The organism is Undibacterium sp. Di26W, assembly GCF_049340265.1.
Taxonomy (GTDB): Bacteria; Pseudomonadota; Gammaproteobacteria; order Burkholderiales; family Burkholderiaceae_D; genus Undibacterium.
The window spans coordinates 1-55,686 of the sequence record NZ_JBMPOR010000026.1 but is presented as its reverse complement, the minus strand read 5'-3'; the positions used below and the strand labels follow the sequence as shown (position 1 = coordinate 55,686).

Annotated in this window: 58 protein-coding genes (1 of these 58 only partly in view); 30 read left to right on the top strand and 28 right to left on the bottom strand. The window is 53.2% G+C overall.

All coding sequences use genetic code 11. The features are described 5' to 3' along the window. From ACO0LM_RS24155 to ACO0LM_RS24135, 5 genes are all read right to left on the bottom strand, one after another. Window positions 1-600 carry the 5' portion of a ParB/RepB/Spo0J family partition protein gene (locus ACO0LM_RS24155; protein WP_423040723.1) on the bottom strand. It extends 294 nt beyond the left edge of the window, so the window shows 600 of its 894 coding nt (coding positions 1-600); the start codon lies at window positions 598-600; its stop codon lies beyond the left edge, outside the window. Between the two features lie 2 nt (window positions 601-602). Continuing rightward, window positions 603-1,385 (bottom strand): ParA family protein, encoded by a 783-nt coding sequence (locus ACO0LM_RS24150; RefSeq protein ID WP_422990093.1) that lies wholly within the window; start codon window positions 1,383-1,385, stop codon window positions 603-605. A gap of 16 nt (window positions 1,386-1,401) precedes the next feature. Continuing rightward, a complete protein-coding gene (rsmG, locus tag ACO0LM_RS24145; RefSeq protein WP_423040721.1) occupies window positions 1,402-2,055 on the bottom strand; it encodes a 16S rRNA (guanine(527)-N(7))-methyltransferase RsmG in 654 nt (217 codons plus the stop codon). After that, entirely contained in the window at window positions 2,052-3,995 is a 1,944-nt protein-coding gene (mnmG, locus tag ACO0LM_RS24140; RefSeq protein ID WP_423040719.1) for a tRNA uridine-5-carboxymethylaminomethyl(34) synthesis enzyme MnmG, read from the bottom strand. The genes rsmG and mnmG overlap by 4 nt, the downstream gene beginning before the upstream one ends. A 186-nt stretch (window positions 3,996-4,181) precedes the next feature. Then, window positions 4,182-4,940 (bottom strand): TSUP family transporter, encoded by a 759-nt coding sequence (locus ACO0LM_RS24135; RefSeq protein ID WP_423040717.1) that lies wholly within the window; start codon window positions 4,938-4,940, stop codon window positions 4,182-4,184. Between the two features lie 260 nt (window positions 4,941-5,200). Between ACO0LM_RS24135 and ACO0LM_RS24130 the strand changes: the two genes are divergently transcribed. The 3 genes from ACO0LM_RS24130 to ACO0LM_RS24120 all read left to right on the top strand — a co-directional run bounded on the left by ACO0LM_RS24130 (window position 5,201) and on the right by ACO0LM_RS24120 (window position 7,622). Beyond that, window positions 5,201-6,076, top strand: coding sequence for an alpha/beta hydrolase (locus ACO0LM_RS24130; RefSeq protein WP_423040715.1), 876 nt, complete (start codon window positions 5,201-5,203; stop codon window positions 6,074-6,076). A 98-nt stretch (window positions 6,077-6,174) separates the two neighbouring features. Beyond that, entirely contained in the window at window positions 6,175-7,332 is a 1,158-nt protein-coding gene (locus tag ACO0LM_RS24125; RefSeq protein ID WP_423040713.1) for an iron-containing alcohol dehydrogenase, read from the top strand. A 110-nt stretch (window positions 7,333-7,442) separates the two neighbouring features. Next, window positions 7,443-7,622 (top strand): hypothetical protein, encoded by a 180-nt coding sequence (locus ACO0LM_RS24120; protein WP_423040711.1) that lies wholly within the window; start codon window positions 7,443-7,445, stop codon window positions 7,620-7,622. Between the two features lie 2 nt (window positions 7,623-7,624). Here the strand turns inward: ACO0LM_RS24120 and ACO0LM_RS24115 are convergent, their stop codons facing one another. The 8 genes from ACO0LM_RS24115 to ACO0LM_RS24080 form a co-directional block, all read right to left on the bottom strand. After that, the gene (locus tag ACO0LM_RS24115; protein ID WP_423040709.1) at window positions 7,625-7,852 is read right to left on the bottom strand and encodes a hypothetical protein; all 228 of its coding nucleotides are present in this window, start codon (window positions 7,850-7,852) and stop codon (window positions 7,625-7,627) included. A 112-nt stretch (window positions 7,853-7,964) separates the two neighbouring features. Next, window positions 7,965-8,945 (bottom strand): branched-chain amino acid ABC transporter permease, encoded by a 981-nt coding sequence (locus ACO0LM_RS24110; protein WP_423040796.1) that lies wholly within the window; start codon window positions 8,943-8,945, stop codon window positions 7,965-7,967. 13 nt (window positions 8,946-8,958) lie between these two features. Then, window positions 8,959-9,843 carry a branched-chain amino acid ABC transporter permease gene (locus ACO0LM_RS24105; RefSeq protein WP_423040707.1) on the bottom strand — a complete coding sequence of 295 codons (885 nt, stop codon included), beginning with the start codon at window positions 9,841-9,843 and terminating at the stop codon, window positions 8,959-8,961. Window positions 9,844-10,183: 340 nt separating this feature from the next. Beyond that, a complete protein-coding gene (locus ACO0LM_RS24100) occupies window positions 10,184-11,413 on the bottom strand; it encodes an ABC transporter substrate-binding protein (RefSeq protein WP_423040705.1) in 1,230 nt (409 codons plus the stop codon). A gap of 78 nt (window positions 11,414-11,491) precedes the next feature. Next, entirely contained in the window at window positions 11,492-12,223 is a 732-nt protein-coding gene (locus tag ACO0LM_RS24095) for an ABC transporter ATP-binding protein (protein WP_423040703.1), read from the bottom strand. Continuing rightward, complete coding sequence (locus tag ACO0LM_RS24090; protein WP_422990069.1) at window positions 12,220-12,993, bottom strand: ABC transporter ATP-binding protein; 774 nt, start codon at window positions 12,991-12,993, stop codon at window positions 12,220-12,222. The genes ACO0LM_RS24095 and ACO0LM_RS24090 overlap by 4 nt, the downstream gene beginning before the upstream one ends. 196 nt (window positions 12,994-13,189) lie before the next feature. Beyond that, window positions 13,190-14,809 (bottom strand): GMC family oxidoreductase, encoded by a 1,620-nt coding sequence (locus tag ACO0LM_RS24085; RefSeq protein WP_423040794.1) that lies wholly within the window; start codon window positions 14,807-14,809, stop codon window positions 13,190-13,192. 17 nt (window positions 14,810-14,826) lie between these two features. Further along, window positions 14,827-15,867 carry an NAD(P)H-dependent flavin oxidoreductase gene (locus ACO0LM_RS24080; protein ID WP_423040701.1) on the bottom strand — a complete coding sequence of 347 codons (1,041 nt, stop codon included), beginning with the start codon at window positions 15,865-15,867 and terminating at the stop codon, window positions 14,827-14,829. 285 nt (window positions 15,868-16,152) lie between these two features. Here ACO0LM_RS24080 and ACO0LM_RS24075 point away from each other — a divergent pair, with 285 nt between their 5' ends. Then, a complete protein-coding gene (locus ACO0LM_RS24075) occupies window positions 16,153-16,428 on the top strand; it encodes a hypothetical protein (RefSeq protein WP_423040699.1) in 276 nt (91 codons plus the stop codon). 443 nt (window positions 16,429-16,871) lie between these two features. Here ACO0LM_RS24075 and ACO0LM_RS24070 read toward each other — a convergent pair whose 3' ends face one another. Then, window positions 16,872-18,368: a CoA-acylating methylmalonate-semialdehyde dehydrogenase gene (locus ACO0LM_RS24070; RefSeq protein WP_423040697.1), complete on the bottom strand. Its 1,497-nt coding sequence runs from the start codon at window positions 18,366-18,368 to the stop codon at window positions 16,872-16,874. Between the two features lie 113 nt (window positions 18,369-18,481). On the opposite strand from ACO0LM_RS24070, the gene ACO0LM_RS24065 reads away from it, so the two are divergent. The 4 genes from ACO0LM_RS24065 (at window position 18,482) to ACO0LM_RS24050 (ending at window position 21,233) form a co-directional block, all read left to right on the top strand. Continuing rightward, window positions 18,482-19,366 (top strand): LysR family transcriptional regulator, encoded by an 885-nt coding sequence (locus ACO0LM_RS24065; protein WP_423040695.1) that lies wholly within the window; start codon window positions 18,482-18,484, stop codon window positions 19,364-19,366. Window positions 19,367-19,692: 326 nt separating this feature from the next. Further along, window positions 19,693-20,421, top strand: coding sequence for a substrate-binding periplasmic protein (locus ACO0LM_RS24060; protein WP_422989119.1), 729 nt, complete (start codon window positions 19,693-19,695; stop codon window positions 20,419-20,421). Next, the gene (locus ACO0LM_RS24055) at window positions 20,421-20,702 is read left to right on the top strand and encodes a hypothetical protein (protein ID WP_423040693.1); all 282 of its coding nucleotides are present in this window, start codon (window positions 20,421-20,423) and stop codon (window positions 20,700-20,702) included. The genes ACO0LM_RS24060 and ACO0LM_RS24055 overlap by 1 nt, the downstream gene beginning before the upstream one ends. Before the next feature lie 42 nt (window positions 20,703-20,744). Continuing rightward, window positions 20,745-21,233 carry an FKBP-type peptidyl-prolyl cis-trans isomerase gene (locus ACO0LM_RS24050; RefSeq protein ID WP_423040691.1) on the top strand — a complete coding sequence of 163 codons (489 nt, stop codon included), beginning with the start codon at window positions 20,745-20,747 and terminating at the stop codon, window positions 21,231-21,233. 44 nt (window positions 21,234-21,277) lie between these two features. Here the strand turns inward: ACO0LM_RS24050 and ACO0LM_RS24045 are convergent, their stop codons facing one another. Then, window positions 21,278-21,544 carry a hypothetical protein gene (locus tag ACO0LM_RS24045; protein WP_423040689.1) on the bottom strand — a complete coding sequence of 89 codons (267 nt, stop codon included), beginning with the start codon at window positions 21,542-21,544 and terminating at the stop codon, window positions 21,278-21,280. Window positions 21,545-21,783: 239 nt separating this feature from the next. On the opposite strand from ACO0LM_RS24045, the gene glpK reads away from it, so the two are divergent. From glpK to ACO0LM_RS24020, 5 genes are all read left to right on the top strand, one after another. Next, on the top strand, window positions 21,784-23,253 hold the full coding sequence (gene glpK, locus ACO0LM_RS24040) for a glycerol kinase GlpK (RefSeq protein ID WP_423040686.1): 1,470 nt from the start codon (window positions 21,784-21,786) through the stop codon (window positions 23,251-23,253). Between the two features lie 135 nt (window positions 23,254-23,388). After that, window positions 23,389-23,922, top strand: coding sequence for an SRPBCC family protein (locus ACO0LM_RS24035; RefSeq protein WP_423040684.1), 534 nt, complete (start codon window positions 23,389-23,391; stop codon window positions 23,920-23,922). 38 nt (window positions 23,923-23,960) lie between these two features. Beyond that, window positions 23,961-24,371, top strand: coding sequence for a hypothetical protein (locus tag ACO0LM_RS24030; RefSeq protein ID WP_423040682.1), 411 nt, complete (start codon window positions 23,961-23,963; stop codon window positions 24,369-24,371). A gap of 146 nt (window positions 24,372-24,517) precedes the next feature. Next, a complete protein-coding gene (locus ACO0LM_RS24025; protein WP_423040680.1) occupies window positions 24,518-25,732 on the top strand; it encodes a DUF3419 family protein in 1,215 nt (404 codons plus the stop codon). 9 nt (window positions 25,733-25,741) lie between these two features. Further along, a complete protein-coding gene (locus ACO0LM_RS24020) occupies window positions 25,742-26,866 on the top strand; it encodes a hypothetical protein (RefSeq protein ID WP_423040678.1) in 1,125 nt (374 codons plus the stop codon). A gap of 301 nt (window positions 26,867-27,167) precedes the next feature. On the opposite strand, the gene ACO0LM_RS24015 is transcribed toward ACO0LM_RS24020, so the two are convergent. Next, window positions 27,168-27,440: a hypothetical protein gene (locus tag ACO0LM_RS24015; protein WP_423040676.1), complete on the bottom strand. Its 273-nt coding sequence runs from the start codon at window positions 27,438-27,440 to the stop codon at window positions 27,168-27,170. 449 nt (window positions 27,441-27,889) lie between these two features. Here ACO0LM_RS24015 and ACO0LM_RS24010 point away from each other — a divergent pair, with 449 nt between their 5' ends. The 3 genes from ACO0LM_RS24010 to ACO0LM_RS24000 all read left to right on the top strand — a co-directional run bounded on the left by ACO0LM_RS24010 (window position 27,890) and on the right by ACO0LM_RS24000 (window position 29,816). After that, entirely contained in the window at window positions 27,890-28,399 is a 510-nt protein-coding gene (locus ACO0LM_RS24010; RefSeq protein ID WP_423040674.1) for a DUF2059 domain-containing protein, read from the top strand. Between the two features lie 112 nt (window positions 28,400-28,511). Then, entirely contained in the window at window positions 28,512-28,943 is a 432-nt protein-coding gene (locus tag ACO0LM_RS24005) for a hypothetical protein (RefSeq protein WP_423040672.1), read from the top strand. 27 nt (window positions 28,944-28,970) lie between these two features. Next, window positions 28,971-29,816, top strand: a complete 846-nt coding sequence (locus ACO0LM_RS24000) for a hypothetical protein (protein WP_423040670.1) — start codon at window positions 28,971-28,973, stop codon at window positions 29,814-29,816. Between the two features lie 96 nt (window positions 29,817-29,912). Here ACO0LM_RS24000 and putA read toward each other — a convergent pair whose 3' ends face one another. Continuing rightward, the gene (gene putA, locus ACO0LM_RS23995) at window positions 29,913-33,557 is read right to left on the bottom strand and encodes a trifunctional transcriptional regulator/proline dehydrogenase/L-glutamate gamma-semialdehyde dehydrogenase (RefSeq protein WP_423040668.1); all 3,645 of its coding nucleotides are present in this window, start codon (window positions 33,555-33,557) and stop codon (window positions 29,913-29,915) included. 165 nt (window positions 33,558-33,722) lie between these two features. On the opposite strand from putA, the gene ACO0LM_RS23990 reads away from it, so the two are divergent. Continuing rightward, window positions 33,723-34,181: an Lrp/AsnC ligand binding domain-containing protein gene (locus ACO0LM_RS23990; RefSeq protein ID WP_110254407.1), complete on the top strand. Its 459-nt coding sequence runs from the start codon at window positions 33,723-33,725 to the stop codon at window positions 34,179-34,181. A 105-nt stretch (window positions 34,182-34,286) separates the two neighbouring features. Here ACO0LM_RS23990 and ACO0LM_RS23985 read toward each other — a convergent pair whose 3' ends face one another. Then, complete coding sequence (locus ACO0LM_RS23985) at window positions 34,287-34,928, bottom strand: LysE family translocator (RefSeq protein ID WP_423040666.1); 642 nt, start codon at window positions 34,926-34,928, stop codon at window positions 34,287-34,289. A gap of 117 nt (window positions 34,929-35,045) precedes the next feature. Between ACO0LM_RS23985 and ACO0LM_RS23980 the strand changes: the two genes are divergently transcribed. From ACO0LM_RS23980 to ACO0LM_RS23965, 4 genes are all read left to right on the top strand, one after another. Beyond that, a complete protein-coding gene (locus ACO0LM_RS23980; RefSeq protein WP_423040664.1) occupies window positions 35,046-35,420 on the top strand; it encodes a DUF7674 family protein in 375 nt (124 codons plus the stop codon). A 124-nt stretch (window positions 35,421-35,544) separates the two neighbouring features. Beyond that, entirely contained in the window at window positions 35,545-36,405 is an 861-nt protein-coding gene (locus tag ACO0LM_RS23975; protein ID WP_423040662.1) for a hypothetical protein, read from the top strand. 101 nt (window positions 36,406-36,506) lie between these two features. Continuing rightward, window positions 36,507-36,758 (top strand): hypothetical protein, encoded by a 252-nt coding sequence (locus tag ACO0LM_RS23970; protein WP_423040660.1) that lies wholly within the window; start codon window positions 36,507-36,509, stop codon window positions 36,756-36,758. A gap of 166 nt (window positions 36,759-36,924) precedes the next feature. Next, window positions 36,925-38,754 (top strand): AMP-dependent synthetase/ligase, encoded by a 1,830-nt coding sequence (locus tag ACO0LM_RS23965; RefSeq protein ID WP_423040658.1) that lies wholly within the window; start codon window positions 36,925-36,927, stop codon window positions 38,752-38,754. Window positions 38,755-38,856: 102 nt separating this feature from the next. On the opposite strand, the gene ACO0LM_RS23960 is transcribed toward ACO0LM_RS23965, so the two are convergent. Genes ACO0LM_RS23960 through ACO0LM_RS23940 form a run of 5 tightly spaced genes read right to left on the bottom strand, consistent with a single transcriptional unit; the run spans window position 38,857 to window position 43,130 of the window. Then, window positions 38,857-40,110 (bottom strand): DUF4214 domain-containing protein, encoded by a 1,254-nt coding sequence (locus ACO0LM_RS23960; protein ID WP_423040656.1) that lies wholly within the window; start codon window positions 40,108-40,110, stop codon window positions 38,857-38,859. Between the two features lie 47 nt (window positions 40,111-40,157). Next, window positions 40,158-41,078, bottom strand: coding sequence for an FAD:protein FMN transferase (locus ACO0LM_RS23955; protein ID WP_423040654.1), 921 nt, complete (start codon window positions 41,076-41,078; stop codon window positions 40,158-40,160). Between the two features lie 52 nt (window positions 41,079-41,130). Then, entirely contained in the window at window positions 41,131-42,270 is a 1,140-nt protein-coding gene (locus ACO0LM_RS23950; RefSeq protein ID WP_423040652.1) for a DUF3570 domain-containing protein, read from the bottom strand. 60 nt (window positions 42,271-42,330) lie between these two features. Next, window positions 42,331-42,582 (bottom strand): DUF4266 domain-containing protein, encoded by a 252-nt coding sequence (locus ACO0LM_RS23945; RefSeq protein ID WP_423040650.1) that lies wholly within the window; start codon window positions 42,580-42,582, stop codon window positions 42,331-42,333. Continuing rightward, window positions 42,582-43,130 carry a TlpA family protein disulfide reductase gene (locus ACO0LM_RS23940; protein WP_423040648.1) on the bottom strand — a complete coding sequence of 183 codons (549 nt, stop codon included), beginning with the start codon at window positions 43,128-43,130 and terminating at the stop codon, window positions 42,582-42,584. Before ACO0LM_RS23940 ends, ACO0LM_RS23945 begins: the two co-directional genes overlap by 1 nt. 394 nt (window positions 43,131-43,524) lie before the next feature. On the opposite strand from ACO0LM_RS23940, the gene ACO0LM_RS23935 reads away from it, so the two are divergent. After that, complete coding sequence (locus tag ACO0LM_RS23935) at window positions 43,525-43,911, top strand: carboxymuconolactone decarboxylase family protein (RefSeq protein WP_423040646.1); 387 nt, start codon at window positions 43,525-43,527, stop codon at window positions 43,909-43,911. A gap of 189 nt (window positions 43,912-44,100) precedes the next feature. Here ACO0LM_RS23935 and ACO0LM_RS23930 read toward each other — a convergent pair whose 3' ends face one another. The 4 genes from ACO0LM_RS23930 to ACO0LM_RS23915 all read right to left on the bottom strand — a co-directional run bounded on the left by ACO0LM_RS23930 (window position 44,101) and on the right by ACO0LM_RS23915 (window position 47,864). Further along, on the bottom strand, window positions 44,101-44,802 hold the full coding sequence (locus ACO0LM_RS23930) for a helix-turn-helix transcriptional regulator (protein ID WP_423040644.1): 702 nt from the start codon (window positions 44,800-44,802) through the stop codon (window positions 44,101-44,103). Window positions 44,803-44,804: 2 nt separating this feature from the next. Then, complete coding sequence (locus ACO0LM_RS23925; RefSeq protein WP_423040642.1) at window positions 44,805-45,740, bottom strand: NAD(P)-dependent alcohol dehydrogenase; 936 nt, start codon at window positions 45,738-45,740, stop codon at window positions 44,805-44,807. 198 nt (window positions 45,741-45,938) lie between these two features. Next, the gene (locus ACO0LM_RS23920; protein ID WP_423040640.1) at window positions 45,939-46,676 is read right to left on the bottom strand and encodes an SDR family oxidoreductase; all 738 of its coding nucleotides are present in this window, start codon (window positions 46,674-46,676) and stop codon (window positions 45,939-45,941) included. Between the two features lie 219 nt (window positions 46,677-46,895). Beyond that, window positions 46,896-47,864, bottom strand: coding sequence for a LysR family transcriptional regulator (locus ACO0LM_RS23915; RefSeq protein ID WP_423040638.1), 969 nt, complete (start codon window positions 47,862-47,864; stop codon window positions 46,896-46,898). A gap of 249 nt (window positions 47,865-48,113) precedes the next feature. Between ACO0LM_RS23915 and ACO0LM_RS23910 the strand changes: the two genes are divergently transcribed. The 6 genes from ACO0LM_RS23910 to ACO0LM_RS23885 all read left to right on the top strand — a co-directional run bounded on the left by ACO0LM_RS23910 (window position 48,114) and on the right by ACO0LM_RS23885 (window position 53,144). Further along, window positions 48,114-48,413, top strand: coding sequence for a superoxide dismutase (locus ACO0LM_RS23910; protein ID WP_423040636.1), 300 nt, complete (start codon window positions 48,114-48,116; stop codon window positions 48,411-48,413). Between the two features lie 84 nt (window positions 48,414-48,497). Further along, complete coding sequence (locus tag ACO0LM_RS23905; RefSeq protein ID WP_423040634.1) at window positions 48,498-49,409, top strand: alpha/beta hydrolase; 912 nt, start codon at window positions 48,498-48,500, stop codon at window positions 49,407-49,409. Window positions 49,410-49,454: 45 nt separating this feature from the next. Next, the gene (locus ACO0LM_RS23900) at window positions 49,455-50,150 is read left to right on the top strand and encodes a type 1 glutamine amidotransferase domain-containing protein (RefSeq protein WP_423040632.1); all 696 of its coding nucleotides are present in this window, start codon (window positions 49,455-49,457) and stop codon (window positions 50,148-50,150) included. A 42-nt stretch (window positions 50,151-50,192) separates the two neighbouring features. After that, the gene (locus tag ACO0LM_RS23895; protein WP_423040630.1) at window positions 50,193-51,224 is read left to right on the top strand and encodes an amidohydrolase family protein; all 1,032 of its coding nucleotides are present in this window, start codon (window positions 50,193-50,195) and stop codon (window positions 51,222-51,224) included. A 26-nt stretch (window positions 51,225-51,250) separates the two neighbouring features. Next, window positions 51,251-52,411 carry a low temperature requirement protein A gene (locus ACO0LM_RS23890; RefSeq protein ID WP_423040628.1) on the top strand — a complete coding sequence of 387 codons (1,161 nt, stop codon included), beginning with the start codon at window positions 51,251-51,253 and terminating at the stop codon, window positions 52,409-52,411. Window positions 52,412-52,643: 232 nt separating this feature from the next. Next, window positions 52,644-53,144 carry a cupin domain-containing protein gene (locus ACO0LM_RS23885; RefSeq protein ID WP_423040626.1) on the top strand — a complete coding sequence of 167 codons (501 nt, stop codon included), beginning with the start codon at window positions 52,644-52,646 and terminating at the stop codon, window positions 53,142-53,144. On the opposite strand, the gene ACO0LM_RS23880 is transcribed toward ACO0LM_RS23885, so the two are convergent. Beyond that, window positions 53,141-53,320, bottom strand: a complete 180-nt coding sequence (locus tag ACO0LM_RS23880) for a hypothetical protein (RefSeq protein WP_423040624.1) — start codon at window positions 53,318-53,320, stop codon at window positions 53,141-53,143. The genes ACO0LM_RS23885 and ACO0LM_RS23880 overlap by 4 nt on opposite strands. Between ACO0LM_RS23880 and ACO0LM_RS23875 the strand changes: the two genes are divergently transcribed. Next, entirely contained in the window at window positions 53,319-54,374 is a 1,056-nt protein-coding gene (locus tag ACO0LM_RS23875; RefSeq protein WP_423040622.1) for a sensor histidine kinase, read from the top strand. The genes ACO0LM_RS23880 and ACO0LM_RS23875 overlap by 2 nt on opposite strands. A 44-nt stretch (window positions 54,375-54,418) precedes the next feature. Further along, window positions 54,419-55,159 (top strand): LytR/AlgR family response regulator transcription factor, encoded by a 741-nt coding sequence (locus tag ACO0LM_RS23870; protein ID WP_423040620.1) that lies wholly within the window; start codon window positions 54,419-54,421, stop codon window positions 55,157-55,159. Window positions 55,160-55,686: the final 527 nt, after the last annotated feature.

The following is a 55,686-nucleotide window of genomic DNA, read 5'->3' as shown; positions in this document are numbered from 1 at the left end:
CACCAGCAGCGAACGTGCATGGCCCATGTCGATGTCACCTGCCATCAGCATGGTCTGCACTGGTTTCGCCAGGTTCAGCAAACGCAGCAGGTTTGACACCGCACTACGAGAACGGCCCACTGCATTGGCGGCCTGTTCATGGGTGAAAGAAAAATCTGTGATCAAGCGGTGTATACCCTGGGCTTCTTCCAGCGGATTCAAATCTTCGCGCTGGATGTTTTCAATCAGTGCCATGGCGGCGGCGGCCTGGTCATCGACATCCTTGACCAGTACCGGCACTTCTTCCAGACCTGCCATTTGTGATGCGCGGAAACGGCGTTCACCGGCAATGATTTCGTAACGGGTGACGCCATTGCTCTGCCCCACCGGCCTGACCAGGATAGGTTGCATCAAGCCCTGGGCCCGGATGGAGGCTGCCAGCTCAGCCAGCGCACCTTCGTCCATACGGGTACGGGGCTGGTATTTACCGGCCTGCATGTGGGCCACGTTCAGGCTGGTGGGTGCACCAGTCACGGTTGGCACGGCTTCTGCAAAGTCGGCTGCACCGCCGAGCAAGGCATCCAGGCCACGGCCCAGGCCTTTTTGTTTTTTGTTGGACATACTTATTTTCCCAGTTCCAGTTCTTTAATTTTTTCTACCATCTCTGCACCGAAGGCGATATACGCCTGTGCCCCCTTGGATGTCGCGTCAAACACCACGCCAGGGATACCGTAAGATGGTGCTTCCGCCAGGCGGACATTGCGTGGGATCAGGGTCTTGAAAACCTTGTCTCCGAAATGCTGTTCGAGCTGGTCAGACACTTGCTGCGACAAGGTCATGCGCGGGTCAAACATCACGCGCAGCAGGCCAACGATTTTCAGGTCAGGGTTGAGGTTGGCCGAGACTTTCTTGATGGTATTGGCCAGGTCGGACAAGCCTTCCAGCGCATAGTATTCACACTGCATGGGAATAATCACACCATGCGCAGCGCACAAGCCATTCAGTGTCAGCAAAGACAGGGCCGGCGGACAATCGATGAGAATGAAATCATAGTCCGCATCTACCTTGGACAGTGCTTCACGCAAGCGCTTGTCGCGGTTATCCAGGGACACCATTTCAACTTCGGCACCAGCCAGCTCACGGTTGGCTGGCAAGACATCGAAACCACCGGATTCGGAACGCAATTTAGCCGTTGTCACGTCAGACAGACCGAGCAAAACTTCATAAATCGAAGCGGTCAATTTTGACTTGTTAATGCCGGTCCCCATGGTGGCATTCCCCTGCGGATCCAGATCAACCAATAAGACACGTTTATCGAGTTGCGCCAGCCCTGCGGCGAGATTGACAGTGGTCGTGGTTTTGCCAACGCCACCTTTTTGATTTGCAATACAAAAGATTTTTGCCATAGGGGTTTCCGTGGATTCAAGCCGGGGCCAGGGTTTTCTTGATAAAGATGAGGTGGCGTTCGGCCTGCAAGCCGGGCACCGTCAAGGGTTGTATTTTTTCTACCTGCCAGCCTGTCGGCAGACGTTCAATTTCCTGATTCGGGGCCACGCCTTTCATGGCAATAAACTGGCCGCCATCTGCCAGCAGATGACCCGACCAGTTGATGAAATTACAGAGCTCAGAAAAAGCCCGCGAAGTGATGACATCAAAGGCTGTTTTCACCTGCAGCGCTTCTACCCTGCCGGTATGCACGCTCACGTTTTTCAAGCCCAGCTCAGTCTTGGCCTGGGTCAGGAAAGCCGTCTTTTTGCTGACGGTATCGATCATGGAAATCTTGATATCCGGATAAGTGATGGCCAGCATCATGCCTGGCAAACCACCACCGGCCCCGACATCCAGCACGTTCCTGGCATCCTTGAAGGCAGGGGCTGCCGACAGCGAATCCAGCAGATGTTGCCTGACCATTTCCCTGGGGTCACGAATCGATGTTAAATTATAAACAGAATTCCATTTTGATAATAATGTTAAATATGCAATCATCTTATCTATCTGGGCATCTGAGATATCCAGTGGTAATTCCTGGATACCGTTTTTAAGCATGTCTTTCAGTGCATGTTCCACGTGAATCATTCTGCCTGGCCCTCGACTACCGCATCGGTATTTACCATGAACTCTTTAAAGCCACGTTTTTTCAGATGTACCAAAAGCAGGGAAATCGCTGCGGGTGTCACACCCGAAATACGGCCACACTGACCCAGACTTTCGGGCTGGTGTTTATTCAGTTTTTGCCTGACTTCGATGGAAAGACCATTCACTTCCATATAGTCAAAAGCGACTGGCATTTTGAGGTTTTCAAAATGCACATGGCGCTCAACCTCTTTGGCCTGCCTGTCGATATAGCCTGCGTATTTGACCTGTATCTCTACCTGCTCGCGCACATGCGGATCGACCACACCTGGCCCCGCCAGTGCCTGTCCTTCTACACCCTGCAAACTCATCAGGCTTTCGTAGGTCACCTGCGGGCGACGCAATAAATCGGCCAGGGAATATTCACGCTCCAAAGCCTTGCCTATCACACGCTCTGCTTCGACATCGGCCAAAATGCGCGGGTTGACCCAGGTCGAGCGCAGCCTTTCCATTTCACGTGAAACACTTTCGCGCTTTGTTTCAAACTGCTGCCACTGCGCATCGCTGACACAACCCAGCTTGCGGCCTATCTCGGTCAGGCGCATGTCGGCATTGTCTTCACGCAGACTGAGGCGGAATTCAGCACGACTGGTGAACATGCGATAAGGTTCCTGTACCCCCTTGGTGATCAGGTCATCTACCAGTACACCCAGATAAGCTTCATCACGGCGTGGCACCCAGGCTTCTTTACCCTGGGTTTTCAGTGCCGCATTCAGGCCAGCCAACATGCCTTGTGCTGCCGCTTCTTCGTAGCCGGTCGTACCATTGATTTGGCCGGCAAAAAACAGGCCTTCGATCTGGCGGGTTTCCAGTGAAGACTTCAAACCACGCGGGTCAAAATAATCATATTCAATCGCATAGCCAGGACGCAGGATGTAGGCGTTTTCCATACCGTGCATGGAACGTACCAGGTCCAGCTGCACATCAAATGGCAAGCTGGTAGAGATACCGTTGGGGTAAAACTCGTTTGTGGTCAGGCCTTCTGGCTCCAGGAAAATCTGGTGCGATTCCTTGCTGGCGAAGCGATGTATCTTGTCTTCTATCGAAGGGCAATAACGTGGCCCCACCCCTTCAATGACACCGGTGTACATGGGGCTGCGATCCAGACCGGCACGAATAATATCGTGGGTTTTTTCATTGGTATGGGTAATCCAGCATGGCAACTGCCTTGGATGCATGCTGGTATTACCCATGTATGAGAATACCGGCACCGGGTCCAGATCACCGGGCTGCTCTTGCATCAATGAAAAATCAATACTGCGGCCATCAATACGTGGTGGCGTACCTGTCTTCAACCTGCCTTGTGGCAGCGCCAACTCCTTCAAACGGGCAGACAGGGATATCGCTGGCGGGTCACCGGCACGGCCCGCCGAATAATTATTCAGGCCCACATGGATCTTCCCGTCCAGGAAAGTACCCGCAGTCAGCACCACTGCGCGGGCGCGGAACTTGATACCAACCTGGGTCACAGCCCCGACCACGCGATTACCCTCGACCAGCAAATCGTCAACTGCCTGCTGGAACAACCACAGATTAGGCTGATTTTCCAGGCGACTGCGTATCGCTTGCTTATACAAGATACGGTCAGCCTGGGCCCGGGTAGCACGTACTGCAGGCCCCTTGGATGAATTCAGGATGCGGAATTGTATGCCAGCCTCATCCGTGGCAATCGCCATGGCACCGCCCATGGCATCAACCTCTTTAACCAGGTGACCCTTGCCTATCCCACCTATGGATGGGTTGCAGGACATCTGACCCAGGGTCTCAATATTGTGGGTCAACAATAGGGTGGTTTGCCCCATACGGGCGGCAGCCAAGGCAGCTTCGGTACCGGCATGACCGCCGCCGACGACGATAACATCGAATTCTTTAGGATAAAACATGGTGGATTTCTGAGAAACTTGGATCTGGGAGGCACGATTATAGTTTGTTTTGTGGGCAAAGCTTTAGCCAACTAAAGATTCTCTTTTTATTTAGATCTATGTTTCACGTGAAACATAGACATCAAGACATAAAAAATGAGACCGAAGTCCCATTCTTACCTGCCCGATTGTTTCACGTGAAACAGTTCATTTGAAAAAACCATCATAGGTAGTCTTGCAGATCAGGGCCACGACCACGCCAAGGAACATTTTGCGCACAAATGAAGTACCGTGCTTTATTGCTAAATGACTACCTAAAATCGAACCGCCTACGCCACATACCGCCATCGTCAAACCCAGCATCCAGAGTACGTGACCGCTATATCCGAACCAGATCAGGGCCGCAGTATTGCATGCCACATTCAATACCTTGGCAACGGCAGAAGCTCGCAGGAAGTCATACCCAAAGAAGCGCACAAACAAAAACATGAAGAAGCTACCCGTGCCCGGGCCAAAGAAACCATCGTAGAAACCTATCCCCGCGCCTACCAACATGGCCATATAAGTCTCTTTGCTGCCAGCAAACACAGGTGTATTGTCTGCACCGAATTCTTTTTTCTTGAAGGTATAGATGGCGACACCCAGCAAGATCAAAGGCAAAGCCTTGCGCATATAAGTAGGTGGGATATGAGTCACCAGGAAAGCCCCGGCAAAAGAAAACGAGAATGCCATCAAGGCAGCCGGAGCAACCATGCTCCAGCGCAGACTGACTGTCCTCATATAGCGTGCTGCCGCTACCGTCGTCCCCCAGATACCGGCCATTTTATTGGTGCCCAATAGTGTCGCAGGTACGGTTCCCGGCATGAAAGAGAACAAAGCTGGTACCTGTATCAAGCCACCACCACCAACTATAGAATCCACAAAACCGGCAAAAAAAGCTGCCAGTGCCAACAGAAAAATATCCATATTGAGTTTATTTGATTTGTTTTAGAGATTGCACCATTGCAGACAGGCAAGACAAAATGAGCAAATACAGCACAGATCAGTTATACAGAAGCCTGCTGTAGTCAACAAGGTACAGCCCATGCCATAACAGTTGCAAAGCCACGCCGCCTGTTTGACTAGCAGCTACAAATCAGACAACATGCAAATCCGGCCGCTGACTTCCATCCTCTTCAGCCTGCACTTGTCGATTTACGCTGCATTCCCACCCTTAGGAATTAACAATGAAAATTTGCCTGTCGTCCCTCTTTGCCAGCCTGATCTTTTTCAGCAACATCTGTTCCGCACAAGCTCAGATTGAAATCCCCTTATGGCAAAACGGCGCGCCCGGCCTGCAATATGCGCATGCAGAGACAGCCGAAGACCGGCATGAAACCGGTCGCCTGGACAGATACATCAGCTACGTCAGCAAACCCACATTGACCATCTACCCGGCTCCTGCCGACAAGGCAAGCGGCACTGCCGTACTGGTGGTACCAGGTGGTGGCTTCCGTTATGTCTGCATAGACAAGGAAGGCATAGAAGCAGCGCAATGGCTGAATGCCCAGGGCATTACAGCCGCCGTACTGAAATACCGCACACTGGCACCGGATGGAGATCGTAGCTGGAAATCCATCCTGCCCCTGACGGCGGACACCAGCCGCGCCATGCGCGTGCTGCGCCAACATGCGAGTGAATGGAAAATCGACAACAAGAAGATAGGCGTACTCGGCTTTTCCGCCGGTGGCATTATGGCTCTGCAATTGTTGATGGACCAGGATGAAGGTGACTCAGGCGCTACCGACGCCACAGAAAAATTGGGTAACCGGGCCGACTTTATCGCCCTGGTCTACACCGGCCTGCCCGGCAACAAAGTACCCAAGATCAGCAAGAACACGCCCCCCTTCTTTATCGTCCATGCGTCGGATGACCCAAAGGCACCACCTGCGGTTGCCGCCAAGATTTATCAGCAATTGCTGGAAGGCGGTGCCCAGGCTGAACTGCATACTTTCCGTCGCGGCGACCATGGCTTTGGCATGACGCCCGCAAGCGGTAGCGTGCGCAACTGGACCAGTCTGTACGCCGACTGGATGCGTGATCTCAAGCTGTTAGACAAATAGCATTTGCCTGAAAGTCGAAAAACCCGGCATGTGCTATGGTAGATATCCCTACAACGAGCTAAGAACGTGCCTACGATCTTAATGAAAATGAGATAAAGATGAACGACTTTGAATTCAGAACCGTCCCCAGCCTGATCAGCCAAACCGGTGCAGCAACGCGCCTGGGCAAAATCATACGCCAGGAATTTCCAGCGATTCAGCACGTCCTGTTGGTGACCGATGCCGGTTTCCTGCGGACTGGCCTGGTCCAGCCCGTGATCGACAGCCTGGAAACGGAACAACTCAAAGTCAGTATTTTCTCCGACGTGATTGCCGACCCACCAGAAGCGATTGTCTTGCAAGCGGTCGGCAACGCCCGTGACTTGCAGGTCGAACTGGTGGTCGGCCTGGGTGGTGGCAGCTCTATGGATGTGGCCAAACTCATCGCCATCCTGGCTGGCAGCGAGCAAAGCCTGTCCACCATGTATGGCATAGGCAATGTCAAAGGCCAGCGTTTGCCGCTGATACAAATCCCGACCACTGCAGGTACAGGTTCCGAAGTGACGCCTATCTCCATCGTCACCACTGGTGCCACCACCAAGATGGGCGTAGTTGCGCCACAACTGTATGCCGACATCGCCATCCTCGATGCGCAACTGACCACCGGCCTGCCGCCCAAGATCACCGCAGCGACCGGCATCGATGCCATGGTGCATGCGATAGAAGCCTATACCACCAGGCATAAAAAGAACCCGCTGTCTGACATGCTGGCGGTGCAGGCTCTGAAATTACTGTGGAACAACATCGACGAAGCCTGCACCAATGGCAATAACCTGGCAGCAAGACAAGCCATGTTGCTGGGTGCCATGCTGGCCGGACAATCCTTTGCCAATGCACCTTGTGCCGCCGTGCATGCACTGGCCTATCCGGTCGGTGGCATTTTCCATGTACCGCATGGTTTATCAAATTCCCTGGTCTTGCCGCACGTACTGCGCTTCAATGCCAGCCACGCAGCAGACCTGTATGCCGAACTGGCCGCCATCATTGCACCAGAAGCCACAGGCACAGCAGCGCAGCGTTGTCATTCCCTGATCAAAGCCATGGAAGACCTGGCAGTGCGGGTAGGTATAGAAACCCGCCTGAGTCAGGTAGGCATTACCGAAAAAGACCTGGATCAACTCGCCAGCGACGCCATGCTGCAAACCCGCCTGCTGGGGAATAATCCACGTGAAGTAACGAAAGAAGATGCGCGGGCGATTTACGCAGCGGCTTTGTAAATCAACATAATTGAAAATGCAATATGCTACGCATAGCGGGCCAGAATAATTTGCTTAAAACAGAATGACTTTTAAATCCCCTCCCTTTCAAGGGGAGGGATAGGGTGGGGATGGGTCTCGGTCAATTAACGATAAATGACTTTACGCGGGAAACCCATCCCCATCCCAACCTTCCCCTTGAAGGGGAAGGCGCTCCCGGTTACAACAAAATTGCCGTACAAATGACCGATGCATACATCGCTCCAGTCATTCTGCCCAAATTGAAAAAGAAAGTCTGTCCCAAAAATTAAGCTCAGTATTTATCTGTCGATGATTTCGCGACGGTTTCAATTTCGAGGATCTTGCGTGCGCCCTGCATCTTGACCAGCAGGTGCAAGAACTTGCCCTGATTAGGTGCCACATGATGTTGCGGCAAACCGACAGCATCACTGTCCAGCAGCGCCTGCGTCAGAGCAGTGTCGGTGGGGATCAGGGTGTCACAGAAATAATTATCAACAGCAGACCATGTAGATTGGTTCATAGTCGAAATAGGTGAATGCTGGGAAAGCGTATTCTGGCACAAATCAAACTGACCGCAAAAAACAAAAAGCCCCGCAACATAAGCTACGGGGCCTGTTTGCAAAGTGCAATATTTAACTTGCTTTGACCTTACCCGAACGTCCAACAAAGGCAATCAGTTCACCCACGATGCCGCGTCGGAAAGCCAGTACGCAGACGATGAAAATCAGGCCGGTGACGATAGTGACAGAATCACCGATACTGCGGAACCATTCTACCGTCGTCATATCAGCCAGCAGGTTGCCAAGCTCGCCCAGTTTGTTTTCCAGGGCGATGATGATGACGGCACCGACTATCGGGCCCACCAGTGTACCGAGACCGCCCACCAGGGTCATCAACACCACCAGGCCTGACATGGACCAGTGCGCGTCGGTCAGCGTCTCTGAGCTGAAGATCAGCGTTTTGGTCGCACCGGCCAAACCGGCCAGTGCGGCTGACAAGACAAAGGCCAGCAATTTGTATTTATCGACGTCATAACCGAGCGAGATGGCGCGTGGTTCATTTTCCTTGACCGCCTTCAATACCTGGCCAAACGGTGACTGCACCGTGCGCATGATGATGGCGAAACCGGCAATGGCAATGACCAGCACCAGGTAATACAGATTCAGGTCCACGCTCAGATCGATCATGCCCAGCAGCTTGCCACGCGGTATGCCTTGCAAGCCATCTTCGCCACCGGTGAACTTGGCCTGCAAAAACACAAAGTACAGCATCTGCGCCAGCGCCAGCGTGATCATGGTGAAGTAAATACCCTGACGCCGTATTGCCAGCATACCCATCACCCAACCAATCAGCGCTGCCGCCCCTACCCCAAGTAAGATACCCAGTTCGGTCGGCAAGCCAGCATCACGCAATGCCCAGCCGGTGATGTACCCGGCACCACCAAAAAACGCTGCATGGCCAAACGACAGCAGGCCGGTAAAACCAATCAGCAAATTAAAGGCGCAGGCAAACAAGGCAAAGCACAATAGCTTCATCAGGAACACGGGATACACCACAAACGGCGCTGCCAGCAGCAGGGCAAACGCGATACCGTATCCAATTTTTTTATTCATCATAGGTGCTCCCTTATTTTTCTTTACCGAATAATCCGGCAGGGCGGATCATGAGCACGATCGTCATGACGATAAACACCACGGTCGCCGACAGTTCAGGATAAAACACCCGCGTCAGCCCTTCGATAATGCCCAGGCCAAGACCGGTCAGGATAGAACCCAGAATCGACCCCATGCCACCGATCACCACCACGGCAAAAACAGTGATGATGAGGTTGGACCCCATCAGTGGCGACACCTGTATCACTGGTGCTGCCAACACGCCGGCAAAGGCTGCCAGCGCCACACCAAAGCCATAAGTCAGGGTCACCATCAGCGGCACATTGACACCAAAGGCTTCCACCAGTTTGGGGTTCTCAGTGCCAGCACGCAGGTAGGCACCGAGCTTGGTTTTTTCAATCACAAACCAGGTCGCAAAACAGACCACCAGCGACGCCAGCACTACCCAGGCACGGTAGTTCGGCAAAATCATGAAACCCAGGTCGGTTGCGCCGGACAGGGCTTCAGGCACGGAATACTGCTGGCCAGATACGCCATACACCGAGCGGAACACGCCTTCCAGCAACAGGGTGATACCAAAAGTCAGCAACAAACCATACAGGTGATCCAGCTTGTACAGCCAGCGCAGCATGGTCTTTTCTATGATGATGCCAAACAGGCCAACCAGCAAAGGCGCAGCGATCAGCATCACCCAGTAATTGATGCCGAAATAATTCATGCCCATCCATGCGAGGAAGGCCCCCATCATGTACAGCGCACCATGGGCAAAGTTAATCACATTCAGCAAGCCGAAAATCACAGCCAGCCCCAGAGACAGCATCGCGTAAAACGAGCCGTTGACCAAGCCCAGCAAAAGCTGGCTTAGCATCGCCTGTAGCGGAATACCAAATATTTCCATGGCACTCTAAATAAAATGACCCGATGATGCGCGGGTGGGTGGGTGAAAAGGACGAAGACCTCTCAACACAGAGACACGGAGGCACAGAGAAAAGCAAGAGAAGACCAAATTCTCTTTAACCATATTCTCATCAAATCCTCTGTGTCTCTCGATAAGACAATCTCTACTTTTTACAAAGTTGAAGCATCGTTTTTAAACGATGCTTCACGTACCTAAAACAACGGCAAACCTGAAATTCAATTATCGGGATGCAGAGCAAGGCAGAATTTGCAAAAGCGACACAGCAATACATAAGTATTGCGAGGCTTTGCAACGCCGCTATGCGCCCGAGAATTGGATTTCACTTCCAGAGGACGCATTTGGATTCTGATTTGGTAGTAAATGCCTGTTCACCCGGAATTGTCTGCGCCACTTTGTAGTAATCCCATGGCTCTTTGGATTCGGCAGTCGACTTCACCTGCATCAGGTACATGTCATGAATCATGCTGCCGTCGCCACGGATATAACCGTTTTTGGCATACATGTCATTGATCTTCATGCTCTTCAGTTGTGCCAGCACCTTGTTGGTATCGTCAGTACCGGCAGCCTTGACTGCATTCAGGTAAGTCAGGGTGGCGGAATAATCTGCCGCCTGCAAGCTGGAAGGCATTTTCTTCATTTTTTCGAAATAGCGACGCGACCATTTGCGTGCTTCTTCGTTCTGGTTCCAGTACCAGCTATCGGTCAGGTACATGCCTTGAGTAGCGTTCAAACCCAGGGAATGAATATCATTGATAAACATCAGCAAACCAGCCAGTTTCATGGTCTTGGTAATGCCAAATTCATTCGCCGCCTTGACTGCATTGATGGTGTCACCACCGGCATTGGCCAGACCCAGGATCTGTGCCTTGGATGCCTGCGCCTGCAACAGGAAGGAAGAAAAATCAGATGCCGACAAAGGATGTTTGACCGAACCTGCTACCGTACCACCATTGGCTTTCACCACATTGGCAGTATCACTTTCCAGCGACGCACCAAACGCATAATCGGCCGTCAGGAAATACCAGCTCTTGCCGCCCTGTTTGACAACCGCAGAACCTGTGCCCTTGGCCAGCGCCACTGTGTCATATGCATAGTGAATAGTATGGGTGGTGCATTCTTCATTGGTCAGCTTGGCAGAACCGGCACCAATGGAAATGAACACGCGTTTCTTTTCCACAGCAACTTTGGACATGGACAGCGATGTACCAGAATTGGTACCGCCTATCAGCATATCAACGCCATCGCGGTCAAACCATTCCTGTGCTTTGGCAGAAGCGATATCTGCCTTGTTTTGATGATCAGCAGTGACCAGTTCAATTTTCTTGCCCAGTACCGTACCACCAAAATCGGCAATCGCCATGCGTATGGCTTCGGCACCGCCTTTGCCATCGATATCAGAATACAGGCCAGAAATATCGGTGATGAAACCGATTTTGACCACATCACCAGAAACCTGCGCATTGGCATTCAGCGCAAAGCCGGCCAGTGCGGCGGATACAGCAAGACTTGTCACTTTCAATTTTGCTGAGCTTGCGAATTTTATCTTCATGCGTCTTCTCCAATCACTTATTATTTGATCTGCGGCACCGGGACGGCACTACAGGTTTTCAGCTTCTCTACGGCTTGACTACACACCCAACAACTCATTCAAGACCGGCATTTTTTCCTGCAATTGGGCAGCCGCAAAATTCTCTACGATCTGTCCGTGCTCCATGACGTAAAACCTGTCCGCCAGCGGAGCAGCAAAGCGGAAATTCTGTTCCACCATGACGATGGTATACCCCTTGGCTTTCAGGGTCGTGATCATGCGTGCCAGGGCCTGCACGATGACCGGTGCCAGGCCTTCGGAAATTTCATCCAGCAGCAACAGGCGAGCACCTGTGCGCAAGATGCGCGCTACGGCCAGCATCTGTTGTTCACCACCGGACAGACGTGTGCCCTGACTGTTTTTACGTTCGGCCAGATTGGGAAACATTTGGTAAATCTCGGCGACTGACATGCCCTTGTGGTCTTTCGATACCACAGGCGGCAGCATCAGGTTTTCTTCTGTGGACAAGGATGAAAATATCCCCCGCTCTTCCGGGCAATAGCCAACGCCCAGATGCGCCACCTTGTGGGTAGGCAGGTGGATGGCCTCTTGCCCGTTGATCTTGATCGAGCCCTTGCGTACACCTGTCAGGCCGACGATGGCACGCATGGTGGTGGTGCGGCCAGCGCCATTGCGACCGAGTATGGTCACGACTTCACCCTGGTTCACCTTCAGGTTCACGTCATGCAGGATATGGGATTCACCATACCAGGCTTGCAGGCCGGCAATTTCCAGTGCGGCAACATTTTTAGCAGCATTTGCAGCGCTCATGCGTGCGCTCCTTCCAGTTCGCCGCTGGTGCTGCCCATATAGGCTTCCATGACTTTGGGATTGGTGGATACTTCTTTATAAGTACCTTCAGCCAGCATGGCACCACGCTGCAAGACCGAGATCTTGTCGCAGATACCCGACACCACATTCATATTGTGTTCCACCATGAGGATAGTGCGGCCAGCCGACACCTTCTTGATGAGTTCGGTCACCCTGTGCACATCTTCATGACCCATGCCTTGCGTGGGTTCATCCAGCAACATCATTTCGGGTTGCATGGCCAGCGTGGTGGCGATTTCCAGCGCGCGCTTGCGGCCATACGGTAAATCCACGGTGACGGTATCGGCGAAAGCAGTCAGATCAACTTCGGCCAGCAATTCCATGGCGCGCGCATTCAACTGGTTCAGCGATTGCTCGCTTTTCCAGAAATGAAAGGACGTACCGAGTTTTCTTTGCAAGCCTATACGCACGTTTTCCATTACCGTCAGGTGCGGGAACACGGCAGAAATCTGGAATGAACGTATGATGCCCTGCCGGGCAATCTGGGCTGGTTTGGCCGAGGTGATATCGCGGCCATTGAACAGGATTTGTCCCGAAGTCGGGACAAGAAATTTGGTCAGCAAATTAAAACAGGTGGTCTTGCCGGCACCATTGGGGCCGATCAGGGCGTGGATATGCCCACGCTGCACCTGCAAATTCACGTCGCTTACAGCAGTGAAGCCCTTGAACTCTTTGGTCAAGCGCTTTGTCTCCAGGATGACGTCGGTCATCTCTTCTCCTTATTGTCTGGCTTATGGTGTGTAGTCCACTACGTCCAATGCGACAACGCTTCCTTTACTATCTGGAAGTTTTTTTATATTAGCTTTTCATAGTACCCAGCAAATCGTTTTCTAAACAATACGGTATAACTACTGTAAGTAATTCCACGCAGAAAATTACTTACCGGTTTGCAAGCATTTTTACCTCTTAAACGCCCAATATACTCCTGGCTGCCTTCTCTGCAATCATCAGAGTAGGTGAGTTGGTATTACCTGAGGTTATAGTCGGCATGATAGAAGCATCTGCCACGCGCAGGCCAGCTATGCCTATTACGCGTAAAGCACTGTCGACCACCGCCCCAGTATCGTTGATACGGCCCATTTTGCAAGTACCTACCGGGTGGAAAATCGTCGTGCCTATGTCACCAGCCGCCCTGGCCAGTTCTTCCTCCGTCTGGAACTGTGCACCCGGTTTCATTTCTTCAGGCCTATATTTCTGCAGGGATGGTGCAGCGATGATCTTGCGCGTCAGCGTCAGCGAATCTGCTGCTATCTTGCGGTCTTCCGGCGTGGTCAGGTAGTTAGGTACGATTTTCGGTGCCGCAGAGGCATCATTGCTGGCGATGCGCACGTGGCCGCGTGAAGTCGGGCGCAAATTGCACACACTGGCGGTGAAGGCCGGAAAATCATGCAGGGGGTCACCAAATTTTTCCAGTGACAAAGGTTGTACATGGTATTGCAGGTTAGGTGTCACCTGGCTGGCATCCGAACGGGTAAACGCCCCCAGTTGCGACGGTGCCATCGACATCGGGCCGCTCTGGAACAAGGCATATTCCAAACCTATACGCGCCTTGCCCAGCAAGCTATTGGCCATCTTGTTGAGGGTCTTGGCACCACTGATTTTAAACGCTGAACGGATCTGCAAATGGTCTTGCAGATTGCCGCCGACACCCGGCAGGTCATGCACAACGGCAACACCGGCCTGTTGTATATGTGCCGCATCACCTATGCCTGACAATTGCAGTATCTGGGGAGAACCGATCGCCCCTGCCGCCAGCACCGTTTCTTTCATGGATTCGGCAAACCAGCTACGGCCACCACCGATAAATTCCACCCCCATACAACGCTTGCCCTGTTCGGTATCCTTGATGCAAAGCTTTTGCACCTGGCAGCCGGTCATGATGGTCAGGTTGGGCCGCGCCGCTGCCGGTTTCAAAAAAGCCTTGGAGGCATTCCAGCGCACACCGCGTTTCTGGTTAACGTCGAAATAACCACAGCCTTCATTATTGCCACGGTTGAAGTCATCGCTCTTGGGTATGCCGACTTCAGCCGCCGCCTCACGGAAAGCATCCAGGATTTCCCATGACAGTCTTTGTTTTTCCACCCGCCATTCACCACCGCTGCCATGGAATTCTGTATTACCGCTGTAGTGGTCTTCACTTTGCTTAAACAAGGGCAAGACCTGATCCCAGCGCCAGCTATCATCACCTGTCAGTTCCGCCCATTGCCGGTAATCCCTGTCCTGGCCACGCATGTAGATCATGCCATTGATGGATGAACTGCCGCCCAGCACCTTGCCACGCGGATAAATCAGGCTGCGTCCATTCAGGCCGGCTTCTGCCTCGGTACGTAACATCCAGTCGGTACGCGGGTTGTTGATGCAGTACAGGTAACCAACCGGGATATGTATCCACACATAGTCATCCTTGCCACCCGCCTCGATCAGCAAGACCCTGTTGTCAGGGTTCTTGCTAAGACGGTTCGCCAGCACGCAGCCCGCCGTACCGGCACCGATAACGATGTAATCATATTGTCCTGCTGCTTCCATACCGTTTTCCTTATAGTTCATGAATCCTGCATTTCTGCGACGAGTACGGCCATCAACTCACTGACCGTCAAATCCCTTGCTGCTGCCACGCCCTGCCCGGTCCACATTGACATCAGGCCGGTATTACTTGCTTTTGCCGCTGCTGCCCGTATGGCACCAGTCAGTGCATTCTGTATCGGGTAAGCTGGCACCTTGTCGGCCACTGCCGCCATGGCCTGCATGAAATGATTATCCAGACCACGCGCAATACGCCCGGAAAAAGCACGGGTCTGGCGTGTGGTGTCGCTGCTGCTTTCCAGCAGGCGTTGTTTATAGGCAGGGTGGATCGCCGATTCTCTGCTCGTCAAAAACGCCGTCCCCATCTGCACCAACTGAGCGCCCGCCTGCAAAGCCTGTTTGATCTGCCTGCCATCCATGATGCCGCCAGCGGCAATCAATGGCACTTCGATATGCGGTTTGCAGACTGCCAGCAAGGCGAACAGACCCAGGGTCGATGCTTTTTGCGCGCCGATGAAAGTCCCGCGGTGCCCGCCTGCTTCCACCCCTTGCAGGCATACCGCATCCGCCCCCATGGCTTGCCAGACGATGGCTTCCTGCAGATTGGTGGCCGTACCGACGACCAGGATGCCGGCATCATGCAGGCGTTGTAGCTGGCTGCCATGCAATACATCAAAGGTAAAGCTGGCCACCGCTGGCCGCGCCGTGATCAGGGCATCCAGCTGTGCTTCAAAATCTTCACACCAGCGTGTCGGTGTCGGCAGGTTATCCCAGCCCAGTTCCTGACAGACCGGCTGCAGTAACAGCTTGGCCGCTTCCAGTGCCGCAAAATCGATTTGTGGCCGGGTTTGTACAAACAGGTTGATGGCAAAGGGTTTGTCCGTCAGTCTCCTGATGTGTTCAGCCTGTTCTATGATGGCCAGTGGGGTCAGCAAGGGAGCCGCCAGTGAACCCAGCCCGCCTGCATTCGACACTGCGGCCACCAGTTCGGGCGTGGTGGCACCACCGGCCATGGGGGCCTGGATGATGGGGTGGGGGCAGAGGGTTTGCATGGATAACATGGGGGGCTCCGGGTTGGTGTGTTAATTGAATGGTTCGAGTTAGAGAAATCAAGCTTTCTTGTTCAATTGCATTGCCTTGTTTAGTCCTGATACTAACTTGAAATCATTAAAAAATTACTCTTTAAACGCCAACTCATTTAATTACCATCCTCATAGTGTTGCGATTGCAGGTCGGGGGTAGCCCGACAGCTACTCACTTTTCTTTTCTTGCAAAGAAAAGTAAGCAAAAGAATGCGCCCGCGGCGTCGCTGCCCCTTCGGGGTCCCCGTTTGTGCGGTACAAAAAATGGGAAGGTCCGAAACTCGCCTGCGGCTCAGACACCGGCCCTTCTTTTTCCATTTTTTGTACCGCACAAACGGCATCGCCACAGCGGAACTGCGAAAGTCAAAAACAACTACGACATCAAAAACAACGGCAACCCCAAAACCCAGGTTGATTAACGGTATTAAGCACAATTTAAATTTCGGCTGCATTGACGTTGGTGTTGCTGTTGCTGTTGCTGTTGCTGTTGCTGTTGACTCTGTTTTTGCTTTTGACCTTCAACCGCTTGGGACGATGTAATTTGTGCGTCACAGAAAATGGAATCAGAAGAGCCGATGTCTGAGCGTAGCGAGTTTCGGATCTTCCCATTTTTTGTGACGCACAAATTATGCTGAAGCGTAGCGTAAGCACCCGAAGGGCGAGTCTGCGGTCGCCTTTCTTTGAATACGTTCTTTGGCGAAGCAAAGAAAGTATTTCGGCCGCCGGGCCGAGACCCGGCTTGTGTCCACGAAGGGCAATTGCTTTAATAACGACTCAAGCATGCAACGAACGTCGCTGAGCTTCAGCACAAAATAACGAATAGGTACTTGAAAAGCCCAGTGTTGGGCTGATGAAGCGCAGCCCAACCTACGATCCTAGACTACAGCAGTCGCAAGAATGACGAAAATAAGATCGCTGCATATCGACAGAACCCCATCCTCATCCCCGCCTTCTCCTTGAAGGAGAAGGAGCAAGGCATACCGCTACTTCGCCACCGGCATCGTAAACTCCGCCCCTTTTCCTATACTATCCGGCCACCTCTGCATGATCGATTTATAACGCGTATAAAACCGTATTCCCTCTTCGCCATATGCATGCACATCGCCAAACAAGGAACGCTTCCAGCCGCCGAAAGAATGCCAGGCCATGGGCACAGGAATGGGTACATTGATGCCCACCATGCCGACCTGGATGCGGCGCGAAAATTCGCGTGCGGTATTGCCGTCTGAAGTGAAGAGCGCGACGCCATTGCCAAATTCATGGCGGTTGATCAGTTCAACCGCAGATGCAAAATCAGGTACCCGGACTATGCACAATACCGGGCCAAAAATTTCTTCACGATGGATTTTCATGCCCTCTTTGACATGGTCAAACAAACAGCCACCAAGGAAGAAACCGCCTTCATGCTCAGCCACTTTCAAGCCCCGGCCATCAACCAGCAATTGCGCACCTTCGGCAATGCCTTCTGCAATATAGGATTCGATTTTTTCCTTGTGTTGCGCCGTCACCACCGGGCCCATTTCAGCATCCGCTTCCATGCCGTTTTTGATCTTCAGGGCCTGCACCCGTGGCACCAAAGCCTGCACCAGTTTGTCGGCGACATTGCCGACCGCGACCGCCACCGAAATCGCCATGCAGCGTTCACCGGCTGAACCATAGGCAGCACCCATCAGGGCATCGACGGCTTGTTCCAGATTGGCGTCGGGCATCACCACCAGGTGATTTTTTGCACCGCCCAAAGCCTGCACGCGCTTGCCCAGGCGAGTACCTTCGCTATAAATGTATTCGGCAATCGGTGTTGATCCAACGAAAGAAATAGCGGATACATCGGGGTGGTGCAACAAACCATCAACAGCCACTTTATCGCCCTGCAATACATTAAACACCCCATCTGGCAAACCGGCTTTTTTGAGCAAGTCGGCAATCAGCAAAGAACAGGAAGGATCACGTTCAGACGGTTTCAAGATAAAGCTATTCCCGGTCGCTATCGCCAGCGGGGCCATCCACATCGGCACCATGAAAGGGAAATTGAAAGGCGTGATGCCAGCCGTCACCCCCAGCGGCTGACGCAGGTTGTAATTGTCTATACCGCCGCCGATATTGTCAGAAAATTGTGATTTCAGCAGTTGTGGCATGCCACAGGCAAATTCGACGATTTCTATGCCGCGTGTGACTTCGCCCATGGCATCCGACAAGACCTTGCCATGTTCACGCGTGATCAGGGTGGCCATTTCCTGGTGATGCTGGTCCAGCAATTCCTTGAACTTGAACATCACACGGGCACGCCGTAGCGGTGCAGTCTCTGCCCAAGCAGGTGCGGCGGCCTTGGCCGCAGCGACGACGGCATGCACTTCATCCAGGCTGGCCAGGGCAACACGGGCGCTGACCTCGCCGGTGGCAGGATTGAACACATCCTGCTGGCGACCGCTGCTGGAAGCAATGGCTTGCCCATTCATATAATGCGAGAGTGTGGATGTCATAAGTAAACCTTAGAGATGAATTGATGATTGCCAGTGCGTGACGATGAGATTAATTCACTCCTCATGGTAAATCCAATGAGTTATTATCAACTGCAATATAAGGATTGCTAATAATGGACTTGACACAACTCCGTGCTTTTGTCGCCGTGGCCAGAGAAGGCAATCTGACCCGGGCGGCGGAACAATTGCATGTCACGCAACCAGCCGTCAGCCTGCAGATCAAGGCCTTGCAGGAATACCTGCAACTGCAGTTATTCACACGTAGCGCCAGCGGCATGCGCCTGAGCAATGATGGTGCAAAACTATTGCCGTATGCAGAAAAAGTACTGGCCGGCATGGGCGAGTTTCGCCAGGCCGCCTACGCCTTGCACAGCATCATTTCTGGCGAGCTGGCAATAGGCACCATACTCGATCCGGAATTCACCCGGCTGGGGGTATTTTTGAAGCGTCTGGTCGAGACTTATCCACAGTTATCCACAAAGTTACAACAAGGCATGTCGGGTACGGTACTGCAACAAATCCGTGCCGGCACGCTGGACGTCGGCTTTTATCTGGGGCAACCACCAGACGATGGCAAAACCCCCTGCCACAACCTGGCGCTGACTACATTCAACTACCGCGTGGTGGCACCGAACGGCTGGAAAAACCGGGTAGCGGGTCAGGGCTGGGCCAGTCTTGCCCGCCTGCCGTGGCTATGGACGCCGCCAGAATCGGCGCATCACCGCCTGCTCAGCAAGATTTTTAACGAGCACGGTGTCAGCGCCAACATCGTCGCCCTGGTCGACCAGGAGCCATCCATGCTGGACCTGGTCAAATCCGGGGTCGGCCTCAGCCTGATACGGGATTCCATCGCCATACGCGAAGCCCATGCCCATGGCCTGGTTATTGCTGATGCAGTCAGTGTACCCACCGAACTCAGTTTCATCTGTCAGGAAAAACGCCAGCACGAAGCCATGATTGCCGCCAGCTTTGCTTTATTGGAAAGTATCTGGAAATAATGACTTGTCCAGATAAACGGGGCTTAAGCCAAATTACCAAGACCTGTAGATGTAAGAACGTGTTTACGATCTGTAACGAGCGAAACGTACGTGCATCAGCGGGGTAAGGGTAACAAAAACGCAGCGCAAAAAGCGGAATGGTCTTAAGACCATGAGCATTTTGAGTAGCGCATGAGCCCCGCGTGGACTCCGATTGCGCTCGCGCAGTAAGATCGGAAACACGTTCTAAGGAGTTATAGAACATGTCAGCAAACGAAAATAGCTGCCAAACCGGGAAATTCAGCGGTATATTTCCAACACTAAAAAAATATACTGGGACACCCGTCGTGAAATTGTTCGTACCTTGCTTCGTATTTTGCCTGATGCTTACCCCGCTGGTGAGCCGGGCAGAAAGCATCAAACTGCTGATACAGGAATATGCCCCCTTCACCCACACCGATTCCAAAACCGGTGAAATCCTCGGCATATTGACTGAAAAAATACAGGAAATCCTGAAACGTGCCGGCGATACCTCCACTATCAGCAGTACCTCGCTGGCCCGTGGCCTGAATTCCACCCTGAATGATGACAACACCTGCCTGTTCGGCTTCCGCCGCACTCCCGAACGCGAAAACCTGTATAAATGGGTAGGTCCGCTGACCAATGACACCTGGGTCTTGTATGCGCGCAAAACCGACACCCGGGTATTAAAAACCCTGGAAGATGCCAAACCCTATTCCATCGGGTCCTACAAAAATGCCGCCACCGGCATGCAACTGAGTGAGCAGGGTTATAAGATAGAGTTTTCCAACCAGGATGAAGACAATCCGCGCCTGCTGATCAACAACCGGCTCAATTACTGGATCGTGTCAGAATCCCACGGCATGGTCCTGGCCCAGCAGCAAGGCTTTGGAAATGATATTGTGCGGGCCGTCAAATACAAAACCATGGAACTGAACATGCTCTGCAATAGCCGTATGGACAAACAACGTATAGAGTTGTACAACAAACTCAATAAAGACCTGGATAACGACGGCACCATGGAAAAGATCATGCACAAGTACGGGATGAAATAATGGCGCGCTCGACTAAAGCCAGCTATGCCGTCAACCGCCTGCGCGAACGCAGCAACAATGCGCCCTATTCCATGGTCAGCATGGCCGACGGCCGCTTTTACCTGACCCTGGCAAACATCGAGGATGAAGATGCCGCCCCGCAAATACTGGGCGAACCCATGGAAATGGATGAATTTGTGGCCTACGTAAATAATGTGCACAAGCAGGCTCCCAAAAAAGCCAGCAAGCTCGATATTGCTTTTGAAAAGAAGTTACAGGCATCCAAAGACAAAAATGGCTAAAGCCGTATTCCAACAACTTCCACCAACCATAAGGATAAAAGAATGAAGTCACTACTGTTCATCAGCCTGTTGGCAAGCAGCCTGTTGCAGGCATTACCCGTGCATGCAAACCTGGTAGCAGAAACGCCGGCCCAGAGTCCGGCCACCGAGCCAAGTACACCCATTGCGCCAGCACCTGAGCAAGGGCCCAGCGTACAAAAGATCGACCTGGTAGTCGGCAAGGGACTGGAAGCCACAGCGGGCCGCAGCGTGGCCGTACATTACACCGGCTGGCTGCATGACCCCTTCGCCAAGCAGGAACGCGGCAGGCTGTTCGACAGTTCAAAAGACCGTGGACCACTGACTTTCATCCTTGGCACTGGCCGTGTGATTAAAGGTTGGGATCAAGGGGTCGCCGGCATGAAAGTCGGAGGCAAACGCACACTGATCATTCCAGCAGAACTGGCCTATGGTGCCAAAGGGGCAGGCAACGGTCTGATACCGCCAAACGCACAACTGGTTTTTGATGTGGAATTGCTGGACGTGAAATAAATCAGACCAAGGCCAAAACCCAGGCAGCACTGGGTTGGGGTGCCTTATTTATCCTGGACTTTGTCCTGGAATTTATCTTGAATATCAAACCACACCGTTTCATTCGAATACACGGCATAGAAAAAGCTGCAGATGATCAGTACCGTGGCAAAGGTGCCCGCTATGAACAGGAAACTCAGCCCGGTGGGGAAAATGTACTGGTACCAGCCCAGCAAAGTGATCATCACCATGCAAAAAAACGCCAGCATGATCAGGCGACGGCTCTTGCGCATGGTGCCAAAAGCGATCAGGATCAAAATAAGTAAAGACAAAGAAAAATTGAGGAGTCCGGGCACAACCTGACCTTTCCTGAAATACACAAAAGCGACAAATACCGACTTTTAATTAATAATTCAACTATAACAAATACCAATATATTTGCCTGCAACACAAAGTAAAGAATTTGTAAGCAGATGTCAGCACTCCTACGCTGAAGCAGGGTATAAAAATCACATAAGGCATCACACACGGCATTGTTTACCGTAGCCACCAGGACAAATCAGGATTTTCCATGACTTATCTGCTCGCTTTAGACCAGGGTACTTCGAGTTCACGCAGTATCATTTTCAATGAACGCGGTCAGTTAATCGCCTCTGCCCAGCAGGAATTCCGCCAGATTTTCCCACAGCCGGGCTGGGTCGAACATGACGCCACAGAAATCTGGCAAACCCAGTTCGCCACCTGCCAGCAGGTCTTGCAAAATGCCGGTCTGCAAGCCAGGGACATTGCAGCCCTGGGCATTACCAACCAGCGCGAAACCACCATACTGTGGGACAGAAAAACCGGCCAGCCCCTGGCCAATGCCATCGTCTGGCAAGACCGGCGCACCGAATCCTATTGTGAACAACTGCGGCAACAGGGCAAGGCTGAACTGATACAAGCCAAGACCGGCCTGATACTCGACCCCTATTTTTCTGCCACCAAGCTGAAATGGCTGCTGGACCAGATTCCCGATGCCAGACGTCGTGCCGATGCCGGCGAACTGGCCTTTGGTACCGTCGATAGCTGGCTGGCCTGGCAACTCAGCGCCGGCAAACTGCATGTCACCGATGTCAGCAATGCTTCACGCACCATGCTGTACAACATCCATCGCGGTGAATGGGATCAGGATCTGCTAGCATGGTTTGATATCCCGCCATCTGTGCTACCACAAGTCCTGCCTTCCAGCCATCGCTTTGGTGAAACCAGTCTGCTGGGCGACAGCATTCCCATCGCTGGCATTGCAGGTGACCAGCAGGCAGCCTTGTTCGGCCAGGCCTGTTTTACCCCGGGCATGGCAAAAAATACCTATGGCACTGGTTGTTTCATGCTCATGCACACGGGCGACAAGTGCCCGGTATCGCAAAACGGCCTGATCAGTACCGCCGCCTGCCAGACCGGCCCGCAGCGCCAGTACGCCCTTGAAGGCAGCGTATTTATCGGCGGTGCCGTGGTCCAATGGCTGCGGGATGGTTTGAAAGCCATACAACATTCAACCGATGTAGAAGACCTGGCCGCCAGCGTGCCGGATTCTGGTGGCGTGGTGTTTGTACCCTCTTTCACTGGTCTGGGCGCACCTTACTGGGTACCATCGGCCAAGGGTGCGATACTTGGCCTCAGCCGTGGCAGTACGGTCGGCCATATCGCCCGCGCCGCGCTGGAATCGATAGCCTTCCAAAGCACCGCACTGTTACAAGCCATGACCAGGGATGCCGTTTTCCCCATCAGCGAATTAAGGGTGGATGGCGGTGCCGCAGCGAATAATCTCTTGTTACAATTTCAGGCGAATTTGCTGGGCATACCCGTGATACGCCCCAAAGTGACAGAAACCACGGCCCTTGGTGCCGCTTACCTGGCCGGGCTGGGGACGGGAATTTATCAAAATACCGATGAATGTGCCGCATTATGGCAAATGGACAGACAGTTTTTTCCCACCATGAGCAGGGACCAGGCAGCCAGCCTCATGCAAGAATGGGAAATCGCGGTAGGCCGGGTACGTTAATAAGTTTGTGGATAAGCTGTGGGTAAACTATTAATTCGCTATTAATTAGTTATTAATAAGCCGTTGATAAGCTACTGAATTTGCATTGATCACGGTCGTGGGCATTTTTACCTTCCCCCTTTACAGGAGCAGAAAATGAAAATCATCAAATGGATAGCCGGGATACTCGTCACCCTGATCGTCGTCCTGCTGGGTATTGCCTATTCGCTACCGAATGAATACCGCGTCAGCCGCAGTATCGTCATCCAGGCTGCACCGGCCAAGATCTTCCCCCTGATCGCTGCACCCAAGGCATGGAAAAACTGGTCCGTATGGAATCAGCGTGACCCTTCCATGGAAATGCAGTATTCCGGACCAGAATCAGGCCCCGGTGCCGCCTGGGACTGGAAAAGCAAAAGCCAGGGCAATGGCGGCATGAAGTTCAACCAGGTACAGGCGGACCAGAAGCTGGAATACGAATTGCACTTTGAAGGCATGGGCAAGCCCTCTGTCGGTGCGTTGGTGTTGGAAGTACAGGCTGGCGGTACCAAAGTCACCTGGGATATGCATGGCAGCAGCGAAGGAAACCTGATGATGAAGCTATTCGCCCCGTTTATGGATAAAATGGTGGGTCCGGACTTTGAAGCTGGTCTGCTTAACTTAAAAAAACTGGCTGAAAAGACTAGCTAGCTCAGGCTGTAAAGAATCCCCTTAACCCGATTGCATCAATGAAACTCAAGTTTGCCCTGATCCTGGCCTTGCCACTACTGACCGCATTGCCAGGACTATCCGTTTTTGCTGCTGAAGCTGGCAAAGTTGCCCCTCCTGCTCCTCTTGCCCCTTCCGTCCAGCCAGCGCAACCGGGCAAGGGCATGCAAGCCGTATTTGTGGTCGCCCCGGAAGATTTGCCCAAGCAAAATAGCGGTGTACAAATCGATGCACCCAAGCAGAAAGCCGTAGAAAAAAGTAATAAGCCCGATGTTCCCATCCTGGTCTGGTCCGGGCCAGTGCCGCTGGCCGGAGGCCTGTGGATACTGGTCGCCTCCATGCCGGTGCTGGCTTCCTTGTATTTTGCTTACCAGTTACTGATGTTCATCAAAGCCCGCCGTCGCCGCTTATCCACAGAACGCGGCTCCTAGGCAAGGAGCTGCAATGCAGCTGGGGCGGTTTTGCGTAAATCCGCATATGGATAATTGTTTTTCACAGAATATTCATCTCCCTGTCACCAGCCTGTCACCTGCACATCCTACAGTCTCCCTTATCTAAACCATAAGTGGAGACCAGCATGTCCACCAAAGCCCTGATCGACAGCGCCGTTTTCAATTCCACCACCTCTGGCCGCAAAGGGCTGGCAGACAAGCTATTCGCCCACTGGTTCAGCCGCCTGGTGTATGCCCAGATCTGGGAAGATCCACAATCTGACCTTGATGCGCTGCAACTCAAGCCAGGCGCGAATATCCTGACCATCTCTTCTGGCGGTTGCAATGCCCTCGCCTATCTGTCGGCCGAACCGGCTGCCGTGCATGCGGTGGACCTGAATGCCGCCCACCTGGCCATGCTCAACATGAAGCAAATGGCCATCAAGCATTTGCCCGACTACCAGGCGGTACTGGCTTATCTTGGCAATGCCAACCAGGCCGATAACCTGAAACGCTATAAACGACATATCCGCAATCACCTGTCTGACGATGCCAGCAATTTCTGGGAAAGCCGTTCCTTGTCCGGCAAGGCGCGTTACCATTATTTTGCCAGCGAAGCCTATCAACATGGCTTGCTGGGCAACTTCATCGGTTTTGCCCATTTCTTTGTACGCCTGATGGGTGGCGACATGAGCCAGCTCATGCAAGCCCGCAACCTGCAGGAACAGACTCAACTGTTTGAAAAATACGTGGCACCCGTATTTGAAACCCGTTTGTTCCGCCTGATTGCCAGCCAGCCGCTGGCCCTGTACAGCCTGGGTATTCCACCATCCCAGTTCGAAGCCCTTAAAAAAGATGCCAAACAAGGCCTGCATGTCTTGTTCAAGGAAAGAATGCGCCACCTGGCCTGTGATTTCCCGCTGGACCACAACTGTTTCGCCCAGCAAGCTTTCGCCCGTCGCTATAACACCAGGCAACAAACTGCCTTGCCGCTGTATTTGCAGCAACAGCATTTCAGCAGCCTGCGCCAGAATATAGACCGACTGCATGCGCATCACACGACCCTGACCGATTTCCTGCTCGGCCAGCCACGTGCATCCATGGACGCCTATCTGTTCCTTGATGCACAAGACTGGATGGATCAGCAACAACTGACCGAACTGTGGCAAGAAGTCACCCGCACGGCAGCGCCTGGTGCCAAAGTGGTGTTCCGTACCGGTGGCAGCGAATCCCCACTGGAAGTGCAATTGCCGGCAGATATCCTGGCTGCCTGGCACACCGACCCGCAACACAATCGCCAGTTGTACCTGACAGACCGTTCTGCCATCTATGGTGGCATGCATCTGTACACCAAACGCTGATTTTCAGACTTGAACACATCCCTACCACCGCATGTGGTGGCTGATGCCCTGTGGCTGCTGACGGCCCGTTCGCGCGGTGGCCAGCACTGGGTCAGCAACACTGATTGCGCCATTGATGCGATCGAGATTGCCGGTCACAGCCAGCCAGTCAGCCTGCTGGAGCACAGTCACTGGCAAGACAGTTATGTCGCCAGCCCACGTTCTACCTGGTTACGCTATGCCCGCCAGGAAATGCTGCGTCAGTTAAGCCCCGGCCTGGCCGCGCTTGGTCAACTGCTTTCCTGCGCCGTTTTCGGCCCCATGTCTGCATTGCTGAATGCCAGCAAACTGGATCAGGCTGCCATCTGCAGTAATCACCTGATATCCACCAACCTGTATCCAGAATGGTCGGCATCTGCCGTGCAACAGGCGACCGACGGCCTGCTGCAAAAATATCCGCAACGACCGCTGATGATGCGCAATATCTGTCCGGCCCTGCATCCGGCGCTGGCACAGCAACTTATCCACAACGGCTGGCAAATGCTGCCTTCGCGCATGGTCTATCTGTGTGATCCGCAAGAAAAAACCGTGTGGAAGCATAATCACGTCAAACAGGATGCCCGCCTGCTAGCCAATAAGCAGGTAGAAATCCTGCCGCATGAAGCTATACAGATCCAGGATCTACCCACTTTGCGCCAGTTATTCAGACAATTGTTTATCGACAAGCATTCTTGCCTGAACCCGGATTTCAGCCCGGCATTTTTTGAACTCTGCCTGGAAACGCGCTTTCTTGAACTGCTGGCCCTGCGCTGGCAAGGCAGGCTGGTCGGCGTCATAGGCTTATATTCGCATCCCGAAAGTGGCTGTATCACCACCCCTCTCATCGGCTATGACACCAGCCTGCCTCAAGAACTGGGTTTATACCGTCGCCTGATGGCCTTACTATTACATAAAGCCAAAGAAAAACAACTAAAACTGCACTACAGCTCCGGTGCCAGCCAGTTCAAACGTGCACGTGGCGGTCATCCCCATCTGGAATATACGGCGGTCTACAGCCAGCACCTGCACACGCTTAGCCACCAATCCACCCGCTTGTTTGCCAGCATTCTGCAAAACTGCGCGCCAGCTATCCTGAAACGCGCCGATCATTTGTAGCAACTTGGCAATATCAAAAAGAGCTGCTACATGTAAAAAAACAGCAAAACCCCGCCAAAACCAGCAATAAAACGATAAAAGGCCTGTGGACAAGTCTATGCATATCCCCAGGATGAACTGTGCAAAACCACCATTACTTATCCAACGCTGATTTTTATCCCAAAACTGTTCTTCTTTCATACAAGACTTATAAGAACATCTATACATGCACTAAGCTTTTGATTCTGTGGGCAAATACAGACTTATCCACAAAAAATCGCGCCGTTAACTACTACTACTATGTATATATAACTTAAGTTATCTAATTGAACTGCCTTGAACCCCGAAAAGGAATTTTGTTCTTTTTCAAAAAACCACATACCTTTTTCAATAAAAAAATAAGTCTTTTCTGAAACCCCAAAACCTTCGTCAACAATGTCTGTTCATCATTTGAACTGGCCCTGCTTAAAAAACAGGCATTAGCAGATTTTTTCCTACAGCTTTCCCCAAAAAAAACTTTTTGTCTTGCTACATACATAAAAAAATCATCTGCCAGCGCATCAGCATTTGCTAAAGCGACCAGTTTTAAAGACATGCAGACGATTTTTACTGTTCAAAAAACATCTCTGCCTGCAAATTGACTTGCCCAAAGTCAAAAACTTCTATCAGCCCACCCGTATTCCCAGTCTTTTTGCAAAAATTCAGCGGAAAAACCACAAAAAACAAAAAAACTTTGTGGATAACTCAGTCGATATTCACTGTATGCATTGTGAGTAAGTCATAAATTATTCACTGCAAGTTTTACTGTTCAGATGTTGTCCTGTGGATATACAGACTTTTCTCACCACCTTATCATTTGCTTAAACTTTTGATTCTGTGGATGTTTACCGACTTATCCACAGACAAGTACCTGCGTTAACAATCACTACCATGTATATATAAAGTTATTCTATTTAGGGGTATCCACAGGCAAAAAAAATCAAAAAAACAAATTGCCAGAACTGCCGTAGAATTCGTAACTCGTTCAATCACAAGGAGATTTTCATGAAACTCTGGTCGAAATTACTGCTTACAAGCTTGCTGGTCTTTGGATCTGCCCATGCCGAGACGCCGACTGAGGCCTCAGTGAAAGAATTGCTGATAGCGACGAATACCCAGCAAATGCTGAGTGCAGTTGAAGCGCAGGTCGATGGCTTGATGAAAGGCATGATGCAAAAAGTCACCAAAGACAAGCCGCTCAGTGAAGAACATCAAAAAGCCCTGGATAAATTCAGGGAAAAAGTCATTGCCATTCGCAAACAGGAAATGAGCTGGGACAAGCTGGAGCCTATCTTCATCGAAATTTATAGCAAATCCCTAAGCCAGGAAGATGTCGACGGCATCACTGCCTTCTACAAATCGCCAGCCGGCAAGTCCTATGTCAGCAAAATGCCCGCGATGATGCAGCAATCCATGGCATCCATGCAAAAATTGATGACACCCATGATGGAAAAAATGATGCAAGCAGGTAAAGAGATGCAAGAAGAACTTGCCAAGGCAAAAAAAACCAAGTGATGCGTGATAAGTAATACGCAATAAACAACTTATAGGTAAATATAAGCAGGCCTGAATTAATCAAAACAGCATCAGGCCTGTGGAAAAGCGGGAAGATATCAACAGGCAAGTCATGAAAATAAATATAACTCTGATTTGCCTGCTCGCTTTATCTGCAACTACCGCAGTTGCCGCCACCAAGCCAGCTTTTAGCGGCAACAATTTCAGCGGCGTGTACGACTGCAAGGGTAATGACAGCCACGAAGGCGATTACACCGGCACCGTCACCCTGGATCTGGTTCCTGCCCAAAGCTTCAACAAGTATGGTGCCTACAGCTTCAAACTTGAGGTGCCAGAATACGGCACCTATCTGGGCCATGCAGCAGCAGACAAGCAGCAAATGGCCATGCACTTCGCCCTGGTCGACCCGACCACCAAAGATTTTGGTACCGGCATCGCCACCTTCAAGAAAAACAAGACGGGCAAATGGACATTCAGCAAGTACTACTATGAGCCTGAATTCAAGGGCGGCAATTTTGGTACTGAGACATGCGTGCAGCGTTAATTCAGTTTAATGCAATTTAACTCAAGCATGAATACACTCAGGTTAAGCATATTCTTTCGTGCTATCACTTTCTTGTTTATCGCCGCATGTAATCCAGCATTGGCAAGTGATTTACCGTGTACACCAAATACGCAGATGTCCCTGTCAGCGATTAAGGCAGAGGTTATTGCCATAGGCGAGCTTCATGGATCAAACGAAATCCCGGCATTTGTCGAGGGGCTGGTTTGTCAAATTGCCCTAACAGGTAAGCCCGTTGTACTTGGTCTGGAACTGCCGATGGATTTGCAAGCAGACATCATCAAATACACGCTTTCAAGAGGAGAAGCTGAAGATAAAAAGGCCTTGCTTTCAGCCTCTTTCTGGCAGGATAAAATGCAAGATGGCCGCACCAGTGTGGCAATGTTTAAGCTCATAGATTTGGTCAGAAGATTGCGCAATGAAGGTAAAGAAGTACTTCTTTCTGCCTATGACTCAAGAAGCTCAGATGACCTTGTTCCCTTGACCAAAAATGAACTAAGGGCACAGGCGAGGCGCGATTCCATCATGGCCACCAATATTTACGATAGGCTTAAACAATACCCCGGGCATACGCATATCGTGCTGGCGGGAAATGGACATATTGGGAAGTTTAAACAACAGGATTGGAATCCAGCTGTAAGTTCAATGGCATATTTGCTACAGCAACGTGTACCTGTTTATGCAATCAGTTTCTCTTTTTTACGAGGTGGTGAAATTTGGGCCTGTCGTAAGCCGGACGCTCCCTGTGGACCTGGGCCAGTCACAGCGTCGACTGCAACTACTGCAGAAGGCTTTGATTTAATTGTTTCTATCGAAAAATTAACTGCATCCTTTCCAGCCAAGGATATGCAGTAAAAAAGTATCAGAGCATTCCTCAAATTGAAAAAGCCCTGTGAAATATTTTCACAGGGCTTTTTAGTACCAGGCTCAAATTTCAAAAACCAAATTAACTCAACCCTCCAAAGTCATCAAACTCGCATTCCCACCCGCTGCCGTAGTATTCACGCACAGCGCCCGTTCAGCGACCAGGCGCCATAGCGGGATTTCCACATGGTCCTGGGTTTCAACGACAGAGACGATGGCTTCGCCCTGAGCAGCAAACAACAGTTTGTAATGGGCCAGCAAGGCACCTTCCACCAGTGCCAGCTGGGCACCGCACTGGTCGGCTTCGGCAGCGACGATGAGTTTGCTGACGTCCAGTGGCAGGCCGCCGGGCAGCATGGCAAGGGTCTGTGCTGGCAAGACTGGGGTATTGCCGGTGGCCAGTGTGGCGGCCAGCTGGTTGATCAGGCAATTGATGCTGTTGGCGGCACAGAAAATACGGCCACGTGGGGCGAAGGACAGGGTATTGCGTTCACCCGTAGGGCCGGGCAAGACCTGGGTCAGTTTGTAAGGGCTGGTGTGCGCATAATGTTCGCCCAATTCAGCTATGCGCTGGTGACCATGGGTTTTGGCCCATACCAGCAAGGCTTCCAGTGCCGGTGGTGACTGCCGTTCATAGACAGTGTGACCGCCCAGGCCAACCACAGGTGTGCGTTGCAGGCGTTTCAGGTACAGCGGGCCGCCGGCTTTAGGGCCGGTGCCGGATTTACCTTCGCCACCAAAGGGCTGGACACCTACTACCGCTCCGACGATATTCCGGTTCACATAGATATTGCCGACATGGGCGCGATCAGTGATGAAATTGATGGTTTCGTCGATGCGTGAATGTATACCCAGGGTCAGGCCAAAACCAGTGCCATTGATCTGCTCTATCAATTGTGGCAAGTCATCACGCTGATAGCGCAAGATATGTAGTACCGGGCCAAACACTTCTTTTTTCAGGTCTGCCAGGTTGGCAATTTCGAATACCGTCGGTGCTACGAAGGTGCCATCGCGGCAGTTGCTGGCCAAGTCCAGCGTATAGAAAGATTTGGCTTTGCCGCGCAGGGTATTGATATGGCTGAGCAGATTGTTTTGTGCTTCGGCATCAATCACCGGGCCGATATCGATGGCCAGGCGGTCTGGCTGGCCTATGCGCAATTCTTGCATGGCACCGTGCAGCATTTCTATGGTTTTGTCGGCAATGTCTTCTTGCAGGCACAGTATGCGCAGGGCCGAACAACGCTGGCCGGCACTGTCAAAGGCGGATGACAAGACGTCATTGACGACTTGTTCCGGCAGGGCGCTGCTGTCGACGATCATGGCATTCTGGCCGCCGGTTTCGGCGATCAGGGGGATGTCTATGCCTTCCGTCACGGCACGTTTTGCCAGGGTGCGGTTGATGATCTGCGCCACTTCGGTAGAGCCGGTAAAAATTACACCCTTGACGCGGCGGTCCGCCACCAGCTGGGCACCAACGACTTCGCCGGTACCCGGCAAAAATTGCACGGCGCCACGCGGCACACCCGCTTCATGCAGTAGTTGTATGGCGCGATAGGCAATCAGCGGTGTCTGTTCTGCCGGTTTGGCCAGCACCACATTACCCGCTGCCAGTGCAGCACTGACTTCACCCATGAAGATGGCCAGCGGGAAATTCCAGGGGCTGATGCAGACTACCGGGCCCAGTGCCTGGGTATTTGGCAGGCTTTCTACCTGGGCTGCGTAATAGCGCAAGAAATCCACCGCTTCGCGCACTTCCGCCAAGGCATTTGGCAAGGATTTACCGGCTTCGCGTATGGCCAGGGCCATGAAATCCAGGGTTTGTGTTTCTAGTAAGTCTGCCGCATTTTTCAAAACAGCGGCACGTTCTACCGGTGGTGTGGTTTGCCAGTCCATCGCATATTCTTCGGCTGCATGCAGGGCAGTTTCCACATCCTGGGCATCGGCTTCGATGACATGGCCGACGATATCAAGCTGCTTGGCAGGGTTATTCACAGGCCGGGCCTGGCTGGCCGATACCTGGCCATGCAGGATGGGGCTGGCAATCAAGGCTTGCTGGCTGCTGTCAGCAAAGTGGGCGCTGATGCGTTGCAGTTCCAGTTCATTGGAAAAATCCAGTCCGGCAGAATTTTTTCTTTCCTTGCCAAATAAATCCCTGGGTAAGGCAATGCCAGGATGCGGCAACCCACCCAGTTCACGTGAGACGGCGATGGGGTCAGCCAGCATGGACTCTATGGAAACATTTTCATCAACGATCTGATTCACGAAGGATGAATTTGCACCATTTTCCAGCAAGCGACGCACCAAATAAGCCAGCAACGTCTGATGTGACCCCACTGGTGCATAAATACGGCAGGGTTTGTCCAGCTTGTCTTTGCCTACCACCTGGTCATATAAAGTTTCTCCCATGCCATGCAAGCACTGGAATTCATAGTCGGTGATACCGGCTTTTTGCGCCCAGGTATAAATGGTGGATAAGCTCAGCGCATTGTGGGTGGCAAACTGTGGATAAATCACATTGGTAGCTGCCAGCAGCTTTTGTGCACAGGCCAGGTAAGACAGGTCGGTGTACACCTTGCGGGTATACACCGGGAAGCCGCTCATGCCATCCACCTGGGAACGCTTGATTTCAGCATCCCAATACGCCCCCTTGACCAGCCTTACCATGAACTTGCTGCCACTGCGGCGGGCCAGGTCCACCAGGTAATCGATCACAAACGGGCAGCGTTTTTGATAGCCTTGCACCACGAAACCTATGCCTTCAAAGCCCTTGAGGTCGGCGTCGAAGGCCAGTGCTTCCATCAGGTCCAGCGATAATTCCAGCCGGTCGGTTTCTTCTGCATCGATATTCAGGCCGATATTGTATTGCTTGGCCAACAGCAGCAATTTTTTCAGCAGCGGCAGCAATTCCGTCATCGTGCGCTCACGCTGGGCGCGTGAATAGCGTGGGTGCAGGGCTGACAATTTGACTGAAATGCCCGGGCCATTTTTTATGCCACGCCCGTTGGATGCCTTGCCTATGGCATGGATGGCGGTTTCATACGCCTGGTAATAAAAGGCTGCATCTTTGGCCGTTAACGCAGCTTCACCCAGCATGTCGTAAGAATAGCGATAGCCGCGTTTTTCATTGTCCTGGCTGTTTTTCAGGGCTTCTTCTATGGTTTGGCCAGTGACAAACTGGTTGCCCAGCATCCGCATGGCCAAGTCAACGCCCTTGCGTATCAGCGGTTCGCCGCCCTTGGCGATCAGGCGTGTCAGGGCAGAACCCAGGCCGTGCTCACTATTCGTGCTGACCAGTTTGCCAGTCACCAGCAAGCCCCAGGTGGCGGCATTCACAAACAGCGATGGTGATTCGCCCAGATGCTTGCGCCAGTCACCCTTGCTGATCTTGTCGGCGATCAGGCGGTCAGCCGTCTGGTGATCGGGGATGCGCAACAAGGCTTCGGCCAGGCACATCAGCGCCACGCCTTCTTCAGATGACAAAGAAAATTCATGCATCAAGGCATCGACACCAGAGGCACGGGTACGTTGCTGGCGGACATTGGTGACCAGGCGGTGTGCCAGTTCCGCAACAGTCTTTTGCTGGTCCTCATGCGGTTCAACCTGTCCCAGCAACCATTGCACAGCCTCTGTCTCTGATCGGCGGTATGCTTGTGTAATGGCTGTTCTCAAGGGCGTAGCAGGGCTCAGGAGTTCAGCCTGCAAGGCAGAAAATGGGAGGTGGTTGGTTGGCACGATAGTTGCAATCCTAGAGAAATAATCAAAACAAATTAGATTTCATTGTATAGATGCTCTTCGAGGATTAATTCTGGAAATCAGAACATATATCGAAATTTTCTATTTTGTGAGAAAATTATGCCGAATATTATTAATCACCATTGAAACAATTTCTGACTTCTTATGCTCGACAAAATCAGTAAAAGAATTCTGGCCGAATTGCAAAACGACGGCCGTATCAGTAATGTAGAACTGGCAACAAGGGTCAACCTGTCCCCTGCTGCCTGCCTGGAGCGCGTGCGTAAGTTGCAAGAGTCCGGCTACATACTAGGATATACAGCCCAGCTCAATCCCCATCTACTGGATGTGGCCTTGCTGGTGTTTATTGAGGTAGTGCTTGACCGCACCACACCTGATGTCTTCGATGCCTTCCGGCGTGGCGTGCAAGCCATCCCCGAAGTGCTTGAATGCCATATGGTGGCCGGTGGTTTTGATTACCTCGTCAAGGCGCGGGTCAAGGACATGAATGCCTACCGTGATTTCCTTGGCAAATCCCTGCTGCAATTGAATGGCGTGCGTGAAACACACACCTATGCAGTAATGGAAGAAGTCAAAAATACCAGCTGCCTGCCGATCAAATAAAAGCGAATCATCGCTTTTTATGTGAAGACAGTAGCGCACGACCTCGCACTGGCTTAAAGCTCAGTGTGAGCCAGTGCGGTTTTGCGTAAGTCCCGTTAATTCCTGTCAATGCTTGTTGGCCAGCGCCAGCTTGATCCCAAACGAAATAAACATCACGCCGATAAAACGATTCAGCCACAGCGTAACCGCCTGGTTGATACTTACCCGCTGTCTGGCAAATGCAGTCGACACCGCCAGCAAATGGCACCACAGCATGCCGTTGAAATTGAAGATGCAACCGAGCACGATCAGGGCCAGTGGCTTGTTGCTGGCATCAGCGGCGATAAACTGTGGCACAAACGCCAAAAAGAAGATCGCTACCTTGGGGTTCAGTACATTCGTCAAAAAGCCCTGGGCAAAAATTTTTCCATGACTCAGCGCAGGCAAGGCTGGCGCTGAGTCATTGCTGGCGTTCGCTTTTGCCTTGCTCAGCAATAGCGACACGCCCACATACAAAAGATAAGCCGCACCCGCCAGCTTGACGACGGTAAACGCTGTGGCAGACGTTGCCAGCAAGGCTGATAAACCCAGCGCCGCTGCCATGATATGCACCAGCGTACCCGCACCTACACCCAGTGCAGCCGCCGACCCGGCACGCCAGCCCTGTGTTGCGCTGCGCGTCATGATCAATAATGAATCGGGACCAGGGGCAATATTCAGTAATATTCCGGCGATAATGAATTGGGCGAGATCTTGTGTGCCAAACATGGCGAAGCTCCTGAGTTGAAATAGTGCAGACAAGGGATTGATTATAATGGGGATTGAACCTGCCCGAAATTTCAGTTGATACAAAAAAATTCTTTATTCAGTCCATCCACATCATCCATGCAAATTGACCCCAGTGTAAGACGATTATTGCTGAACATTATGCGGACATTTCCCGATGTGGCCTTGCATATGATTCGCTGCGCAAGAGCGCAACGCAGTATCGCTTTTTGTGCGACTGAAATGGTGGGAGAATTCGCCAGGGTGACCACAGAAGCAATGCGTCATGGCGATAAGGAAGTCGCGCAATCTCATCTGCTTTTCATGTCTGAATTATTAAAAACAGCTGACGAAAAAACCAGAGAATATATCGATGTCTATTATGTCGAAGAATTGTTTTTTGGGCTGACACCACAGCAAAAGAAAAAAGCATGGCCTTGGCTGCCTGCAAATCTTAAACAATTATATGCCGCCATGTGGGGTGAAATTCACTGAGCTCACAACGTCGCGTAGGGTGTGCCCCGCGCACCGCTTTTGGAAAAACGAAATTTCCCTGCAATATGCCAATGCTATATTCTGTAATCACTCTCCACGCATCATCATAAAAAAACCGGCACCCATGCTCATCGATTCCCTGTCCACTGCAGCCAGTACGAACAAAAACGAAGACCTGGTGACCAGCTTCCGCCATCAGGACGGCACGTTGGATATGCTGGTGTTTGACGGCGCCAGTTCGGTGTCGGACCACCATTACCTGGATATCGACCTCGGTGACCCGGCCTGGTTTGTCCAGCAATTTGCCGCCGCATTGAAACAAGTCGCCACATCGGTACTCAGCCAAGCCGACAGCATGCAGCTTGCCTTGCAAGTCTTGCGTGAACAGCACAGCGCCCCGCTGCAAGTCGCCGCCATGCCCTGTTATGCCTGGCCGATTGCAGCGCTGACCTGGCTGCGGGTTGATGCCAATGGTGAAGACGCCAATATCTATGCCCTCGGTGACTGCAAAAGCTTTCTGCTGGATGCCCACGCAAAAGTGAGCGATCTAGATCCCTACGACAATCCACAAGAAGGCCTACTCAAATCCGCGATACACACATTGCAGCAAGAAGGTCTGGATGAACAGGCCCGCTGGGCCAGGCTCTTACCCATGTTAAGAGAACGCCGCGTATCGCAAAACATGCACCCACAGCCATCCGTACTCTGCCTTTATCCACAAGGGCGTTTCGCTGCCCGTGAACATCGCATCAAGCTTGCTCAATCGGACCGCGTGCTGATCATGACAGATGGTTTTTATCGCCTGGTAGACAGCTACTACCTGTACGACACAGCAGGCCTGATGCAAGCCTGTGCGACACGTGGGCTACTAGCACTGATGCAGGAATTGCGTGAACACGAAGCGGGCAAGTCTGGTGGCATGACAGTCAAGAAGGCGGATGATGCTACGGTGGCGATGCTGTGCCTGGCAGGAATGGTGAATTAAATTTTTTGCCTGGTATCGTTCAAATATAAAGCAGACGGTGCACATGGTGCACCCTACGGTTCAGTAGTAGTATTGAAGTTGTAGCTAATGAAAATACTGCAATGACGAGTAAAAAACTAACCATCACCTACGACTGGGTATGCCATGCCTGTGCCGCAGAAAACAGCAAACTGCTACGGCAATGTCATGCCTGTGGATGTTCGGCGTTTGCTGATGTACGTGAAATGGAAAACCATGCCCATGCGCTGCGCAAACCGGTGTTTAGCCTGGCGCGTGAGCAGGCGATACGGGTCTTGTTCTGGGCCGCATTGATAGGCATTGCCGCATTCCTGAAGTTCATAGCAGGTGCATGATGTAGTCAATTTGTCTTCACGCAATAAGCCGCGCTTTAATTTGTTGCATAATGATGCTTTCAGCCGGTATTTTCTGGTAAATCCAAAAATCCTGTGATTTTTCTTCCCGCAAGGCAAGAGCGTGAAGTGCGGAGACCGGCTATTGATCTCATTTTTCCAGCATTTCATGTCTACCTCTGCGCAAACAGCAATACCTCCTGACTTATCCACAGTGCAAACCCTGGCAGAATTATTTGCCTGGCGGGTAGCACAAACCCCCGATGCCGAAGCCTATCGTCAGTTTGATGATGTGGCCGGGCAGTGGATATCGTATTCCTGGCAACAGACGCAAGAACGGGTTGCTGGCTTTGTCAAAGCCCTGTCACCGCTGGCGCTGGAACATGGCTCGCGTATCGCCATCCTGCTGCCGAATGGCTTGCATGCGGTGTGCATGGACCAGGCTACCCAGGCTTGCGGTTTTGTACCGGTGCCCATGCATGCGCTGGATAATCCAGCCAGTATTGCCTACATCCTGTGTGACAGCGATGCCTCGTTTTTAATTGCGGCGACTGACCAGCAATGGAAAGAAATCGCCGGTGCCGGCCTCGAACTGTCGGCCTTGCGCCAGGTCGTGGTTTTGCAAAAAACACTGGATGCTGCGGCCTTGCCCGCCAATTGCCCGGTGATGCACATCGAAGAATGGCTATCCAGCGCGGCGCATTTGCAGGTGAATGTAAAAGGGCCGCAGGCAGATGATCTGGCGGCGCTGGTGTATACCTCGGGTACCACCGGTAAGCCCAAAGGTGTCATGCTCACGCATACCAATGTGATGTCGAACGTGAAGGCGGTGGTGTCACGGGTGTCGCCGGTGATTACGGATGTATTCCTGTCCTTCCTGCCGCTGTCGCATACCTTTGAGCGCACCGCTGGTTATTACCTGCCGATTGCCGCCGGTGCCTGCGTGGCGTTTTCGCGTTCGGTCAAGCAATTGCCGCAAGATTTGCTGGAAGTGCGCCCCACCATTTTGATTTCCGTGCCGCGCATTTATGAACGTGTGTATGGCGTGATCCAGACCAGGCTGTTTGCATCAACACTCCAGGCAAGCCTGTTCAATCTTGCCATCGCCACCGGCTGGCGTCGTTTCAGCCGCAGCCAGGGTTTGCTGAAGGGGGACGGTCTGACCGCATTCATCGACAGCCTGCGCTGGCTGGTATTGGAGCCGCTGATTGCCAGCAAATTGAAAAACCAGTTTGGTGGCCGCTTGCGGGTGGCTGTCAGTGGTGGCGCTGCCTTGTCGCAGGCGATTTCCCAATGTTTTCTTGGCCTGGGTATTCCTATCGTCCAGGGTTATGGCATGACAGAGACGGCACCCGTGGTTGCCTTCAATGCACCGGATGATAATGACCCTGCCACCGTAGGCCGTGCCGTGGACGGGGTTGAAGTCCGCATCGGCGAAAATTCAGAATTGCAGGTACGCGGCCCGAACGTCATGCGCGGTTACTGGAAGCGTGCAGAAGACACTGCCAAGACCTTTATCGATGGCTGGTTGCGCACTGGTGACCAGGCTTCGATTGTGGCGGGGCGTGTACGTATCCTGGGACGGGTGAAAGAGATCATCGTCACCTCGACCGGCGAAAAAATTGCCCCCGTTGACCTGGAACTGGCCATCACCAATGACGCCGTATTTGAACAGGCCTATGCCTTCGGCGAAAACGCACCCTTCATCGCCTGTGCCGTGGTGTTAAGCCGGGCTTACTGGTTGGAACTGGCGCGTTCACTAGGCCTGAATCCGGATGACAAGGCCAGCCTGAAATCAGCAGAGGCCGTGGCCGCCGTGGTGAAACGCCTACATGGGCTGACCAGCACTTTCCCTTACTATGCACAACCCCGCGCCGCGATATTGACCCTGGAACCATGGACCGTCGAAAATACCCTGATCACGCCTACCCTGAAACTCAAGCGGAATAACCTGCTGGCGTATTTTGAAGAGGATATGAAGGCGGTATATAAGCGTTGATCATAAGCGCTGATCTTAAGCGTTGACAATGCGTGTTGATCAATCCCGACTTATGCACATGCTGACATCATCAGCATGTGCTTTTCTTATAAGCCAAGTCACTTAACCAAACGGTATGAAGTCGATGCCATTCTGGATTTTGGCAATCACCTGCGCCTGGTTTTCCGTGCTTTCGCTAAAACCGGCCAGTGCGGTTGCCTGGGTATCTTTGCCACTTGCCAGTTGTCCCAGCCAGTAGTCCATGCCAGCCTGGTCGGGTGCACGGTGCAAGACGTTTTGATAATAGGCGGTAATCACCTGCGTATTGGTCGGGCTGGCACCATACAGCTTGTGAAACTCATCCGAGGCGACAAAGCTTTTGGCGACATCCCCCAAGGTCTGGCCCTTGTCCATCTGGCCTATCCAGTAACCCAGCCCAGCCAGGTCCGGTGTGCGGTTGAATGCCGCCTGGTAGATGCGATAAGCGATCCCTGCCGTGCTGTTGATATCCAATGCCACCGTCATATCGGCAAACTGCAGGCGTTCAACCTGGTTCACGGTATCCGTGCCTTCTGCCCCGGTTTTATCCTGCACGGTAAAATTTGAACCTGAAGCGCTAATGGTAAAGTCGGCGCGTTTGCCCGCATAGATCGCGGTGTCCAGGCCCGCGCCACCACTAATAACATCGTTGCCAGCCAGGCCAGTAAACACATCATTGCCGGCGGTGCCAGTCAGATTGTCATTGCCTGCGGTACCGACTATGCCACCGGTTTTGGCGACCGTGGTGAAGGAATAACTGCTGGTACCAACGAAATTATTGCCGGCGACGTCCTTGATGGCGCCCGATGGTATCGACAGTTTATACGTGGTGCTGTTACTCAGGTCATTGGTGGGGTTGATGGTGACCGTGCTACCAGATACGGTGACATTGCTGCTTTTGCTGATGTCATAGCTGGCAACGGTAGTACCGTCTGCACTCTGCAAATTGATAACACCGGTACCAGCGGCGACCGGTTCGCTGAATGTCAGTACGATGTCGCTGCCGGTGGCGACGCTGGTGGCCAGTGTTGCCGGACTGAAGCTAATGACCGTTGGTGGTGTCGTATCGCCAAAATAACTGAGCAGGTTCAGCACGTCCTGGCCATTGTTGAATACCAGTATTTCCATATTCAGCAGGGTGGCATGCAAGGCACCGCTGGCACTGGAGATGCTGTCCACATGTACGGAACCATCCGCTGCCTTGGTGATCAGATAGCTGGAACGCAGCGATGTGCCCAGGTTCAGGGTATCTGTGCCCCCTTTCCCATCCAGTGTGAATGTGTCGGGGTTGACGACGGTCCAGGTATCATTGCCGTCGGTGCCGGATATAGTTGCCATAATGTGTTCTCCAGTAAATCATTCAATTCATTGTTTTGCCATTGCCACTATCCGGCAGGTACTGCATCCATTCCACGCGGTGGCGCATGCATATGCATTTCACCCTGCTGGTCTATCGCCAGGTAAGCTACGCCTGCTGCCCTCAGGTAAGCCAGGCCCTGCGCTTCTTTCAGCATGGCGATGGTGGTGCAACTGCCCGCCAGTGAAGCCAGCGGTGCGCGTACACTGATGCTGCGCCAGTACTGTACCGGCATGCCGGTACGTGGATTGAGGATATGGCAATAACGCTGACCAGCCACTTCGATATATCTTTCATAATCGCCACTGGTGGCCAGTGCACCTTCCGGTACCGGAATACTGGCGACGATTTTTTCCTGCTGCCTGGGGTCTTGTATGCCCATGATCCAGGCTTGTCCATCCGGCTTGGGGCCAAGTACGCGAATATCTCCACCCAGGTTGACATAGCCATGGGTGGCACCGCGTTCCAGCAACAGTGCCGCGGCGCGGTCGGCAGCGTATTCCTTGCCAAAGCCGCCAAAATCTATCTCCATACCTGCTTGTGGCAGACGTATATGGTCTGCTCCGCGTTCCACTTTATCCCAACCTATTAATGCGCACAGCGCTTCCAGGTCTGCTGCTGCCGGTACTTGTGCTCGTTTGAAATCCCATGCGCGCCGCAAGATGCCGGCGGTAATATCAAACAGGCCATCGCTGGCGGCATGCAGGGCCTGGGCATAATCGAGCAGGGAACAAGTTTCTGCATCACACTGCACGGCCTCGCCACCGGCTTGTGCATTGATTCTGGATACGATGCTGTCAGCCCGGTAACGCGAATAGGTACTTTCTATCCTTTTGACTTCAGCAATCGCCTCCTGCGCGATGGCAAACATGGCCTGTTCTTCCTCCGCCGCGACGACCACTTCGCAGGCACAGGCCATGGCTTGAAAAGGAATACGGTAAATCTGCATGTTTGCTCACATCAACGCCAGTTCGCGGAGAGAAAAATGGGCATGGTCATCCCTAAAACTGACGCGAAAGTCCCAACTGTATACTGCGTGCACGGAAAGGCAGTAAACCCGGGCTGCCACTACCGAACAATCTCCACGATGCTCTTTGTTCATATTCTTCCAACTTGATATCGGCCTGCCAATCTTCCCCTATCTGCTTGGCCAGCTTGATGCCTATGGTATGCGCGCCATAGGCAGAGACCCGCTGATCCTCGGAATAATTCAAGGCACCCGCTGGCGGGTTGGGGGCAAACGGGTAGATGGAAGGATCTGCATCCACATAAAAGCCGGCTGCGCTTTGCGTGTACAGACGCAGTACCGGCGTAATGCTCCAGCCCTGCGCAAATGGCTGTGTATATTCGGCACTAAAGGTATGCGCGCGTATCTTCCACGAATCTGAAAAATAACGGTAACTCAGGCGGCTACTGCCACCTGTGGCATCGAAATGATGGTTCCAGCGTGCTAGCACGGTATAGCTGGTGCGTTCATCAGGGCGCTTGTCCAGCACCTTGTAAGGGTCAGACAGGTAACCATGGCCACGTGCCAGGCTGGCATTCAATTGCACGATATCATTCGTCGTCAGCACCTGGGTCACCCCCAGCAAGGCATCAAAGACCTGCTTGTTTTCACCTTTGACCTTGCCGGTAGAGGCACTCACGGTGTCATTGGCAAAGCCCATGCCTGCGGTCCAGGTGGTATTTTTGTCTTCGCTGAACTGGCTGCCCTGCACCGACACGCCACGCGAGATATAGTCGGCTTCGGTGGAATAGCTGGCACCCAGGGTCAGCGTGTGATGCGGCAAATAACGCGTCACCTCGGCATCCATGGCACGCCGGAAATCCCTGAGCTTGCTCAGCGCATAGCTATGAAAAGCGGGTGAAGCACCGGATATGCTGTCGGTGATAAAGCTGCCGCCGACCGACCATTCATCGCCTATCGGCGTCATGATCTTCAAGGCATTGGCCCTGACCTTGACGCGGTCTACGCCGGGCTGGCTATCCTGGTAATCCAGCACTTTCAGGCTGATCGACCCCTTGTCAGGCGCTGATTCAGCATGCGCCACGCCTGCGACCGGCAAAGCCAGGGCGGCGGCCAGCAAGGCTGAACCAAGATGCTCGTTATTGCGTGCCGGACGAGTGCTGGCTGGTTTCATTCTGCGATCCTTATTCATTGCAACTTATTTTCCAACTTGCATTTCAACTTCCATTCAACTTCAGTTGCAGCCACAGCCACCACCACCCACACCGGCACCGCCAAAAGCGGATTCTTTGCTGGAATAGGTATGTTCTGCATATTTGTTTTCCAGCGGATCGGCATCAAAAGTCATTTCCTTTTTTGCCAGCTTGCCTTTTTCCCAAGCCTGCACTGGCTGTATCACATTCATCACGCTACAGGCAGAACAGGCAGACGCCAGCAGCAGCAGGCTCAGCAGGCGGGCCAGTGTCCGCAGATTGATATGCTTCATTATTTTCCTCCCAAAGCCGCCACGATGGCTTGCTCTATTTTTGCCTTGCTGCCTTCATTGAAGCCCGCATGCAGCGACAGGATTTTGCCATCCCGGTCTATCAACACACTGCTGGGCATACCCTTGACATCATACAGCCGTGGCATGACGCCTTTGGGGTCATAGCCGATCTGGAAACTGGCCGGGACAGACTTCAAAAACACGGCGGCGTCCTCTGCCTTGCTGTCCAGATTGATGGCCAGCACTTGCAGGCCTTGCGCAGCATATTTCGACTGCAAGGTAATCATCCAGGGGAAAGACTGCTTGCAGGGCCCACACCAGGATGCCCAAAAATCCAGGTACACCAGCTTGCCCTTGTAATCAGCCAGCTGTATGTGGCCATTGCCACCCTGTACCGAAAATTCTGGCGCGGGTTTGCCTGCATCCAGCGCATGCGCCGACAGATGCCAGCCACTGAGGGCGATAGCTAACACAGCAGTGGCAGACATGGCCAGCCATGCTGGTGCGGTTGCCTTGTGGTGTAGCGATAGCGGACGTGCAGGAATCATGAAATCAGCCTTAAATATGCCTTAATAAAACGCTTTGATAAAACGCCTTGATAAAATCAGTAGCATGCTTGGCATCGCTCTGGAGCGGTGCCCGGTAGTGCAGAGTTTTCCACATTCATCATAAGCGCTTCCCTCTTCAAATCAAGCTTGCCTGTCGTAAATAAACCGGTTATTTCTGTAAATGAATGTAACCTGCAAAGTTGCCCAACGTAAGCTGTATCATAGTCTGTTATCAGACTTGTTGCTTGAAAGATATGGCAGACTGTTGGCTGGTTTTATACAAAAAAACAACAGCAACCACATATGGTAACCAGCCGGTTCATTTGTCCCGGGCCTGCATTGACCCTGGGCTGTTATCTGGCTAGCATGCTTTTTCACACAAGGGAGTCGGAATATGGACCAGCAATTTGAAGCAGGCTTGCAGATACGCAAGCAAGTCATGGGTGAAGCCTTTGTCGAAAAGGCCTTCAACAATACCGATGCCTTCACTGCACCCCTGCAGGAATTCGTGACCCGCAATGCCTGGGGTACCACCTGGTGCCGGCCCGGCCTGGATTTAAAAACCCGCAGCCTGATCACCCTGTCCATGCTGACCGCCATGGGCCGTGCGCATGAAATCCGTGGGCATGTACGCGGGGCGGTCAACAACGGTGCCAGCATGCAGGAAATCCAGGAAGTCTTGCTGCACGCCAGCGTGTATTGCGGCATGCCGCTGGCAATCGACGCATTCCGTTCAGCCCATGAAGTCTTGCAGGAAATGGGCAAGATAGATGCGGCCTGATTGGCAGTGCAGCACTACATATCAGTGGACTGTAACAGTTGAAAACAGAGTGCCTTCCGCTTGCGCGACGACCATGGCTGCGTTGCAAATGCTCGCGATAGTTCACTATCGCTCTGCATAAGTGTTAACCTTGCCTTGCCCTGATCGCCGGGCAAGCGTCTTTCACTTCTGTTTCAAAGTTACAGTCCACTAGCTACCATCTTGTTGATTGCAAGGAAGCCCGTCCCGGGCATTCCATTGCCTGACTAGCTGCTGGCGAGCACCCGGGTAGCAATCGTCCAGGAATTCGGCCTTCACAATGAAGTCGGCACGAAAACGGCGGAAGTCGTCACGCAATTCGCACCATGCAGCAAGGAACCGTCGGGATTCGAAGAAGCCGACCATGATCGGCCATATGACCCGCTCTGACACGGCACCGTTTTGGTCTTTGTACATGATGCGCATCTTGCGCTGCGCGCGTATTGCTCGTCGTACCCCTGCCAAATCAAGGCCAGACCTATCTTCTTTTGTACGACTGATATAGAGCGTATTATCGTTCAAAGCGCGCCGCATATCGGGAGCAAGCACGCCGTCGATTTTTGCGAGTGCGTTCTGAACAGCGCGCGCCAGGCCGTCATCAGTCTGGTGGCTGACCCACTGCGCTCCAGCTACAAGTGCCAGAATCTCTTCTTCTGTAAATGATAGCGGCGGCAGCAGAAATCCCGGTCGTAATATGTAGCCGACGCCGGCCTCACCATCGATATCGGCTCCCATGGCTTGCAGCGTCGCGATGTCACGGCGAATGGTGCGCAGTGACACGCCAGCTTCGCGTGCGAGCTCCTTGCCAGACACCGTTCCACGGTGTCGGCGAAGTACCTGCATGAGGTCGAATAAGCGGTGACTTCGTGACATGCTCAATCCATCGCTACGAGGCCTTTTCCACCGAGTTTCCGGCCTGCCTCCAGAGCTGTGAGCAGTTGAATTGCTTCGCTCAGGGGTACGATCTCGGCAACCGGAAGTCGAAACTTCCCTTCCTGGGCAGCAAGGGCCAGGCGGTCCAGAATGTCGGGCCGTGGTGTACAGACTATCGGCTTCAGACGTCGGTTGAAGATAGCACGGATGAACTTGCCCGGAGTCGGGTTAAGGTCCAGAAACACGCCTTCCTGGCGCAGCAGCCCCAGGCCCACAGCGGTCGTCATCGTGGCAGCGGTGTCGTAGACCACATCGTAACGCTCATTGACCTTCGATAGATCGCTTGCGCGATAGTCATAGATGGTTTGGACGCCGAGTGACCGTGCCCGCTCCATTGCTTCGGCACTGCAACTGCCTGAGACCGTTGCCCCCAGCATCTGTGCAATCTGCACCGTGGCTTCACCCACCGCGCCGCCGCAGCCATTGACAAAGACACTCATGCCAGCCTTCAGCTTTGCTTTATCCACCAGGCCGTTCCAGGCGGTGATGCCCGGTGTTCCAAGGCAGGCAGCATCCTCAAAAGAAACATTGTCAGGCTTTTTGGCCAATGAGGATTCGTTGGTGACCACAGCCTGTCCCAGCGCGCCGGTTTCCTTGACGGGAGCGAGACCGAACACGGCATCACCGACTTTGAAGCGCGTCACGCCTGCCCCAACTGAGATGACTGTGCCGGAAAAATCCATGCCCATCGCACGTGGGAATTTATTTCCCGTAACGATTTTCATCTGGCCATTGCGCAGTTTCCAGTCGATGGGGTTGATTGCTGCAAACGCGACCTTCACCGCCACCTGGCCTTTGCCGGGTGTGGCCAACTTGAAGTCCTTGAGCTGCATCAGTTCCGGGCCACCGTACTTGTCATATTGTATGCGTTTCCGCATGATAGTTTCCTTCTTTGGTAAAGAGAAGCACAGTCTATTTCATCATGGTGCCAGAATCTGGCACCATTGTTTTTGCTTCGGATTTGTCGCTTTGGCAACTGCAATAAAATATCTGGGATGATGCCATCCCAGATATTTCCCTTTGGGCAGAAATCGTACCGACAGACAGCAGGGAAAACGCTTCCATGAAGGCTGCAATCAGGTGCCGTTCATTCGCTCGAACAAGGCTTCCCCCATTTTTCGTGCACCTGCAGACAGGCCGACCAGCACTTCATCCTGATCGTTCTCCAACTGGATCAGCGCTTCGGTAGCAAAGTCTTCAGCGGACATCATGCTTTGCCCTGTCGTGCCACCGCTGCGGTCTCCCCCGCCCAGGCCGGTGTCAACGATAGGTGGGGCCATTTCTACCACCCTGACCGCCGTCGCCTTGAGCTGGTGGCGCAGGGTAAGCGTAAAGGAGTGAATGGCTGCCTTGGTCGCGCAGTAGACCGGAATATCCGCCATTGGCGCGAATGCCAGCCCTGAGCTGACATTGACGATCACGGCCTTTTGTTGGCGATTCAGCAAAGGCAACAACTCGCCGGTGAGCCGGACCGGTGCAGTGAAGTTAGTTGCCACCTCCTGTTCGAGATTCTCCAGCGCCTTGGCTTCCTTGAGCATTCGGCGGTATTGCACACCCGCGTTGTTGATTACCATGTTGAGTTCGGGATAGGCGGTGTTCAGCCAGCTCACCATGGCCTGGCGGCTGGTGTGATCAGTGATGTCGCAGACGCGGGTGACTAAGGCTGACACATGCGTTTGTGCTTTCAGCAGTGCCTCTTCGCTGCGGCCGCAAATGATGACGCGATTGCCGCGGCCGGAAAGTTGCCGCGCCAGTTCAAAGCCAATGCCAGCGGCCCCGCCTGTAATAAGTATGGTGTTTGATGTCAAGTTCATATCGACTGTCCTTCATGGTTGAGAATGAGAAGGTGTGCCGACGAAAATTTCGGGTTTCGGATTCACGCGGGCACACCTGACGACCGGCAAGCCGGTGCAGGTGTCGCGGATACCCTTATTGGGGAAAGCTGCCACCCTATTTGGGGTGGTGACCGGGCTACCATCTGGTCTGCGCTCTTTCGACGGAAACTTTATAACATAAATCGTTATAGGCGGCAATTAACCAGGGATTCCATCTACCACCTTTGGCAGTTGCTCTACCAGTGCATCTACTGCCAGCCGCAGGCGCAAGAGCATATGGGGTGCGCTGGGCCAGACGGCGTGACATTGCAAAGTCGCGCCGGGTTGGTCATCCAGTACGCTGACCAGGCTTCCCGTGCGCAGGCGCTCTCTCACCAGCCATTCAGGCAGCCATGCCAGGCCCAGGCCAGCAGTGGCAGCGTCTGCAATGGCTTCCAGGTCGTCAAGTTGCAAGCGTGAGTACAGCGACATGTCGACGATACGACCAGTGGCGTCTGGCAACTGCCAGACGTTGATGCGGTCGCCGCGCCGGTAAAGCAGAATGCTGTGCGCCGCCAGTTCGGCGCTGCTCTGTGGTCGTCCATGTGCTGCCAGGTAGTCGGGCGAGGCGCACACCCGCTTGCGTTGCACGACCAGCTTACGCGCGCGCAGACCTTCGCTCTCGGCCCCCAGTACACCACTGCGAATGGCAAGATCAAAGCCTTCAGCCAGCACATCCACCGGACGGTCGCTGAAACTCAAATTCAGGTTTAGCGATGGATGCTGTCGCGCCAGATCCAGCAAGATGGGCGCGACGCAGTGGCGACCAAACAGCACCGGCATGGAAACCCGCAGTCGCCCGGTCACTTCGTGCTGGCCGGATTCCATCTGTGCCTCGGCGGCCTGTAATTCGGCCAGCGCCCGCAGGCCGTGCTCGTAGTAGATATGACCATCGTCAGTCAGGCTTTGAACGCGCGTGGTGCGATGAAACAGCCGCTTGGCCAAACGTGCCTCCAGCCGCGCCATCGCCTTACCCACCGCCGAGCGCGTCAGGCCCAGGTGCTCAGCCGCGCTGGCGAAGCTCCCCAGGCGCACGACTTCCACAAACACGGTGATGCCATCCAGCCGTTCCTGGCGTTCAGGGGCAGGACTTATCTGGATCATTGGTGAATTTGAATGTCGTTCCATGGGAATATCTTTCTACATTAGATCGTATTTTTCTACTTTAACATACCAACTTGCCTTGTAGCGGGAATTGCAGGCGACAAAACACCGGAATGTTTGTTTTTAGTCTTGATTTGTCTGCCCTTGGCACGATTGCGCAAGCAGAGCTGGAAAACACAGGATTTTTGAAGCTAGGCAGAGACCGTGCGCCGACTTCAAGCCGTTTGATTCACTCCACCTATTTGACCTATTTTTTTACCAAGGAGCCTCATCATGAAATTTCTTTGCCTCGACATCCCCCAGCCTGGTGCCAGCCTGGACAAATACCAACCGCATATGCTGGACGAAGCCCGTCACGCCTGGCAAATGTATAAGGGCGGTGTCATACGTGACATCTATTTCCGCCAGGACCGCCCCGGTGTCGCCATCATCGCCGAGGCCGAGTCGGTAGACGCTGCAAGGGCAAGCCTGCGTGAATTCCCGCTGGCCAAGGCCGGGCTGATTGACTGGGACGTCATCCCGCTTGGCCCTTTCCTGAACTGGGAAACACTTTTCGCATCCGGCAACGCCTGAAATATCAGATATACCTCAGCGATGCCAGGCACAACTTCCTTGCCCTGACATCCGACACCTTCTTTGCAATAAAGGAAAACCACCATGGTCAAGACAGTGTCATTTGTTAACAAAGCCGTCGAGATTTCGGGGCATCTTCATCTTCCTGACAATTTCCGGGAAGATGAAAAGTACCCCGCCCTGGTGGGCATTCATCCGGCGGGAGGAGTGAAAGAGCAGACCATCGGCCTGTATGCCAGGCGACTCGCCGCGCACGGTTTCGTCGTTGTAGTGTATGACTCGTCCTACCAGGGCGCGAGCGGCGGCGAGCCGCGTCTCCTCGAAGATCCGGCCACCAGGGTGGAAGACGCGCGCTGTGCGGCGGACTTTCTCACTACTCTTCCATATGTGGACACTGAACGCATGGGTGTTTTCGGCGTCTGCGCCGGCGGCGGATATGCGCTTGCCGTGGCCCAGACCGAGCGCCGCTTCAAGGCAGTGGCCGGGGTAAGCGCAACGCCAATGGGCGAAGCAGCCAGGAGTATGTTTGGCCAAGCGATTTCTGCTGGTGAATTGATCCAGACTTTGGAGGCAACAGCCATGCCGCGTACGGCACAAGCAAGGGGAGGAGAAGTCGTTTACGCGCCCTTTGTTCCGGAACGGCAGGAAGACATCAACGAGAACACGCCGACCATGCTGCGGGAAGGCTACGACTATTACCGCACGCCGCGTGGACAACATCCTAACTCCAAAGGTCGCTTCCTGCTGACCAGTCTGGACAAGATGTTTGCCTTTTCGACCTTCAACCTGATTCCAACCCTGCTGACCCAACCGATGCTGCTGATTGTCGGTAGCAATGCCGACACGAAGATATTCAGCGAACAAGCTTATGCGCTGTCCAACGGGCCAAAAGAGTTGTTCGTGATTGACGGTGCTACGCACATCGCGCTGTATGACGTGCCTGAATACGTGGATCAGGTTGTGCCCAAGCTCGCATCCTTCTTCAGCAATCTCTAACTTTAATCTTGAATTTTAACTTTGACTCAACAGGAATTTACGATCATGAGCAAACTTGCTTCGGAACTCAAGCCCATTCTCTTCGTCGTCACCAGCAATGCTGTAAAGGGAGAGACAGGCATCGCTACCGGCTACAATCTGGCCGAAGTCACCCACCCGCTGGAAAAACTGCACGCTGCGGGTATCCGTGTGGAATTCGCTTCTCCCCTGGGCGGTGCTGCGCCACTGGACGGCTTGGAGGATATGACAGATCCGGTCATTGCTCACTACTGGGCCGATGCCGATTTTCGCCATGCCATCGCTCACACGCTGAACCTGGATGATGTGGACCCCGCCCGCTACTCGGCCATCTTCTTTGCAGGTGGTCACGGTACGATGTGGGACTTTCCCGACAGTACTGCCGCGCAAAAGGCCATCCGCGAGATTGATGCGGCAGGCGGCATCGTCTCGGCAGTGTGTCACGGCCCAGCCGCCCTGGTCAATGCGCGCCGTGCCGATGGTAGCCTGCTGGTAGCGGGCAAGCGGTTGGCAGCCTTTACCAACGGCGAGGAAGAAGAAGTGCAATCCACTCACGTGGTGCCTTTCCTGCTGGAGTCCACGCTCATTGAGCGAGGTGCGCACCACCAGAACGCCGCCAACTGGTCCAACAACGTGGTGGTTGATGGGCGGATTATCACTGGCCAGAACCCGCAGTCTGCCGCGAGCCTTGGTGAAGCGCTGCGCGACGCCCTGTTGGCATGACCAACTGCTAACTTAGCCTGGACGCCATACAAAGGGGGAAGCATGAAACTGATCTGTGTCGAAGAGCATGTGCTCGATCCCGCCATCGGTGCGGCCACCCAGAGCCTGGTCCGCGCTGAAGCGCCCTACTTGCCCGATTGGGGTAGTCGCGTGGTGGACGGCCAACAGGTGATTGACACTACGCGTCCGCACGTCATTGCGCCCAGCGAATCGGCCCGCAAGGGACTGGAGATGGGCGCAGCACGCCTGGCTGACATGGACGCGGCAGGTATAGCCATGCAGGTGCTTTCCTATGGTGGTTTTCCTCAATTATTGCCTGCCGCGCAGGCCATTGACCTGAACCGGGCTGCTAACGACAGGCTGGCCCTGGCGGCGCAAGCCCACCCAACGCGTTTTGCTGGCTTTGCTACGCTACCCTGGCAAGCACCCGAAGCAGCGGCGCGCGAGCTGGAGCGGGCGGTCAAAGAGCTGGGTCTCAAGGGGGCACTGATCAATGGCCGCCCTGGTGACAGCTTCCTGGACGACGCACGCTACGCACCTGTCCTCGCCGCCTTCGATCAACTGAACGTACCACTCTATGTGCATCCCGGCCTGCCCTTGCGCGCTGTGCAAGGGCCGTATTACGGCGGCTTCGAACCTGAACTCGGCGCGCGACTGGCAATGTTCGCCTGGGGCTGGCACAACGAAGCGGGCATACAGGTCATGCGCATGCTGCTTTCTGGTGTGTTCGACCGCTATCCCCGGCTGCAGGTCATCAGCGGTCACTGGGGCGAGATGCTGCCGTTCTTCCTGCAGCGGTTGGAAGACTCTATCCCGCAGCAAGCCTCGGGCCTCAGTCGTCCCATCGTGCAGACCTATCGCGAGCACGTGTACGTTTCGCCCAGCGGCATGCTCACCTTGCCGCACTTCCAGTTCATTCATTCGCTGATGGGGGCGGAACGCATCCTTTATTCCATTGACTACCCGTACCAGAGTTTGGACGGGGCACGTGCCTTCATCGAAAGCCTGCCGGTCAGCGACACAGACAAAGCCCTTATTGCTCACGGCAACGCCGAGCGGCTTCTTGGTTTGTGATGGATCTTAAAAGAAAAGGAAAAGACATGAACCCAGCATCATCGCTGTTGCGAGACCGTTTCGCCAGTGAAGGTGCGCGCGTGGAAATGGTCGAGCTGTTTTTCGACCTGGTATTCGTCTTCGCTGTCACGCAGTTGTCGCACACACTGATAGTCAGCCTGACTATGCAAACCGTGCTGGAAGCCAGTTTGTTGATGGGTGCGGTCTGGTGGGCGTGGATGTACACGTCCTGGGTAACCAATTGGCTGGATCCCGAGCGCATCCCCGTGCGTGCCTGTCTTTTCGTACTGATGCTGGCGGCTCTGGTCATGTCAGCCGCGATCCCGCAGGCTTTCCAGGCTAAGGGACTGTGGTTCGCCACGACCTATGTGGTGATTCAGATTGGTCGCACCTTGTTCTTCCTGTGGGCCGTGCGTCATGAGCGGGAGGGGATGCGCAAGAACTTCCTGCGCATCCTCATCTGGTTTACTTTTTCTGGTGTGTTCTGGGTGACGGGTGGCCTGGTCGGGGCTGACTGGCGGATGGCGTGCTGGGGCATCGCCTTGCTGATTGATATGCTGGCACCCGCGCTGTTCTTCCATGTGCCGGTGCTGGGCCGGTCCAGTTCCCATGACTGGGACATCGCTGGTGGACACATGGCCGAGCGCTGCGCGCTCTTTGTCATCATCGCTCTGGGCGAGTCGCTGTTGGCGGTGGGTGGCACCTTCGCCAGCGGCATGGTGAGTCCATCCGCGGTTGGCGGCTTTGGCATCGCATTTGTGAGCAACGTCGCGATGTGGTGGCTGTACTTTCACCGCAGCGCGGCACAGGGGCAGGACCGTATTGCCCGTTCGCGCCAGCCGGGACGCCACGGTCTGGTTGCCTACACTTATCTGCACTTGCCCATCGTCGCAGGGATCATTGTCAGCGCTGTTGCCGACCATATGCTGCTTTCTGGTCATCAGGGCAGAGCCACGGTGATGGCCACCGTCGGCGGCGCGCTGCTGTATCTGTTCGGTATTGCCGCCTTTAAATGGTCGACAAACATCAAGTCTTTACCTCCGGTCTCCCACCTGGCCGGTGTGCTGGCCTTAGTGATGCTCGGCGTGCTGGCCACCTATGCATCGTTCCCTCTGCTGGCCGTGAATGCCAGCACGACCGTCATCCTGATGGTTGTCGCCGTTGCCGAAATGCGCTATAGGGCCTGAGCGGTCAGTGCGCTTTTTGCGCTGAATGCTGCCCTTACCCCGCTGACGCATGCTGGCTACAGATCGTAAACACGTTCTGAGGGATTCTCTTGCCGCTCTGCGGGAAAACTCGCAGAGCCGCCCTCAGCGAAGATCACTCAATTCTGTAAACACGGGATAAAAAACACAGATAGCAAAGATGTGTAAAAATCATGCTTGTCACCATGACATTTACCCACCAGTGAAAGCCCCCATGACTGAAGCCCGCAAAGCCGTTGCACTGACAGAAGAAGGTATTACCAAACCCTTTTTGATCAAGGACGTACCCTGGGATGACTATTCCCATGGCCAGAGTTTCGCCTCCCGTTACCAGCAACTGGGTGAATATGGTGGTAGTAAACATATAGGTGTCTGCATGGAAGAACTGGCACCTGGCAAACAAGCCTGCCCCAACCATTATCATCATCTGGAAGAAGAACAAATGATGCTGCTGGAAGGCAGCCTGACCCTGCGCCTGGGCGAGCAGACCTACGTCATGACGGCTGGTAGCTATGTAGTGTTTCCGGCCGGGCAAAAAGCCGGGCACAGCCTGTACAACCATACCGATGCGCCCTGCCGTTACCTGATCATCGGCGAACGCAATCCGCATGATGTGATTGTCTACCCGGACGGCAACCGCGTCAGCGTGCGCCTGACCGGCGAAGGCTATAACAAGTCAGCCACCATGGAGTACTGGGAAGCGGAAAAGGATTAGGTCCACACGCCCTCGGTCAACACGCCCTGGCCAGTTACCGGCAGAAGCGCCGTTATTTTTACAATCCGGGTTCGTATTTCCTCATTTGGTGACATATCCACCCCCGGCATGCCTGATTTACCGGATACTTCAGGCATTGCATCAGTCACAGGGAAAGGATAGTTGATGCGTCGCATGTGGCTTTTTTATACGCTGGCCTGGCTTAGCTATTCCATACTTATCGGTTTCGTCGTACAGATAGATGGTTTATCAAAAGCCCAGTTCGATTTCAAACTGGCACTGATGTCAGAAATCAGTACCGTGCCGGCCGCCCTGATGCTGGCGTTTATCTGGCCGCTGACCGGCTTGATAGAACGCAAGGGATACCGGCCTTTTACCATCGCCTCTATCCATATCTGGCTGTCACTGGTGTTCGGGATTCTCTGGCATGTGCTGGTGAGCCTTTTCATGCGCGCCATCGTGCAGGTTGACTACATGTCATCTGACCGGCCTTTAAGTATGGCTATCTGGCCTTTTCTGTATAGCCTGATGATGTATGGCGTGGTGGCGAGCATTTTTCATACCGTACGTTCCAGCGAGGCCAGACGTTTGCAGTCGCTGGCGGCCAGCCAGGCGCAGAGCCTGCTGGTGCAGGCCGAACTGGCCAGCCTGCGCAACAAGCTCAACCCGCATTTCCTGTTCAATACCCTGCATTCCATCATCGCCCTGATGCGCAAGGATGGCAAGGCAGCCGAGGCGGCACTATTCCGTTTTTCCGACATGCTGCGTTATGTGTTGGATACAGAAAAAACCGGCAGTACCCATGTGACACTGGAAGATGAATTGAATTTTGTGCGCGATTACCTGAACCTGGAAGCCCTGCGCCTGGGACCAAGATTACATGTGGACTGGTCGCTGGATGCCGCCGCTGCCGGCTATGGCGTACCGGCCCTGAGCATACAGCCGCTGGTGGAAAACAGTATCAAGCATGCCTTTAATCCGCGTAGCCAGCCTGGCCATTTGCTGATACGTACCAAACTCAGGGCCCTGCAAAGCGAGGTGGATATCACCATCAGGGACGATGGTCCGGGGGCTGACCTGGCGCAGGTGCAGGCATCCAGTGGCATCGGTGTTAAAACTGTGGAAAGACGCCTGCAGCTGGAATATGGCAAACGCGCCAGCTTCAAGATCCAGACAGCGCCAGGGCAAGGCTTTGAAATTTGCCTGACCATACCGCTGACGCCGATTTAAGTTTCACCATTTGTTTTACCATTTATTCCATTTGCTGAACCGCCATGAAACAAAAAACCGCCTTTATTGCAGAAGATGAACCGCTGGCGAGAGAAGTCTTGCGTGACGCTATCTGCAACCGTCAGGAACTCAGCCTGATCGGTGAAGCCGCCGATGGTGTCAGCGCCCTGACGCAAATCAATCTGCTGAAGCCTGATGTGGTGTTCATGGATATACAAATGCCTGAAATGACAGGGCTGGAAGTCTTGCGCCGTCTCAGCCACTTGCCCGACATTATCTTTACCACAGCCTATGACCAGTATGCGGTGACTGCCTTTGAACTGCATGCCGTCGATTACCTGCTCAAGCCGTTTTCACAAGAACGTTTTGACGCTGCAGTTGATCGCCTGCTGGAAGCACCGCCTTCCCTGCAAGCTATGGAACACGCACTGAATCTGGCAGCCGGTCGCGAGGTGGGTCGTCTGGAAAGAATACTGGTGCGTGACCGTGGCCATATCTTCCCGGTGAATGTGAACGATATCGCCTACCTGAAGGCGGATGCCAAATACACTGCCATCATCGTCGGCGACAAGACCTACCTGGTCAGGCTGGGTATATCAGAACTGGAAACCCGGCTTGATCCGGCACGCTTCATACGCATACACCGCTCGCTGCTGGTAAACCTGGATTTTGTTGAATCCATGAAAGCCGATGAACAATCACAATTGCGCCTGCACATGCGCGACGGCAGTGTCTTGCTGGCCAACCGGGAAGCGTCGAGGATGCTGCGGGATATGTCGATTTAATTTGCATACAGACTGCATGCAATGCAATCTGCTGCCATGCAAGCACGAGCAAAATGCAGGCTGCCCCAGAGGCAAAGTGACGCCGGCCATTTTACCAGCCACTCCGTGTCAACACTCCCCACACAGGCCATAATTTCCTCAAGACAACACTCCCTGCACAAGCCATAATCATCCTCAACGCAAAAATGGCCGTGAACTGTTAAATAAAGTTAATTCGAATTAAGTTAAGTCAATCACTTCTCGGAGTTAATTTAATTTTGTGATTTCCATCACAAGTAAATCAATATGGCCGTGATAGCCTCGCATCGCTTAATTTAGAAATACGACGTAACCAGAGCAAGTTCATTCTTATAAATAGACAAATTCAAATCAGGAAACTTAAATGGCCAATACCACTGCAGATATCCAAAAGCTTTACATCGCTTATTTCAACCGTCCAGCGGACCCACTGGGTCTGGCGTATTGGACAGCGTCGAGCCTGTCCCTCAAAGACATCGCACAAAGCTTCTCCGTACAAAAGGAATACG

Excerpts from the sequence above, each read along its gene's own strand:
- ACO0LM_RS24150 (WP_422990093.1), bottom strand. The coding sequence starts at position 1,385 with ATGGCAAAAATCTTTTGTATTGCAAATCAAAAAGGTGGCGTTGGCAAA.
- rsmG (WP_423040721.1), bottom strand. The coding sequence starts at position 2,055 with ATGATTCACGTGGAACATGCACTGAAAGACATGCTTAAAAACGGTATC.
- mnmG (WP_423040719.1), bottom strand. The coding sequence starts at position 3,995 with ATGTTTTATCCTAAAGAATTCGATGTTATCGTCGTCGGCGGCGGTCAT.
- ACO0LM_RS24135 (WP_423040717.1), bottom strand. The coding sequence starts at position 4,940 with ATGGATATTTTTCTGTTGGCACTGGCAGCTTTTTTTGCCGGTTTTGTG.
- ACO0LM_RS24130 (WP_423040715.1), top strand. The coding sequence starts at position 5,201 with ATGAAAATTTGCCTGTCGTCCCTCTTTGCCAGCCTGATCTTTTTCAGC.
- ACO0LM_RS24125 (WP_423040713.1), top strand. The coding sequence starts at position 6,175 with ATGAACGACTTTGAATTCAGAACCGTCCCCAGCCTGATCAGCCAAACC.
- ACO0LM_RS24120 (WP_423040711.1), top strand. The coding sequence starts at position 7,443 with ATGGGTCTCGGTCAATTAACGATAAATGACTTTACGCGGGAAACCCAT.
- ACO0LM_RS24115 (WP_423040709.1), bottom strand. The coding sequence starts at position 7,852 with ATGAACCAATCTACATGGTCTGCTGTTGATAATTATTTCTGTGACACC.
- ACO0LM_RS24110 (WP_423040796.1), bottom strand. The coding sequence starts at position 8,945 with ATGAATAAAAAAATTGGATACGGTATCGCGTTTGCCCTGCTGCTGGCA.
- ACO0LM_RS24105 (WP_423040707.1), bottom strand. The coding sequence starts at position 9,843 with ATGGAAATATTTGGTATTCCGCTACAGGCGATGCTAAGCCAGCTTTTG.
- ACO0LM_RS24100 (WP_423040705.1), bottom strand. The coding sequence starts at position 11,413 with ATGAAGATAAAATTCGCAAGCTCAGCAAAATTGAAAGTGACAAGTCTT.
- ACO0LM_RS24095 (WP_423040703.1), bottom strand. The coding sequence starts at position 12,223 with ATGAGCGCTGCAAATGCTGCTAAAAATGTTGCCGCACTGGAAATTGCC.
- ACO0LM_RS24090 (WP_422990069.1), bottom strand. The coding sequence starts at position 12,993 with ATGACCGACGTCATCCTGGAGACAAAGCGCTTGACCAAAGAGTTCAAG.
- ACO0LM_RS24085 (WP_423040794.1), bottom strand. The coding sequence starts at position 14,809 with ATGGAAGCAGCAGGACAATATGATTACATCGTTATCGGTGCCGGTACG.
- ACO0LM_RS24080 (WP_423040701.1), bottom strand. The coding sequence starts at position 15,867 with ATGTTATCCATGCAAACCCTCTGCCCCCACCCCATCATCCAGGCCCCC.
- ACO0LM_RS24075 (WP_423040699.1), top strand. The coding sequence starts at position 16,153 with ATGGGAAGGTCCGAAACTCGCCTGCGGCTCAGACACCGGCCCTTCTTT.
- ACO0LM_RS24070 (WP_423040697.1), bottom strand. The coding sequence starts at position 18,368 with ATGACATCCACACTCTCGCATTATATGAATGGGCAAGCCATTGCTTCC.
- ACO0LM_RS24065 (WP_423040695.1), top strand. The coding sequence starts at position 18,482 with ATGGACTTGACACAACTCCGTGCTTTTGTCGCCGTGGCCAGAGAAGGC.
- ACO0LM_RS24055 (WP_423040693.1), top strand. The coding sequence starts at position 20,421 with ATGGCGCGCTCGACTAAAGCCAGCTATGCCGTCAACCGCCTGCGCGAA.
- ACO0LM_RS24050 (WP_423040691.1), top strand. The coding sequence starts at position 20,745 with ATGAAGTCACTACTGTTCATCAGCCTGTTGGCAAGCAGCCTGTTGCAG.
- glpK (WP_423040686.1), top strand. The coding sequence starts at position 21,784 with ATGACTTATCTGCTCGCTTTAGACCAGGGTACTTCGAGTTCACGCAGT.
- ACO0LM_RS24035 (WP_423040684.1), top strand. The coding sequence starts at position 23,389 with ATGAAAATCATCAAATGGATAGCCGGGATACTCGTCACCCTGATCGTC.
- ACO0LM_RS24030 (WP_423040682.1), top strand. The coding sequence starts at position 23,961 with ATGAAACTCAAGTTTGCCCTGATCCTGGCCTTGCCACTACTGACCGCA.
- ACO0LM_RS24025 (WP_423040680.1), top strand. The coding sequence starts at position 24,518 with ATGTCCACCAAAGCCCTGATCGACAGCGCCGTTTTCAATTCCACCACC.
- ACO0LM_RS24015 (WP_423040676.1), bottom strand. The coding sequence starts at position 27,440 with ATGTCTTTAAAACTGGTCGCTTTAGCAAATGCTGATGCGCTGGCAGAT.
- ACO0LM_RS24010 (WP_423040674.1), top strand. The coding sequence starts at position 27,890 with ATGAAACTCTGGTCGAAATTACTGCTTACAAGCTTGCTGGTCTTTGGA.
- ACO0LM_RS24005 (WP_423040672.1), top strand. The coding sequence starts at position 28,512 with ATGAAAATAAATATAACTCTGATTTGCCTGCTCGCTTTATCTGCAACT.
- ACO0LM_RS24000 (WP_423040670.1), top strand. The coding sequence starts at position 28,971 with ATGAATACACTCAGGTTAAGCATATTCTTTCGTGCTATCACTTTCTTG.
- ACO0LM_RS23990 (WP_110254407.1), top strand. The coding sequence starts at position 33,723 with ATGCTCGACAAAATCAGTAAAAGAATTCTGGCCGAATTGCAAAACGAC.
- ACO0LM_RS23985 (WP_423040666.1), bottom strand. The coding sequence starts at position 34,928 with ATGTTTGGCACACAAGATCTCGCCCAATTCATTATCGCCGGAATATTA.
- ACO0LM_RS23980 (WP_423040664.1), top strand. The coding sequence starts at position 35,046 with ATGCAAATTGACCCCAGTGTAAGACGATTATTGCTGAACATTATGCGG.
- ACO0LM_RS23975 (WP_423040662.1), top strand. The coding sequence starts at position 35,545 with ATGCTCATCGATTCCCTGTCCACTGCAGCCAGTACGAACAAAAACGAA.
- ACO0LM_RS23970 (WP_423040660.1), top strand. The coding sequence starts at position 36,507 with ATGACGAGTAAAAAACTAACCATCACCTACGACTGGGTATGCCATGCC.
- ACO0LM_RS23965 (WP_423040658.1), top strand. The coding sequence starts at position 36,925 with ATGTCTACCTCTGCGCAAACAGCAATACCTCCTGACTTATCCACAGTG.
- ACO0LM_RS23960 (WP_423040656.1), bottom strand. The coding sequence starts at position 40,110 with ATGGCAACTATATCCGGCACCGACGGCAATGATACCTGGACCGTCGTC.
- ACO0LM_RS23955 (WP_423040654.1), bottom strand. The coding sequence starts at position 41,078 with ATGCAGATTTACCGTATTCCTTTTCAAGCCATGGCCTGTGCCTGCGAA.
- ACO0LM_RS23950 (WP_423040652.1), bottom strand. The coding sequence starts at position 42,270 with ATGAAACCAGCCAGCACTCGTCCGGCACGCAATAACGAGCATCTTGGT.
- ACO0LM_RS23945 (WP_423040650.1), bottom strand. The coding sequence starts at position 42,582 with ATGAAGCATATCAATCTGCGGACACTGGCCCGCCTGCTGAGCCTGCTG.
- ACO0LM_RS23940 (WP_423040648.1), bottom strand. The coding sequence starts at position 43,130 with ATGATTCCTGCACGTCCGCTATCGCTACACCACAAGGCAACCGCACCA.
- ACO0LM_RS23935 (WP_423040646.1), top strand. The coding sequence starts at position 43,525 with ATGGACCAGCAATTTGAAGCAGGCTTGCAGATACGCAAGCAAGTCATG.
- ACO0LM_RS23930 (WP_423040644.1), bottom strand. The coding sequence starts at position 44,802 with ATGTCACGAAGTCACCGCTTATTCGACCTCATGCAGGTACTTCGCCGA.
- ACO0LM_RS23925 (WP_423040642.1), bottom strand. The coding sequence starts at position 45,740 with ATGCGGAAACGCATACAATATGACAAGTACGGTGGCCCGGAACTGATG.
- ACO0LM_RS23920 (WP_423040640.1), bottom strand. The coding sequence starts at position 46,676 with ATGAACTTGACATCAAACACCATACTTATTACAGGCGGGGCCGCTGGC.
- ACO0LM_RS23915 (WP_423040638.1), bottom strand. The coding sequence starts at position 47,864 with ATGGAACGACATTCAAATTCACCAATGATCCAGATAAGTCCTGCCCCT.
- ACO0LM_RS23910 (WP_423040636.1), top strand. The coding sequence starts at position 48,114 with ATGAAATTTCTTTGCCTCGACATCCCCCAGCCTGGTGCCAGCCTGGAC.
- ACO0LM_RS23905 (WP_423040634.1), top strand. The coding sequence starts at position 48,498 with ATGGTCAAGACAGTGTCATTTGTTAACAAAGCCGTCGAGATTTCGGGG.
- ACO0LM_RS23900 (WP_423040632.1), top strand. The coding sequence starts at position 49,455 with ATGAGCAAACTTGCTTCGGAACTCAAGCCCATTCTCTTCGTCGTCACC.
- ACO0LM_RS23895 (WP_423040630.1), top strand. The coding sequence starts at position 50,193 with ATGAAACTGATCTGTGTCGAAGAGCATGTGCTCGATCCCGCCATCGGT.
- ACO0LM_RS23890 (WP_423040628.1), top strand. The coding sequence starts at position 51,251 with ATGAACCCAGCATCATCGCTGTTGCGAGACCGTTTCGCCAGTGAAGGT.
- ACO0LM_RS23885 (WP_423040626.1), top strand. The coding sequence starts at position 52,644 with ATGACTGAAGCCCGCAAAGCCGTTGCACTGACAGAAGAAGGTATTACC.
- ACO0LM_RS23875 (WP_423040622.1), top strand. The coding sequence starts at position 53,319 with ATGTGGCTTTTTTATACGCTGGCCTGGCTTAGCTATTCCATACTTATC.
- ACO0LM_RS23880 (WP_423040624.1), bottom strand. The coding sequence starts at position 53,320 with ATGCGACGCATCAACTATCCTTTCCCTGTGACTGATGCAATGCCTGAA.
- ACO0LM_RS23870 (WP_423040620.1), top strand. The coding sequence starts at position 54,419 with ATGAAACAAAAAACCGCCTTTATTGCAGAAGATGAACCGCTGGCGAGA.